Genomic DNA, 57,671 nt, shown 5'->3' on the forward strand with positions numbered 1-57,671 from the left:
TTATATGGTGCAATTACCTTGTGAACGTGATCAGAGGATTCAAGTTTGGAGATGAAATCAAGGTGAAAGAAATTGACCATGTCGTCGCTTGATTCAGGCGCTGAAATACAAGCTTTGACAGTAACTCGAGAGTTCTGTGATGAGGCCGCGATGAGTTCGACGTTGCAGTCCGAAGATCTGGTTCTGGTCCATGATTACCTCATCCAGATGGGTGGCGCGGAGCGTGTGGTGGCCACTATGGCCAATGCTTTTCCGGAGTCGCCAATTTATACCAGTGCCACTGAGCGCCCAGCGCTTCTCCCCGAGCTCATCGGGCGGGAGATTCACAATACGTGGGTCGATAGTCTGCCTGGGGTCTACCGCCACTTCAAGAAGCTCTTTCCCATCTACCCGGTCGCCTTCAAGTCGTTGCGGATTCCCTCCCGAAAGGCGGCGTGGATTAGCAGCAGCACCTTCGCGAAGTGCATCCGGGCACCGGAAGGGATGATCACCTTCTGTTACTTGCACAACCCGACCCGCTTCCTGTGGGATGCGGAAAACTTCCTTCGATATGAGGTTTCGTCCGGCCTGGTCCGCGCCGCAGTGAAGGCCAGCACACCGTATTTGAGACGTATCGACATCGCTGCGGCCCGACGCATGGACCACATCATCGCCAACTCCGAGAACGTGCGGAAGCAAATCGAGCAGTGCTACGACCGCGAATCGACCATCATCTATCCACCGGTGAATGTGGAGCGTTTCGAGGTGGCCACCGCGTCAAAAGGATACTATCTCGTCCTCTCCCGACTCGTCGGTTACAAGGGTCTCGATCGCGCCGTGCTGGCCTTTCGTGGACTCGATCGTATACTGCACGTCGTTGGCGAGGGGCCTGATCGCGCCAGGCTGGAGAGTCTTGCCGGAGACAACGTACGCTTTTTTGGACACGTCAGCGACGAGGAGATACGTGAGCAGCTTTCGAGTTGCGAAGCGCTAATCTTCCCCGGGTTCGAGGACTTTGGAATCGTACCCGTGGAAGCGCAGGCTTGCGGGAAGCCGGTCATCGCCTATGCTAAAGGCGGAGCGCTGGAGACAGTGGTAGAGGGCGAAACGGGTGTCTTCTTCCGCGAACCGACTGCGGAAAGCCTCCGCGACGCGTTACTGGAGATGGAAAAGCATTCGTGGGATACGGCGGCGATTCGACGCCACGCGGAACAATTCTCCGAGACAGTGTTCCTGGAGAAGATGACCAGGTTCATGGCGGAGCGCCTGTGACAATGGGGCAATGACTTCGAGGCCAGCGGTAGCTTTTTCACCAACCTCGATATCGCCAACGGCGAAATATGTCGATTAGTGAAAGTTCTGCACCGCCCTAAACTTTTGACGGATCGACGAACAATACTCGTTTTATAGAGCAAGAACCTCGTCGTAAACTTCCCTTGTTTTTAACGCCACAGCTTTCCAGTCATAGTTGTCCCGTGCGTACTTACGACATGTCTCCGCGTCCGGGATATCTATCTGTCCCGCGAGAATGCCTTCCAGTGAATTCTGGAGCGATTGCACGGAGGTGTCATCAGTAACCAAAGAGCCGGATAGTGGGCCTACAACCTCCGGCAAACCTCCAACCGGAGTTACGAGACATGGAGTACCGGAAGCGAGTGACTCTACTGTAATTAGTCCAAATCCTTCCAACTTTATCGTAGGCACAACTGACAGGTCCGCAGCAGCGTAAATAGCTGGCAGATCGTCTTCTGAAACGTAGCCAAGCATTTCAACATGTTGTTGCAGACCAAGTTGTACGATCCGTAGCTGAAATTCCTCTTCAAGCGGTCCTTTTCCGGCAATCTTAAGTCGGATATTGGGATTGGATTTAACCAGGTGTCGAACTGCATCAATTAGATTTTCAATACCCATACGACGTGCTATTCGGCGCACAGATACTATAATTGTATGATCTTCTTCCCAACCGAGTTGCCTGCGGGCTTCCACTTGCGACAACCCGCAATCGAAACGATCGAGATCTGCTCCGCCGGGTACAATTCTAATTTTTGATTCTGGAATACCAAAATCAGTGACTAACAACTGACGAAAAGCATTTGATAGAACGATGAACATGTCCGCCTTGGCATAGACACGGCGCTCGATATACTTCTTTAGTTTGTATGCGGTTTCACTGCTTCCCTCAACTACGCCTTCGTCGGCCCAGGGTCCGTGAAAGTGAACGACCATGGGGTACTTTTTTACTATCCCAAGTATCGGATAGGTGTACAAAGCAAAGTGTGAAGCAATCAAGTCGTAGCTATTTTCTTCGAGCGCGGATTTGACCAGCGCTCGCTGTTTCATCATGCGCGTCGTCAGCGGGGCCATATCGCTTGCGAAGGCTTGTATCTCGCCGGAAGAGTCTACCGCGACCTGATTCGTGCCAGCGACTGACCCATGAGCAATAACATTGGCATGCGCAAAATTCTCATAGAGAGCATAGTAGACTCTGTCTAAGCCGTTCCCGGGCTGCTCCGGGAACCAGCTCATACCCGTCTGGTAGATATTGAGTGACGTGTTACTCTTCACTAAAGTAGCGCCTTCCATTTTTCATCCAACATGATTTCGCCTGTCTTGTGACGCATAGGATTATCTGACATTGAGTATAGTGCTCCCCCCCAAAACGTATCAAATGTTCGAGACTCATATCCAAAAACCGAGCATATCTCATACATTCTGAAATGTATCGTGCGGATTGGCAGCGAGAGTCTCATATTCTGGTAATTGCCAATTGATGACTTCTACCCTGGCTTCTTCCATTGTTCGAAACCAGTGGCGGTTCAAGCACTCGTTTCTGAACTGGCCGTTAAGGCTCTCTACAAACGCATTCTGAGTGGGCTTTCCTGGCTGGATAAAGCCTAGCGTTACGCCGGTTTCCCCGCTCCAGAAGAACATTGCCTTACTAGCAAATTAAGTGCCGTTGTCCCAGATTCTCTTCCTCGGTTTGTTCGCTAGCAGTTTCTCAGCCAAGAGTTTCTTCGGCTTGCCGTTATCTGCCTCCAGCTCTCTAAATCGCGTTGCTTCGTTAACGTCTAGGCCCGCGTATTTGCTTCGCCAGTTATAGTACGTGCCGAACTAAATTCAGAGTGAGCGGCGAATGTCCTCCACTTTTGCTCCCGCCTCATGCTCTCGAATGGCGCCAATAATCTGCTATTCGGCGTAACGCTTCTTCATAGTGAAATCGCCATTTTTCGAGATTAGCTGGAAATCTCATCGTGGCCATGGTTCTAACATCAGGGGATAGGTCAGAAGCCACAAGTGCAATCAATGTCATTGACGTGATAACGAAGACTTTCGATCCCTCGCTAGCCGGCCGTGGTTATTGGTTGTCAATTGCGGCGCGAAATGAACGCTTACTCAGAGGGCACCTCTTAAAGCTGGGTTTATCTCAATAGTGACAATCATGGTAGCTCTGGCATCGGACAGCGCTACCTGTGTATAGATGTGGCGCGTCTCAAGAGATCGTAGAGTTCGGCGTGGAGATAGCCCGGATGGACGATCAAAGCCTTGCATACTTTAACGTGTGCGCCTATCGTTCAAAGGTGTCTTGCCAAATTATTGTGTCACTGTGCCCAAATCATGAAAAGCCAAACCAAATTGCTCCACCACTACTATAAGCCTGACATTAAGGAGCTGTTCATTATGCATGACGTTGTCGGCAGCTCTGTGCGCATAGCAACCACGTTCATCGCATTGGTGATCCTGGCCGCATTGTTGGCGTTGCCAGCTGCAGCGCAGAAAGCCGAAGAACCACTAACCGGGTTTCTATTTAACGCGACAACCGAACTGCACTATGAGGACAATGTATATCGTACCCGGTCAGATGAACAAAACGATGCTATTGCTGTGCTCAAGCCGGAGCTGTCCTGGAATGAGGTTTGGTCGGCATCCAGATTGGCTGTGAACTACCTGGGTGATTTCGGCCGTTATCACGCTGAGTCGGATCTGGACTATAACAACAACTCCATTAACGCTTACCTAATGCTTGAACACAGTACCAAGCTGCGATCCGCTTTTACCTTGGGTCACGAGCGTAAGGTAGATAAACCCGGCACTACGGATGCCTTGTCTGTGCAGGGCGAGAGACCCGATAAATGGAATAACAGCGAGGTCGGAGTTACGGTGGATTACGGCACCGCCGGCAGCCAGGGGCAGTTGGTGCTGGACACCTTATACAGTGAAAGACGCTATACAAACAACGATCAGGAGTTCCGTGACTACGATGGCGCGGGTGCTATGTTGACGTTCTATTACCGAGTTACGTCAGCCACGAGACTGCTTTTGGAAGCGGACTATATTGACTATGATTTCACGGAAGAAGACGCTTTAGGCGGAGATCAGAGTGGCGATGATGCTAAGCTTCTCGCTGGTCTGACTTGGGACGTTACGGCAAAAACGACTGGCGTTTTCAAGATAGGATACCGTAGTCGTAACTACGATGATGCCCGTTTCTCGGAGCAACAGGGTCTGGCCTTGTTTCTCGATGCTTCCTGGCGCCCCGATATTCACACAACGGTAATTTTTGGTGCTGGTAAGGACAATCAGAATTCAGGGCAGAGAGGTGCCGGTGGCAGTGTGAGGGCTTACGGATATGTTGCAGCTATTCGCGATATTACGGACCTTACACGGTTTAAAGTGGACTTCAAGTTTACTAACGACGAGTTCGAGAATTTTGCCAATCGTAAAGACAAACGATGGGATGCAGGCGTTGGGCTCGAATATAGCCTGCTGAACTGGCTCGATGTTGGGGTCGCCTACCGTGTCCAGAATCGTGAATCAAACGTGGATATTTTCGATTTCCGCAGTAATGCAATTATGCTGACTGCGACTACCCGCTTCCCTCAGTAAGTGCGCTCAGGCGGCGGATATGTTCATGCAGTGGACGGACGGGGTGGGTTGTTAACTTCGCTGACGAAAAGATCCAATATCTTGCCTTTTTCCAGATAGTCTTCTGCATACTTTAGCGCCACGGGGTTAGGAGTTGGCAATGCAAGTGTTGCCAATATTCCATCATACAGAGCAATCGTAGACTCTGGCTCTACTAACCTAGCGATACCATTATACTGATAGCACAGCAAGCAATGGACCCCAGTGATTGGACAGCGAATTGATAGGTATAAGTGTTTCCTCCGTCATGAGCACAGTGCTCAGAGGAGAAACAATGAGAAGACCAAGACGAAACCATTCACCTGAATTCAAGGCCAAGGTGGTATTGGCCGCTACTGCTAGAAGTGTCGAAAAAAGATGACACACTATAACCACGTGGTTTAGAGAAGATTTGCGCAATGAATCTCTCAAAGTTGGTGATCAGGGTCACCAGTTGGAATGCTGCCCGGCAGATAATTGGGCCGCTTCTCTCCAACGGCGGAGCTTTCGACTACGCGCTTATTATGATTCAGCCTCATGACATCGACGAAGCCCACCAGTGGCTTGGTAAACGCCGCCGCAACCACACCCAAACAATACCGACATCCGGAAAAGCAGCCTAGCCATTTCACGCAGCACAGGGCACAGAATAGTTCGCCCTCAGCTAGGCTAAAACGCACCTATCTTGGAATTCCTATAGTAACCAGTTTATCTTTTTAGATTCAGCAGACGAGTGCCCGCGCTCCATTCATCATCATACGAACTGGATTGTATTTCGCACAAATTTCGGACAAATTTAAGTGGTACAATATCGGCTGTGTTATTCCAAGTTCGATTTGGCGGTGTCTACGACATGCAATTCACATGGTCTGTCTACTTAGATCGCGGGCATGCTCTATTCGCCGGAGCATTATTGTATAGTGCGCTGCACCCTTCTAAACATAACAATGCAGAAGCAGCTTTTGTCGCTCTACCCTTCTTCATTCACCTTATCTACCTATTCACCTTGGTCAACACTCTATGGCTACTTTCCGGCCTGCCTTTTTTCCATCCGCAGAACAAACAAAATGAGAACTAAGAAGGTTTTGTTTATCACCCATGTCGGCGAACCTGGCGGCGCCGAAATGGTAATGATGAATTTTTGTAATTCGGCGCACCATAGCACCAGTGTATTAACATTGGAAAATGGGAGTATCAATGAGACGCTTGACACAAGAGGAATCGCTAACAAATCAATAAATTTTTTGGATGGAATTAAGGACTTCAAAAGAGAAGATGGTTTTAAGCAAATATTGAAACTGATTCCACGCGTTATTAAGCGTGTCACTTTGCTCAATACAGAGTTAAAAAAGCATGACATTATTGTATGCTTTTCGCAGAAATCATTTCTACTATGCTCTCTCGCAAAACCATTTAACCGCAAACCTATTATTTGGTTTATGAATGACATTCTATCCAGTGATTACTTTAGCCCTACGCTGCTTCATATACTGAAGCTACTCTCAAAGTTATCTTCTGACCACGTAGTCTTAAACTCAAAAGCCAGCCTAGAAAAATGGCAAGAAGCCGGCGCAAAAAAGAAGAACATTTCTATCATATACCCATCTATTGACATTTTTGATTTTGAAAAAAAACTTGAAGATACGGTCAAAATAGATGAATTCAAGTCCAAATACCGCGGAGAAAACACGGCCCTTATTGGGATCTTTGGTCGCCTTACACCTTGGAAAGGTCAAGACCTATTCATTAGGGCAATTAGTCGACTCAAAAACGTTAACGCCATTGTTGTCGGTGATGCTCTGTTTGGCGAAGCGAAGTACAAACAAGAACTTAATGAATTGGTCTCGGAGCTAAATCTTCAAGACCGTATCGCTTTTACAGGGCACATTAAGGAAATACCACAGCTCATGTCCATATGCGATGTTATCTGTCATTGCTCAACAACCCCCGAACCTTTTGGTTTAGTACTGGCGGAAGCAACAATTGCAAAAAGACCTGTTATTGCTAGCGATGGCGGCGGTGCAAAAGAAATTGTCATTCACGGTAAAACCGGTCAACTCACCCCTATTGGCAATATTGAAGCTCTTGTAGCTGCGATTGAAAAATACTTGGATGATACTGACTATACAAAAACCATTATCAAAGACGCATATACACATAGTCTTCAAAATTTTTCAAAAGAGACTATGGTGAAGAAATTGGACTCCATTATAGAAACATTATGAGAGGCTAACTTCCGCTACCGCTTTAAAGTCAAAACGTGATCACGCAGCCTTTCTAAGATTGGTACATTTTTCTACCTCGGTTTCGGCTATAATCGTCTCTCCTAATGGTTCCAACCTGGCAATAGACATTGATCAAAACCAAACATCTCTTCGCGTCTTTATTCGTCCTATTGATGGCAGCATTACTGTATGGCATTTTCCGTGCGGAGCCGCCGCAAGAACTGTTCTCCAATTCGGATAAAGTCGGCCACGTGCTGATCTTCTTCGCTGCAACGTTGAGTGGCAGGCTTTCCGGGATCAGACTGCCGGACTGGGCCTACTGGCCGCTCTGGGCAGTCCTGGCATTGATGATGGAATACCTGCAAGACGCGCTGTGGCCAACGCGAAATTTCAGTGCTGGAGATGCCTATGCAAACCTTGCCGGCGTGGTCGCCGCGTTAGTCGTATGGCTGGTGATAAGGCGAGTGCTACGGGGTCTAGCTACCCAAAATCGCGGATGAGTTTTACGAGCAACTGATGGGGCAGCGCGACACACCTGCCTTCAGAGGCTTCTCCGGGTTCAGCAAAATATTTCCAGCTATCCCGGATCACCGATTCGTATACTGGAAAGTGCCCAGATTTTTGATCAAACGCCGCTGAAAATTTCGGCGACGTCGAAGGCGCAGCCAGATGATTGATTGTATTATGACAAACAAAATGAGTGATACCACAACCCAATTTCTTAGGGTTGGCACTATGGTCCAAAATGCTATTTCGATGTTCCACATACTTGGTACAGATGCCAGGTAAAAGCTCAGCAGGAGAGTGTTCCTAAATCGGCCTAATATAATGATAAAAACAGCATACCAGGCTAATGGGAAGAGCAGTGCGCCGATAAAGCCGCCGACCATTGCTCCACTAGAAAACATTGAATCACCATAGTCTATATTACTACTTTTATGGCCTTCTCGGTAATCTGAACTTCTCCAATGATTTTTCTTAAAGAAAGGCTCCATTGACCAATCCAATTTCTCTTTGTCTATAAGGCCCCCAGGTATGGCCCATAACACTGATGTATACAGTCCCGTAAATACATTTTCTTTGTAATCAGCCGTCGAGGCCGCCGCCACAAAATCTGCAAAATCAGTCCGTTGTATTTCGTAAAACATGTTGACACCACCGTATCTGGTTTTGGTCATCTCCGTGAGTGGACCCAGAGTCATCATTAGTGCTAACGGCGCCATTAGCATGCTCAGAAGGACCATTGACTTTCGTTTCTTATCGGATTGAATTCTCGAAATTCGTGCAAAGACCAGAATCAGTATGGATAAGAGTAGAGCAAATCTTTGTCCCGAGTAATAGGTAATAGCCAAGCCTGCGCATACAAACAGCAATTCATTCCGGAGTGCTTTCTGTTGTGTTCCAAATAGAGCAAAGTAGTAAAGCGATATAAAGTATCCCGACAGAATTAGAGTGATCTGGGCTGCGCTTAGAAGACTATCGCCGAGGATACTCCCAGTAATCATGAAAAAAGTCGTTACCCCAAAAATGCAATACATAAGAGGCGTAAATAAACGCTCAACAGACTGATGAATATCTTTAGACTTAAGGTAAAACAAAATCCAGTTCTTCGCGTACAGTTTCAGGATAATGAAAATTGAAGCGCAAATCACAGATAAACCGAACAGCCTATAAAGTAGTCCTACATCAAATTCGGCATATCTGGCTTCTCCTAAATACTTCATAAACGGAACGCCCAAATAGATAATTTGAAGCAAACAGCTAATAGCGAGCGGTGTTTTCAGAAAAGAAGGGTTCTTGCAGTAACTTGAAAAGTTGTAAGCAATTAAATTATATAGAACGGCATGCATAATACATGCGAACGTAGTGCTTAATTTTCCGCCATCTAACTGACTAGGCCAAAAAACAATAAGTAGCGAATAGATAAATATAGATATCAGAACAATGGAGACATCTTGTGTACTTTGTCGAATCATCTTTGATTACTGGCTACCTAATTTGGGATAGACATTGGCACATTGCGGTGACTGTCGAGGGTTGCAATTTTTCACTCCGCCTGCTTTAACGGAGGTCGGGCCCTTTCAAGCGCTGAGAACATGTTTTTTGCAGATTCAAGGTCAGGTTCCTGCAACCGCGTATCGTCGCGGGACATCATACCAGGGACTGAACCCCGCAACATGCTGCCTACTGCACGCAGCGCATCTTCCCTTGACGCACCCGCCAACTTGCTCGGGTTTGACAACAACGCAGTGAGCTCTTGAAGGCTTTCAGGCTTGTAAATACCATCAAAACAATCAAAGAATACCGACCCGAGTACAATTGCCGGTATACCATAAAAGATCGCTTCCAATCCTACCGTACCAGTCAGTGTAATGACAACAGAGGCATGTGCGACTAATTTGTGAGAGTCCTCAGACGATTCAGCAAAAATCATACCCGGCATATGCAAAAGCCGACTGTATGTATCAATCTGCCTGCGTCCGAGCATTGGCGAATGCTCTTTTACAACCAGGGACATGTCCGAGGGTAAAGAGGCCAATATGTTTCGCAGAGTATTCACTTGCTCCTGGTACTCAAAGGCCATTTCTTCGACGGATAATTCTGGCTGATGATGAAGAAAGTACATTGCATATTTCCCTTTTCGAATTAGCTCAAAAGGGGTTTGGTGCTTCTTCAGAAAACGCTGGGCCTTTTGGCCATTCCTATACCTCAGATATTTTGCAAGCGGTGAATATACCTGGCCAGACATTACCCGTGGATTTATCGTCGCTGTGTTAGAACGCTGTCCCAGCCAATCCTTGTTACCCGCCAATAATCGCACAGGATTTAGTCTAGTCAAAATACCGGGTGCACCTTTGTAGACAGCCCATTTCGTAGATGCTGGTTTCGTTTTTTGCTGGGTAATAGTGTCTAGTTTCTGCTCAACCCTGATTAACTCTTCACCCGTCATCGGATTATCGGCCATATCCATATAGGCTGTTCGCGCCAAATGCCAGTCCAGGCCGAGACCGGTCTCCATGTAAACGCGCTCAGGCCAGACGCGTCCTTGAAAAAAGTGCCCTGCCGGTATGCCTTTCTCGCGCGCAAGACGCCAGATCATCCTATAGGGCGCTGAGTTCGTCTCCACGAACACTACGTCAGGTTTGAATTCTGCGAGTTCCTCTTCAAGCCGTCTATAAAGTGCGTACATGAACAGGATTGTCCGCGACCCGGTCCAGATCAGAGGGCCCCTGTTAAGATCGAATTCCAAGGAAGGCTGCCCCCGAAAACGCCGGTCCATCAGAATATCCCTATGAATAAAGAGTGACCCAATACGTTCTTCCAGGTTCTTCAATTCTTGTGTAGCAACGGTCAAATCCGCATCTGGGCCATCTAGCTCTGACTGGCCGGGCAGGATATCTTTAACCGAATCAAATGACCCAGTCTCCAGCCCGAATTCACTTTCTTCTCTGCCTATCGTAAGCAATCTTGCTTGCACTGGACCCGCTTTCTTTAGACCATTCATATAGGCCGAATAGTCCAGAATTTGTTCCTTATGCGTAAAAAGAAGTATTTTCATTGCTCAGTATTTCCGAGTATTGTCATGATCAGCTGCCACACACCAGTAAAAAAATAGACAAAGTGATGCTCGAGGTTCTGGCAAAAAATGTATTTCAAGTAATGTTAGGGCGGTGATCCAGCGTTTCAAATATACGTTCCATTAATAGGTGTTGAGAGATGGACTCCTCTAGGAGAGGCAAATTGCAACTTCCTTTGTCCATTATGTCTTCCACCAGATTGCCTATCAGCCCAGAAAAATACGGAAAATGGGCAATGATGCGCTCTTCTCGCTTAATATGTGCGTAGTCAAACAGGTAAACTTTCCCGTCTACTCTGATTTCCTGCGCACCGGTAAGAATATCATCGCCCCTATCAATCAGACTGAATGTCTTATCACTCTCTTCGTCCACAAATACCAGTTCCCCATAAATTTCTTCATACCCGGCTCTCTTGCTGGGAAATACCTTGGAAATATTGGTGTCACTTCCCACCTGAAGGTCTGTGATATTCATGTGTCTCTTAAATACATCAATCCAGTGCACTGCATTACAAGCCAGTCCCCAGCCTGACCCAGTGAGTTCTACCGTACTGACCGGCTCCGTAAAAAGACAATCAAAGGTTCTACTGCCATACATCCATTGATTGACGAAGGTAGGTACCCGCGGCAGCGAAAGACACTCCTCAAACTCTTGCCTGGACTTAAACAAGTACTTTTCGAGAATGATGTATCGAGGCTGCAGTTCCAAACAACGTTTGTAGATGTCTAACCGCGGCTGGCAGGAAGTGGATACCACACATAGGTCGAGCGGCTCAGTTATGTCCTCAAGAGAAGTCAGCAGATTCGCGCCACCCAGGTCCATTTTTTCGAGCTCATGAAGCCGGGAAGGTGCATCGACGAGAAACAGTTGAGCATCGGGAAAGCTATTCGAGATCCCCTGCACATAGCGCATGCCAATATTGCCAACACCAATAACACAGATATTCATTCCATATTGTCCCGCATCCACGCGTGAATTCGACGATGCTCTGCCAACGTAGGCAGCTTGTTGCTGGCTCCGGCGAGCAGGTCGTCGACAATTTCGCCTAACCCAGGTTTAAGCTGGGTAGGCACATAGGTAAGCGCATTGATGATCGGTCTATAAGACCGTAACGGACTCTCATCATCCGGCTCGTGTACTTCCATACCCTCGGCCGTGCTGAAAGCCTCCAGGGGCTTGGCCTCATAGACATAGCCATTATCGGCATAGAATCGCATAGAGAAATTTTCATTGGCGCCGTAGTTCATATTGATAACGATTGGCATGCCACTATCGGCGGACAGCATAAAGCTGGGTGATGATGTTCCTATTCTCGTGGCCGGTCGAAAAGGCCCCGCGAGATACCAGAGCATATCAATCACGTGGATACTCTGGGTAATCAGGGCATCAACACTTCGTTCTGGTATGACCACAATAATCTTAACGATCTTGCCGCTGTCAATAATGTCCTTCATCAAATCTACCCAGTAATAGTAGCGCCTGTTCATGAGTATCGTGATGTCTCGGGTGAGGTCATAGTCTGGCTGGTGGGAAAAGGGCTTCTCACAATAGATATTGCCCTGTAACCCGCTGCAAATTTCCTCATGGGATTCAATATTGGTACACACAAGCCAATTGCCCACGTCCGGGCCGATATCTGCGATAGGTCTTACCGCTAGCTGAGGAAACGTTGATTGAAAAGCAGCTACATTGGCAGAGGTCAGGTCTCTGCTAAAAACCTGAGGAGATATCCCTTTGGATAGTAGAGCCTTGCAGTACTCCCTGGCCATCGTTGCACAGCCTATGATGCCCCAGCTACTGTTCACTCGTTCCCGCCAGCGCGGCGTTCGGCGCAATTGCTGATAGTTCGTCTAGAAAAATCTCTATGATGTGAGGAATATCTTCATTTGCCAGTCCAAATGAAGACGGTAAGCTGATTGAGTTTGCCGAGAGATAGCTCGCAACCGGATACGCACCGTGTCCATATTCTCGGTAGGGTTCCATTTCATGCATAGGGTAGAAACCGGGCCGTGCGTCAATGCCACGATACCCAAGATTTGCTATCAAGGTGTCTCTAGAGCCTTCAGCATGACCCTTGAGGATAACCGTATACAGCCAGCAAGCATTTTCTGACCAATCATTGCTGGGCAGCAGGCTCAAGGAATCGACCCCCGACAGCAACTTGTCGTAAGTCTGAAATATCATTTTCTTCCGATCGAGTAGTTCGTCTATTCGATCCATTTGCGCCACACCTATAGCGGCCTGCATGTTAGTCATTCTGAAGTTAAAACCTGCGTATTCGTGCCAGTAGCGCTTCTTCGGGCTCATACCATGATCACGCAGCACGCGAGCCCGCTTTGCGACCTCAGCGTCCTTAAATACAACCATGCCGCCTTCGCCGGTGGTAATGCTCTTGTTGGCAAAAAAACTGAAGCAGCCGCAATCACCATCGAGTCCAACGCGACGATTCTTGTAAGTGGCTCCGAGCGCCTCCGCACAGTCCTCGATAATGAACAAACCGTTGCTATCGGCAAAGGCCTTGATCTCGTCAATATGTGCCGGCTGCCCATAAATATGAACGGGCATGATTGCTTTGGTGCGCGGAGTCAATAATCTTTGCATCTCTGCAAGATCGATAGTCCAGTTATCCTTATCAACATCGGCCAAAACCGGCGTCGCGCCTGAATGTATAATCGCGTTGATGCTCGCGCCAAAGGTGAAATCCGGAACAATCACTTCGTCACCGGCACCAATACCCAGAGCGGTTAGGCCCAGCTGCAGAGCGACAGTACCATTGGCAACCGCAATCGTATGCCCGCCGCCCAAATAGGTCGCGAACGCCTCTTCAAATTTGCCAATGAAACGGCCCTGGGAAGATATCCAGCCGCTGGTTACGCATTCGAGCACATTACTAATTTCCTGTTCACCAATGTCCGGCTCAAGCACCATAAACTGCCGAATCCGGTCACGCGTAGAGAAATCCGTAACGCGGCCATCGGAATCCAATAGAGGGATGCAGCGAACGCCCTGCTCAAGGAGTTTCCAAATATCAGAAATTTTGGCACCAAGAGGCAGATAGTGAGGTGACTTATTCACGTATTCGGTGTCTCGTGTAATCGTATCCCCGAGCGTCGCGCCTTCGAGCAGTGCTCGACGCGCATCCCCATCGGTGAATATGCCGATCAATCTCCGATCTGCATCGACAAAAAAGACGACACCGAGGTGGTTAGCATTAATTGCCTCCAGCACATCTTGAAATGTTGCGGGCAAGGCAACAAGCAATAATTCCAAGGGAATTTTGTCTCTGGCTTTCATAGTGATTGACTGATTTTTTGCAATTTTGAGTGAACAAGGTCTACTTGCTGCACCAGGACTTCGGGTGCGCAATCGTAAACCTCAACTGAGTAGTAGCCGACGTCCGGCTTCAGATAGCGCCAAAACCAGGCGTCGTCTGCAAATGGTTTGTTCGAATCTTCCAGGCCATTGTTGTCGCTAAGGTGATAGCCGGTAATTCTCTCGCTACACACATCAAACATGCTTTCTGGCTTGAAGCCCAATGAATTGGCGGACACCTTCAGATGCGCAACATCTATAAGTTGGGTGACGCTATCTGGTAGCCTCCTCATAATATTTTGACTTTCCTCAGGGTCGCACATGAGTAGAGGGTTGGAGGCAAATTCCTTCGCGTTGTTTGCGGAAAGAACGTTATTCTCTATCATCAGAGCAACACCCGCCCGCTCCGCTATCTCAGCCAGCTGGGAAACCCTGCTGATAAAAGCCTCAATGCTTTCATCGCGGTTGAACAGGCTTCTTGCCGGTATGCGCCTACCCAGCTCATCCACTTTCGGATCGAGAAGAAAACCGGCGTGAAAGCTATAGCGAGAGGTACCGAGTTCTACACACCACTGAATGGCCTGCTCGACGTGCGCAATACTCCTTTCACCTACTTGCTTATCCAGCGAACCAAGATTGAGCACAAAGGGATCCGCCGGTGGTGGAAAATAGTTGTGCAGCTGAAACTCAAGCTCTGGCACCAGTAACCGCAAATCTTCCAACAGTGTCTCGGAATACTCGCATCCGGATAGCTCTATGGATTTAACCCCTGCACTCAAAAGCTCAGCTGCTACAGCATCTGCAGGTCTGCCACGAAAACCACCGGTTGAAACATAGATCATGTTGTTCTCAATTTATTGAGGTTTCCTATTAGGGTCATTCTGCAAACCAAAAAAGCTGCACATCATTCACTCTAAAGCTCTATCAACTCATCTTCTGCAAAATCACGAGAAGCCGCACGACCAATAACCTGGTCCCACCGCATAGGCGAGATACCTGTACCCGGCCGCTTGGCTATAACATTGTCGTTACTGAATATTTCTCCCGCCTTAATCGCTTGACTCGCCAGGATCGATTTACGCATCACTGGCTCGTTACGCGCCTCGCTAGGCGTGAGTCGCTTGATACCGTCGCCCATGGCGACTTCAATATTACGTATTGCCGCGACCAGGGCTGCCAGTTCGTCCGGCTCAAGGCTTGCCTTGTGATCTGGCCCGGGCAAAGTGCGGTCCATTGTGAAGTGTTTTTCAATAACCGAGCCACCCATGGCCACCGCGGCGATCGACACTTCAATTCCAGGAGTATGGTCGGAATATCCAACCTCAAGACCAAAAGCATGCTGCATACTCTGCATAGCACGCAGATTCACTTCTGCCATAGGCGTCGGGTACTCTGTGGTGCAGTGTAATACCGCAATATTGGCACGGGGCGTACCGGCCTGCTCCAGAGCATCGATGGCTGCTTCGACCTCGCCCAGAGTCGCCATTCCAGTAGAGACAATAACCTTCTTGCCCAGCTGGCCTATGTGGCGCAGATAGGGCAGATTGGTCATTTCTCCGGACGGAATTTTGAAAAGATCTTGGCCCAGGCTGACCAGGAGATCGATACTCTCAATATCGAAGGCGGTAGAGAAAAAGCCGATATCTCTCGCGGCACAGTGTGCAATTAGCTCCCTGTGCATATCCGCGTCCAGCTCCAGGCGACGCAGCATTTCATGCTGTGATTCCAGTTTATCCGTGGTTTGGGTCTGGTAATCTGCCTTTGCCGCCGTTCTCGTTACTTGTCGGTCAGCACTAAATGTCTGGAATTTGACCAGGTCAGCACCTGCCGCCGCCGCACAATCGATGAGCTGCTTAGCCAAAACAAGATCACCGTTATGGTTTACTCCGGCTTCGGCAATAATGAGCGTATGCTTTTTCATGATTACTTATGTCCTACAAGTTAGTGTGGTACATCTGGCTCTGATGTCAACGCGCATACTGACAACCCGAAGCGCCCTCTGTATGGAAGAGGCAGTCCACCCCGACATTAGCCTCATGTTCGAGTAGCGCTCACGTCTTGTCTACCTCCAACTGCTGGTTCTGAGACTTCCATCAACCTCCTGACGACTTCTGACGACTTCTGACGACTTCTGACGACTTCTGACGATTTAAACCCAGAGGATGTCGCACCCATGGGTTTAACGTAAGGCCGTAAGTTTTGGGGCCACTTCAATAGGCGAGTGATACTGTATCTGGTAGTGCACACACTGATGAATATGACTGTACCAAGCTAAGGCTGATTTTTATCAGAGTGCCGTTAGACGAGTACAAATAATTTGCGTGTGCTTTTGTGGCAGATTACTCGGGCAGGCTACCGAAAACCCTGCATCTTTTGAAACAGAGTCGCAGGGTTGAAGTGCTCTGATTCTCTCCCACGGAAGTGTGCATTCAGAGCGCACTGGGAGTGCAGTTACATTACAAAACATTGCCGATACTACACGCCATGGGGTTCGCTTCGTCAAGTCACAATTAGCCTTATAAATAGTTAGTACTAACGATCTGCGGGACCGTCAGCGACGAAATACTATTACACCAGTTTCCTCAAATTCACTGTATAGTTAGGGGCATAAATCCAAGCCCCTTTCGGTCAGGGTCTGGCAGCATCAAGTCACCCTCTTTAACAACGCCATAATGCTCACGCAAGATTGGGGCGAAAGCTATTGGAAACCAGGGAAATTTCGGTGACTGCAGATAACGGCAAATAAGCATTGTGAATCAGTTGAATCTAAACACAACCGACCGCACTGAATTGCTCCGTTTCTGATATGAGTGGGATGAAGCAAAAAGCGTCGAAGGGAGTATTCTGGTCATTGGCTGAGAATATTGGAGTGCTGGGGATTAACTTTCTGGCATTTCTGGTTCTGGCGCGGCTGCTTGATAAGGAAGCATTTGGCCTGGTTGCCCTTGCGATGGCGTACGTTCTTTTTCTTGAGCTGTTTGTTCGTACTGCGGCTGTCGAAGTTATCATCCAAAGAAAAACACTTTCTGACCTGCACAAAAATACCGCCTTTTGGGCGACGGCAAGCCTGGGTGTTGTCGCACTTCTACTGTCACTCCTGATAGCCTCTAATGCTGGCACACTCAGCGGAGAAGATCAGCTCGAACATATTTTGTACTGGTTGTCTCTGGGCATTATCCCACTATCACTATCCACTGTTCAGAATGGAATAATGGTGCGAGAAATACGCTTCAAAGGGCTTGCCGCCAGACGAATTATAGCCTCTACGAGTAGCGTAATCGTTGCCTTAGTGTTCGCCTTGAATGGCATGGGTGTCTGGAGCCTGGTCGCACAACTGCTCACCTACCGGTTCGCCGACTTTCTGGCTTTGTATTGGGTAACAAAGTGGTTTCCAAAATTGCATTTTTCATGGTCTGCATTCAAGGATATGTCAGACTATGGGTGGAAGGTCTTGGCCAGCAACATCGCCTACTTTGCAGGCTCTCAGCTCGACAGAGTTATCATTGGTCATTTTCTGGGTGTTAAAACCCTCGGTATTTACGTCGTCGGGCAAAAACTGATCGAAGTCATCTATATGACGTTGAATGGTGTAGTCGGACGTGTTGCCCTCACCACCTTTTCAAGACTGCAGACGGACCAGGAAAGGCTAAAACAGGCCTGCCTGTCTGTAGGCCAGCTCACCACGATTACTGCCGTACCGGTACTGATGTTTCTTGCTGTTTCAGCTGTCGATATTATTGCGGCAGTGTTTGGTGACAAGTGGAGTGACAGTGCCGCTGTGACTCAGATACTGGCGATAGCGGCCATCGCCAGAATTTCGTTTGTGTTCCTAATGCCCGCACTTAAAGCAAAGGCTATGGCCGGGCGGGTCATGACAGCCATCATCTTGCAGGCAGCATTAAGTGTTTGCTTTGCAATACTGTTGGCACCGCTAGGATTGGTAGCAATGACGATAGGCTGGTCAGTCGGATACATTGCATCGACCGCGATGCTAATCTACTTCGTTGGCGATAGACTTTCCATCAATCTTACCGAACTCATTCGGATTTTTGCTGCTCCGCTGGTGTCCGCATTCGTAGGCGTGCTCGTGGTGTTTTTCCTGAGCCAGCAAATACTCGAATGGAATCTATCTATGTATGTGGCTATGGGCATTAAGCTGTGCGCGTTCATTCTTGCCTATCTCGGATCACTGGCAGCGATCGCTCCAAAGACTGTTAAAAATGCCTATACAGACATATCAAGCCTGCTAATAAACAAATAGTCTGCAGAACTTAGTAGAGCGCGTCAGCGCAGCCAGCCCGAGACATCGCGACCGGTCAGCTCGCCCAGCAGGAGGATATCCTCCTCGAAGCAGTCAATCAGCTCTTTCCTGAATTGCTCATCAGGTTCGGTGCGCGCCATCGGAACCTCGTTCCAGGCATGCAGTTTTAAGAAAGCGCCGGTTTTCACTCCCTGCAGGCCCAGCAGCCTCTTGTATTGCAAGGCATACGCTAGCATCTTCCCCAGCACGGGTAGCTTAACGCGCTTGCGAACGTTAGCCGAGGGAAAGTCACTGCGACCGTCATCAGGCACTCCCAGAAAGTCAAGAATATCCAGGTAAACACGGCGTGAATCTGCCTTCATATCGTCCATAAACACAACCATCACACGATCGCGCGATACCTGCCCAAGCAGGCGCTCTAGCTGCTCGCCCAGCCGACACACGTCCGCATACATCAAGCTTGCCGGATCGTTTCTGCTGTTACTAGGCAGACGCTTGCCCTGCACACGGTCCTCCTGCGCCTGCCAGGCCTCCTCAAAATCAGCTATCGTCTCGTGCTGCGTATACATTAGCTGCGCATGAACTGAAGGCGCCATTTCGACCGGATTACGTACCGCGACCAGGAAGCGTGCTGAGGGAGAGTACTCGAGGATATTCTGCACTGCCTCTAGCGAACGCAAGTAAGATGTCGAAGCCTCGCCCACAACAAGGTGATCGTCGTCTGCTTTGCGGAATAGACTCTCATACTGCTTCAGTGACATCCGGTCTGGATTGAAGATGTCATTGTCGAAAAACATTGGTTCTTTCCGGCGCTGCGTCATGAAGATACGCGGGTGCTCTTGAAGCCAGTTAGCCATTGCAGTAGTTCCGCACTTCGGTGCGCCAATAAAAAAGAAATTCGGCTTTTTCATAATTTCGATCTCGGGGAGGAAATTCCAATGTTCAAAAAATCGGTAATTACCTGCTTAGTCCTTGCTGCGCAGACCCGGCAAAAAGAACCAGTCGGAGCTGCCAAATAATAATGGAGCGCTTCCTGTAGGTTTCAACCTAATCACAGGAGCACTTCGCAAGTGTGTAAGGAACTCGTGCTTGATCAAGAAAGCTACGCGTTAAAGAGATATCCAGTGTTTTACTAGTAGAGCGTGGAAACATTATCCCTTTTTGGGTCAGTTTAAAAACCCCTATTTTTCCGCGATTGCGATTATGGTGTCAGTCATATCGACCTTCTCCAACATATTGGAGTAAGCGGTATCCAATTGATCCGTTGCCAACATACTCCAATTGATGTGCCCGCCTGGTTTTTTCTCTTTCAACCAATGCAGGTGATTCGCCAGATTATAACGTTGAAAGCCGCTAATGACCGTATTCTGAAACCTGGCTTCTCCCAAAAGTGCATTCAGGGAATAGCGATTATGTAACACCAGATGTTCACTCCAAAATGTGAATTTTTTGAACTCTTCAAGATCCAGAAACGAAAACAGAAAGTCGTTGGCATGCGGAACTTCAACAACAAGCTTGCCACCTACTGCCAGTTTGTCGTAAGCGACCTTCAACAGTTCCAACGGTTCGGTGAGATGTTCAAACACGTGAAACAAAGTGATCACGTCAAAATCATCGTAAGGCACATCCGCAATATCACTGTATGCCTCGTAGCTCTCTTCCTTTAACGCATCCAGCGCCCTCTGCTGTGGCTCTACCGCTACCGCCCTCTCTGCCACAGGCTCCAGCAAGTCCAGAATGCCGCCGGCTCCAGTACCGACATCCATCCACTTTTTGTTGCTGATCAAAGACAGGAACTGAGTTTGTCTGCGCGAGTCGTCCTCGAAGGAATCGATCAAGGCCCTTTTTCGATCGACCTCCTTCCAGTAATGCGGAAATTCCACCTTTTCTGAGTAGTGCGAAATATCCATGTGTTCGGTTGTTGAGGTAAATATGACGCCCGACTTGTTACACTTCAAAACGGCAATATCATCCCTGTCACGCACCTGCGGATAATACTCTTCAATAGAGTTTTCATCGCAAACGCCCAACTCACACAAGGTTTTAGCCACTTTATTTTTCATAGTATTGATTCCGAGATGTTAGACAGCCGGAGCACCGCTAAATGCTCCAACCCCCATCGACCACAATGTTCTGGCCAGTAATGTACCTTGATGAATCGCCCAATAAAAATACCAGAGCACCTGTCAGGTCATCTGTCTCTGCCATTCTGTTGCCGACTATCGTCTTGCTGGCATATTGCTTCACAAACGATTCAGGTTGATTATTGTGAACGCCGCCAGGTGATATGGCATTAACCCTGATGTCATGCTGACCCAAATAGGATGCCAGATATTTTGTCAGGCTCAATAACGCGCCCTTAATCGCTGAGTACTCGACCGGGCTGGTAAAACTGGCACCCTCATAAAGTTCAAATCGCGGCGCCATAAAGCCATAGATTGAGGCTATGTTAACAATGGTCCCCTGCTTCTGCTTAACCATGACTCTGGATACTTCCTGAGACATTAAAAAGTATCCGCCCAGATGAAGATTAACGTTTTCGCAAAAATCTTCGTAGGTTACGTCCTCAAACTTGCGCCCATAATTCTCGTTACGCGGGTAGGCATTATTGACCAAAGCGTCGATCACTTTATGTCTACTGATGATCGAATCAATCATGCCACGCACAGATTTTTTCGACGTAATGTCTACCTTAATAAACTCTATATTTACAGAGCCCAAATCCGCTGCTAGTTCGTCCCGCACCTTGCTACCTGCAGTCTCATCAACATCAGCAATAATGGCTATGCCGCCATTCTCAGCCACCGCCCGAACAAAGCCTTTGCCAATCAGGCCTGCCCCGCCGGTGACAACCACTACCTTACCGTCTAGCTCAGATTGCAATTTCATCTATCTCTACTTCTCTGCCTTCGGTTCTGGAAATATTTGCTGCGATCAGGACTTTCATTGAATTAAGGACAAGCTCAGGATCAATCGCTGGCCTGCCTGTCCTCATCATTAATACAAAGTCAGCCAACAGGCGCCTGAACATGGTGAAATTATCGTTGGTCTCAGCGTGAAATCTGTCAGTATCGCTCCAGAAATCGAACTGCAATGTTTTTGCCGCGCTTCCCAGAGCATCAATAAATATGAGTGAGTCGTCTTTGTTTCTGATCATCATGGACGTATGTTTTGCATCGAAGCAAGACACGCTTTTAGCCTGAAAACCGGTGACTGAAAATATCCCGTCGAGCATATGGATACCGTATTTTTCGAGACTATTGACGACCGTACCCCGGACCAACTTGAGCTCGCCAAAGCTATCAATATTACCCCTGATCTCGTCAAGCTCTCTCGCGTATCTGGCACCAGCGCAGGACATTAGCTTGCCATTTTCCAGGTACTTTTTGAAAAATTTGAGCTCCGACGTATCCAGGCTAAGCGGCTTGTCAATAAATACAAACTTGCCTTTCTCCAGAAAGGCCTTGGCCAAAGGATAGTGAGTCTCGTAATCATCTCTGGCAATAATGACGCCATCGACTTCGTCCAACATATCATGCACATCAGCAACAATATTTGGAATTCGGGAGGCGCGCGCCAGCTTCTTGGTCTGCTCGGGGTCTTGGGTCCAGGCGTGGGTAACTTGAACTTTATGAAAGCCAAACTCAGATGCATCTCGGATTTTCAGATAGTTATAAATAACATCCCACCCAGACTCCTTCATGCCCTGGGGATCAAACCCGTTGATTATGGCCGCGAAAGAGAACGGATGCCCGTTACCCTCGTTGATGCCAATAATCCCTAGATTTATGCGATCTACCATGCTGCCCAGCCCCCATCAACACAGATGTTCTGTCCGGTCATATAGCGTGATGCATCTGAACATAGCAGGGCAATGATTCCCTTAAGATCTTCCGGGGTGCCTATACGTCCCAGCATAGTTTTCTGTTCCAATTTCCCGATGAACTCTTCGTTATGCAGTATGTCACCGAAGGGAAACGGCCCAGGACTAATCGCATTCACCCTGATACCGTCAGGAGAAAGGAAACTGGCGAGATACTTGGTGAGCTGGATTACACCAGCTTTTGCTGCACCATAACTGGGCGGATTGACATGCTCTGTGCCCACATACATTTTGTAGTCCGGCGCTACGTGCCCATACATTGAAGCAACATTGACGATCACTCCTTTGGTCTTTTTTAAATACGGAGCTGCCTGCTTGGTAGTATAAAATACGCCGTTGAGACAGACGTCAATATCATACTTCCAGTCTTCAACGCTGATAGAATCGAATGAATTCTTGTTACCGGACCATGCGTTGTTGATAAGCACGTCCAGTCGCCCATGCTTGCTATCGATAGCCGCTAGCGCGTCATCGATGCTTTCCGGGTTGGTTATATCCAATTGCACCCCGGATACCTCAACGCCAAACTTCTCGGCCAGAGCTTTGGCAAAGTCAGCGCATTTTTCTTTGTCTCTGGATCCGATAACCACGTTGGCTCCAAGCTCAGCAAGGGCTTCGCACATAGCGGTTCCCAGATAGCCTGCGCCACCGGTGATAAACACCGTTTTGCCCTTCAGATCAAACAGCCCTTCCAGTGATTTCATACTACTCGTTTCTCCATTTTTTACTGCTGCCCGTCCGCATGTTGATAATGCTCCATGATCTTCTCAGCAATCATGAAATCGAGTTCGGTATCTATGTCTAGTGCTGTTTCCCTGGGTGTTATTACCGCAGACGTTCTGCCCAGTAGCAGGGCAATAGCATCCTCTTTCTCAAACAATATATTTTTGCTCAGCGCGTATATCTGGCCGGTTAGCTCAAAAGCCTTAGGCTGTTTTTGTCTGGGCAGCCATGGCACGGCGCCGTCTATGTAAGGCTCAACGACCTCGTCAGAGACTCTCCACAGTCGGTTGGGGGACACATCGGATGGCGTGAAAGTAGCTACACTATCGGCCTCGTCCTCAATCAATATCTGCAGGCATTTATCAAGATCTTCTGGCCTTCTAAACGGCGAAGTAGGCTCCAGCAAAGTCACAATATCGACAACTTCCCCCGCCTCCTCAACTTTGCGAACCGTGTATTTTATAGCGTCTATTACCAGCGATGTATCGGCAGCCAACTCGCTGGGCCTCATTATCACTTGAGCACCGTGAGCAATGGCTACGGCAGCAATCTCGTCATCATCAGTGGAAACAACCGTGCGCGTTACATAGCCACAGTTCAGCGCAGTTTCAATAGAGTGGACAATCAGGGGCTTGCCGGCGAACTGCTTAATATTCTTACCAGGAATACCCTTAGAGCCTCCGCGAGCGGGAATTATCGCCAGCACTGTTTTTTTACCCATAGGGATTGCCGCTCCGGCCGATGTTAGTGAAATGCTTGTCACATTCCCCACATAATGAAATAAGGCAAAAAACGCATTGCCGTGTCGGTTTAAAAAGTTCCGTGATGCTAAAACACGCTACTAAGCAACACTACACACAGTCTGTTCTAGATACCAATTTTTGGTGAGACACGGCCCACAGTTAATCGATTTGATACGAATAAATACAAGCTCATGCCGTGTCTTAGCGCCCGAGCTACGTTGCCGACCCGGCCTTGCGCCGACGAATTTTGCATTGCACTAATAATCTATATACGACCATGCGGACCAGCCGCGAGACGAACCCGCAGACTAGAAGCAGAAAGAAAAACGCCGATTTGTAAACCTGCAGAATGCCGAAACATTCAGGAGGCAGAGAAAAAAAGGGGGGCGAAAGGCCATTGAGTCACTGGCAGTTTTATTTTGTAGAGCCAAACAAACCACTGCCAGGGTTTAGTCAAAATCTGTATACAGACTGCTGAGCTGATCGGCGGAAAATCCGCGATACTGAAGAAACCGTAACTGTTTGCTTTTGGCCGGCCAATCTTCCGGCAGCGCTGGACCAAATTTTTTTAGCCGCACCTGCTGCGCTAACTCGCGCCAGTCGACCTCACAGAGTTGCAGAGCGCTATCGATTAAGTTTTCATCGGCGCCCTTTTGGCTTAATTCGGCCTCAATTCGCTCTGGCCCATAACCACGGGCGGAACGCTGCGTCACATAGGCTTCGCAATAGCGCTCGTCGCTTTGCAGGTTCTCCGCGGTCAGTCTCGCCACTTCACCCGCAATCACCTCTCTGGCGTCAGGCAGATCGCCAAAGCGCTTAAACAGCTTGGTTTCCAGCTCTCTTTGCAGATGCTCACGTCGTGCCAGCAAGTCCATCGCCGCGTAACGGACATCGGCGGGGTTTAACGCTTCCTCAGCAACGACTCTTTCAGTCACTACTCTCTCAGTAGCTGCATCGTCAGTAGATACATCGTCAACCACTTTATTCTCAGTCTGCTCAGAACATTCAGTTATCATGGCCCCTCACCTTTTAGTGCTATCCAGACAAAAAAGCGCGCCATGAGGGGAATCATGACACGCCAAGTCGCTTTCATCAGGGATGCTAATCGACAGCCACCGGGGCATTATCGATACAGCATTTTATTGGACCTGCGTGATACTCAGGAAACAACCCCGGACTCGTCTGCAGCCGCCTCGTCTTCTACTTCAGCGGGCTGGTCCTTATCGCGGGTTTGAACCTTGAGCAGCTGCGCGCGTATCTGGGCTTCTATCTCTTCCGCAATAGCAGGGTTCTCCTCCAGGAAGCGCGCAGAATTGGCCTTCCCTTGCCCTATCTTGTCGCCCTTATAGGCGTACCAGGCTCCCGATTTATCAACCAGGCCCTGCTTAACGCCAAGGTCAATAACCTCACCCATATGATAAATACCCTTGCCATACATGATTTGGAATTCGGCCTGACGGAAAGGTGGTGATACCTTGTTCTTAACCACCTTGACGCGAGTCTCGTTACCAATGACTTCATCACCGTCTTTAACCGCGCCGATCCGGCGGATATCAAGCCGTACCGAAGAATAGAATTTGAGCGCATTACCACCGGTGGTGGTTTCCGGGCTGCCAAACATGACGCCGATTTTCATCCGAATCTGGTTGATGAAAATCACCATGCAATTAGTTTGCTTGATAACGCCGGTAAGCTTACGCATCGCCTGGCTTAACAGGCGCGCCTGCAGACCTACGTGGGAATCACCCATGTCTCCCTCAATTTCGGCCTTGGGAGTCAGAGCCGCCACCGAGTCAATCACCAGTACATCCACTGCACCCGAGCGCACCAGCATTTCGGTCACCTCCAGCGCCTGCTCGCCCGTATCCGGCTGCGAGACAATCAGGTCATCGATTTGCACACCCAACTTCTCCGCATACAGCGGATCAAGCGCGTGCTCGGCATCGATAAAGGCCGCTGTACCGCCCAGCTTTTGGGCCTCGGCGATCACCTGTAACGTCAACGTCGTCTTACCCGAGGATTCCGGACCGTAAATCTCTACGATACGGCCACGGGGCAACCCTCCTATGCCCAGCGCGATATCCAGACCCAGCGAACCAGTGGAAATAGAGGGAATAGCGACATGTTCGGTGTCTCCCATGCGCATGACAGTACCTTTACCAAACTGGCGATCGATCTGGCTGAGTGCTGCGTCTAGTGCTTTTTCTTTGTTGGCGTCCATAATAACCTCTGTGCTCTTTTGGCCTTCTCACCCTCCGGCAGTCAGTGCCGTGGGAATCGAAGAACGTTGTCTACATACGGTGGTTGGCCGCGATGGCCACAGGAATTTCACCTGTATGAAGTACTGTATATTCAACCAGTATTTAAAATTGTGTGCAACCCTTTGGTACAACTATTTTCCATCCAATGCGACTGCCTTGATGTTGTCGCGGTTAATCTCGCTTTACAATGTTGCATCCGAGTAACGCAACACTGGAGCACACCATGGCCGACCTGATGTTTCGCTTTGATATGCGGCAACCGTCGCTGTCCACTACCCCGCGTGCAGATATGTATGCCGCCGCCATTGATATGTGCGTCTGGGGTGAGGCCCTGGGGTTTAACAGTGCACACCTGTCAGAGCATCATGGCTCGGAAGACGGCTATTGCCCTTCTCCGCTCATATTTGCCAGCGCTATCGCCAGCCGCACAGAACGCATGCGGCTGTTTATTTCGGCATTGATTGCACCGTTACACGACCCGGTGAGGCTAGTTGAGGATCTCACTGTTCTGGATATTATCAGCCGTGGGCGGGTCATACCCATTATTAGCGGCGGCTACCGCGAGGAAGAGTTTAATGCCGTCGGTAAACCCCTCAGCAGTCGCAAACATTACATGGACACCATAATTCCCTTCCTCAAACAGGCCTGGAGTGGCGAGAGTTTCACCTTTGAGGGCCGCACCGTGACCATCACGCCGCCGCCCTTCTCTCAGCCGCGCCCCATGCTCCTGATGGGGGGTAGCAGTCGACCCGCGGCGCGGCGGGCCGCCGAGCATGCGGACTTTTTTATTCCATCCGGTCCGGAAATTTTTGAGTACTACCGGGAAGAATTGAAGAAACGGAACAAGCCCGACCCCGGTCCCATGCCAGCGGCACCCTCGACGGTCACCTTTGTGGCCGAGGACCCGGATGCTTATTGGGAGCAGATAGCGCCGCACGTTCAGCATGAAACCAATATCTATGCAGAGTGGGCAGAAAAGGCTCAGGTGTTTAGCCCCTATAAGCACTACGATCATACCGACGACCTGCGCGCCTCGGGCGCTTACAAGGTCTATCGGCCGCAGGAGCTGGTTGAGGCGGCGCGGGATATGGTGAAACTCCAGCCGATTCAGTTTCATCCGCTATGTGGCGGAATCGCACCGGAGCTGGCCTGGCAAAGTCTGCAGCTGTTTGCCGAGACTGTGATGCCGACGCTGCGTGAGGAGAATATCGTTTGATCGGGTGGCAACGGCCCTGGGATATGCTCACTGTGAGGTATGTTTTACGGTGTGCCACTGGAGGCGACAGCGCGGTGGCAGTTCAAGTAAACTAGGGTTTTGGCAGGAACCCCCTCCGGCAGTGGCAGCTAACCCATCAAAATCGTCTGAACCGCAGCACACACCAATGATGCAGCAGTTCTTCCAGATTAAGCGCGAGCACCCGCGACAGCTGGTGTTTTACCGCATGGGAGATTTTTACGAGCTGTTCTTCGACGACGCCAAACGCGCTGCAGAACTGCTGGGCATTACCCTGACCACACGTGGTAAAAGTGGTGGCGAACCGATACCAATGTGTGGCGTTCCCTATCACGCCGCCGAGGGGTATCTGGCGCGACTGGTGAAAGCGGGCGTTTCCGTAGCTATTGCCGAGCAAATCGGTGATCCCGCTACGAGTAAGGGTCCGGTTGAGCGCAAGGTCGTGCGCATTGTCACCCCTGGTACCGTCAGCGACGAAGCCTTGTTGGAGGAATCTCGCGACAACTTATTAATGGCCGTTGCCACGCACGGTGACCGCTTCGGGCTTGCCTATCTGGACCTCAGTGCAGGCAGATTCCGGGTACTGGAGGTCAGCGGTGAGGAAGCCCTGCAGGGTGAACTTGAGCGCCTGCAACCAGCCGAAGTTCTCTACCCAGAGTCACTGCAAATGCCCAGTATTACCAACTGGCGCGGCGCCCGCAGCCAACCGGCCTGGGAATTTGATGCTGAGAACGCCCAGCGCCAGCTTAACGAGCAGTTTCAAACGCTGGACTTACAGGGCTTTGGTATCAGCCAACTGCCGCTGGCCATCGCTGCCGCCGGCTGCCTCCTGCAGTATGTCAAAGATACCCAGCGCAACCAGCTACCGCATATTACCGGGCTGCAGCAGGAACGCCCCGAAGATAGTGTCATTCTTGACGCCGCCACCCGTCGCAACCTGGAACTGGATATCAACCTCTCCGGCGGCGATACCCATACGCTATTCTCGGTATTGGAAAGCAATGTTACCGCCATGGGCCGGCGCATGCTGCGGCGCTGGCTGCATCGCCCGCTGACCACAGTGAGCGTTCTGGAAGCCCGCCAGCAGGCTATCGCCACACTGCGCCACAACTATCAGTTTGAACCGCTGCGCGACGCGCTCAAACCGATTGGCGATATGGAACGCATACTGGCCAGGGTCGCCCTGCGCTCCGCTCGTCCGCGCGACTTATCCCGGCTCGGTCAGTCGCTGGCAGCACTGCCCATGCTGCGCAGCACACTCAATAATGGCTCCAGTGAACTGCTTACGGAGCTGCAGCACGGCTGCTCAGAATTTCCAGACACCGTAGATCTGCTGCAACGTGCGGTCATAGAAAATCCGCCGGTGGTACTGCGTGACGGCGGCGTGATTGCCGACGGCTATGACGAACAATTGGATGAACTGCGCAAGATCAGCAGTAACGCCGGTGATTACCTGCTAGAAATTGAGCGGCGTGAGCGCGAACTGACGGGTCTTAGCAGCCTTAAAGTCGGCTATAACCGCGTGCACGGCTACTATATTGAGATATCCAAGGGTCAGGCCGAGAGGGCACCCGCCGCCTACGTGCGCCGCCAGACACTAAAGAATGCCGAGCGCTACATAACCCCTGAACTCAAAGAATTTGAGGATAAGGCGCTAAGCAGCAAAAGCCGCGCGCTGGCGCGGGAAAAACTTCTGTACGAGCAACTGCTGGACCAACTCAACGCGTTATTAACGCAACTGCAGGCCAGCGCTGCTGCCATCGCACAGCTCGATGTATTGGCCGGGCTGGCTGAACGCGCCGCCAGTTTGGACCTGTGCCAACCAGAATTTGTCAGCGAACCGACGCTGGATATCGAAGCCGGTCGTCACCTGGTAGTGGAATCAGTGCTGGAAGACCCCTTCATTGCCAACGACTGCCTGCTCAACGACCAGCGCCGCATGCTGTTGATTACCGGCCCTAACATGGGTGGTAAATCGACTTACATGCGACAGACTGCGGTGATCGCTCTACTCGCCCATATCGGCAGCTTTGTACCAGCCCGGGCCTGTCGACTGGCACCACTAGACCGCATCTTTACGCGCATCGGCTCGGCCGATGACCTCGCTGGTGGGCGCTCCACCTTCATGGTCGAAATGACCGAAACCGCTAATATCCTGCACAACGCCACGCCCAACAGTCTGGTGCTGATGGATGAGGTAGGGCGCGGCACCAGCACCTTCGACGGTCTCTCGCTAGCCTGGGCGGCAGCCCTGCAACTGGCCCAGCAAGTACGTGCCTTCACGCTGTTCTCAACGCACTATTTTGAGCTCACCGAGTTACCCGGCCAATGTCCAACTATGGCCAATGTGCATCTGGATGCCACCGAACACCAGGATCATGTGGTGTTTCTGCACAATATTCAGGAAGGCCCGGCTAATCGCAGCTTTGGTTTACAGGTGGCGCGCCTGGCCGGTATTCCCAGCCCGGTTCTGGACGCTGCGAATCACAAACTACGAGAACTGGAACAAGGTCAACCGGCAGCCCCCGCTGGTCCCGCGCCGGCCCAGACCGAACTGTTCACGGCTCCGGTTACTCACCCGCTGGTGGAAAAACTACAGACGCTACAAGTCGATGATTTAACCCCGCGCGAAGCGCTGCAGCTGTTGTATCAATTGAAGTCTGAGGCAAACTGAATACGGGTTCTAATCTCGTAAACTAACAGGTAGACTATCGCCCGATAGTTTAAGTATAAATTTGCTACCCGCCTTTGGAGGCCTGGAAGAAAATGACATTTGTAGTAGCTGAACAGTGTATCAAGTGTAAACATACCGACTGTGTTGAAGTGTGTCCGGTAGACTGTTTTTATGAAGGGCCAAACATGTTGGTCATTCATCCTGACGAGTGCATAGACTGTGCTCTGTGTGAGCCAGAATGCCCGGTGGACGCTATCTTTTCTGAAGATGAACTGCCTGAAGCAGAAACCGTCTTTCTGGAGCTGAACGCAGAGCTGGCAGAAATCTGGCCCAACATCACTGAAATGAAGGATTCGCCAGCGGATGCTACCGAGTGGGAAAACGTACCCGACAAGCTGCAGCACCTGGAGCGCTAATCGATTGCCTGGACCAGGGTCACAACGCTGATTTTCAAAGCCATTAGCAAAAAGTGATCGACAGGCGCAAACCTAAAAAGGGCAGCTGATCAGGCTGCCCTTTTTTGTGGGCGTTAGTTAACTATCCAAACAGGGTATCGCTAGACAGTCCCTGGGTTTCCAGAATCACGCGTAAACGTTTCAGCGCCTCTACCTGTATTTGGCGCACTCGCTCTCGGGTCAGGCCAATTTCACTGCCCACCTGTTCCAGGGTGGCCGGTTCGTAACCGCGCAGACCAAAACGCCTCGACACCACCTCACACTGCTTATCGCTGAGCTCACCCAACCACTGGCCGATGCTGTCAGAAATGTTGCGCTCCTGCAGCAGTTGCGCAGGATCTGACACCCGAGTATCAGGTATCGTATCGAGCAGCGAATGATCAGAGTCCGGCCCCAGCGGGGAGTCCATAGAAGCCACCCGCTCATTCAACCCCAACATCTTTTTAACATCAGCGACAGGCTTATCCAGCATGCCGGCAATTTCATCGGCCGAAGGCTCGTGGTCCAGTTGCTGGGTCAGCACTCGTGCCGCTCGCAGATAGACGTTCAACTCTTTAACCACATGAATCGGCAGTCGAATAGTACGCGTCTGATTCATAATCCCGCGTTCGATGGTCTGCCGAATCCACCAGGTGGCGTAGGTAGAAAACCGAAAGCCCCGCTCCGGATCAAACTTCTCTACCGCCCGGATCAGTCCCAGATTACCCTCTTCAATCAAGTCCAAAAGGGTCAGGCCACGGTTAATATAGCGCCGCGCGATTTTAACCACCAGACGCAGATTACTCTCGATCATGCGCTTGCGGCCTGCCTCGTCGCCACTGCGCGCCAGCCGGGCGAAATAGACTTCTTCTTCCGGGGTCAGCAGCGGTGAATAACCAATTTCATTAAGGTAGAGCTGCGTGGCATCCAGCGACCGAGCATATTTCTTATCACTCGCTGCAGCGCTCGCACGCGATGCTACTGCTTTGGTCTTGGTTTTGGATGCAGCTTTAAGCGGAGGCTTAAGTGAAGATTTAGCTGACGTCTTGCTGGCAGCAGGATCGGCCTGCGAGCAATCATTGTTGTGCTTGGCCGCACATCGCTTGGCGGGTGCCGCAGTCTTTCTGGTTCCAGTTTTTGGCCTGGAACTAGCCTCGCGCGGGCCAGTGTGCGCTTCCATAGCAATACCTCGTTATTGTTTTTGTATCGAGTGTATATCCCAGCCGGCCGAATAGAGTAACTCTAACTTTTAGCAACTACAAGTGGCTCGATAGGGCCCCGTTTGGGTCAGCCATGGGTCTGAGGGAGAGAAACTTAGGATTCAGCTCTGCTTGGGGAGAAATTTCAGCGGGTCGATCGGTTTGCCGTCACGGCGTATCTCAAAGTGCAGTTTGACAGAATTGGTAGCGCTACTGCCCATATCGGCGATACGCTCACCCGCCTTTACTGAGGCACCCTCGGCCACCCGCAACCGTCGGTTATGCCCGTAGGCACTGAGGTAGGTTTCGTTGTGCTTGATGATTAGAAGATTGCCGTAGCCAACAATGCCATTCCCGGCATAGACCACTTTACCGGCGGCAACCGCCTGCACCGCATCACCCGCTTTACCCGCAATATCTATCCCCTTATGGACTTCACCTGAAAATCCACGCACGACTTTACCCTGACTCGGCCAGCGCCAACGACCTACCTTGGCAGCCGGAGCGGCAGCTGGCTTTGAGTTAGAAGGTGTCGTAGATGTTGATGTTGATGGCGCAGAGGCTGTCTTGCGCGGCGCCGAATTGGACTTGCTGGTCGTTTTGCTGGTGGACGCAGCCGACACCTTACCTTTGAGCCGGAGGCTCTGCCCGGGAAAAATCGTGTAGGGATAGGCAATCGCGTTGTTGCTAGCCAACTGTTTGTGATCCAGGCCGTAACGCCAGGCGATACCGTAGAGGGTGTCCCCATGTCTGACCGAATACTTGGTCGGCACACTACTGTTCGCCGCACGTTCGCCGCCGGTGCGATCCTCTACCGGCGCTCGCGGCGGCGTGCCACAACCGCTCAGCAGGGCCAGTAGAATTGAAAGAGCCAGCAGCGCCGAGACACGCATGCGTCTCAGGTGCTCTCTATCTGCAGGCGTCCCCACCGCCGGTCGATCAACCATATCAGGAGAAAACCTACGAACGCCAACACAACGCAGACCGCAACCATCGGGTCCTCGCCGGTGCGTGCCAGAAACTCATCGGGTAACACCGGCCACTGTCGCGCTGGCTTGAGTTCGCCATCGCTGCCTGCGATCCATTCCAGTACCCGTTTCCAAGGCCAAACGATGCTCAGTGAGCCGAATAGAAACCCGGTCAACAGCGCTACAGTAACGCCGAAATAGTGGTCCATCAGCCACTGTAGTATTCGCGAAAATGTCATCAAACCCGCCGCCGCACCAAACGTAAAGACCACCAGGACTGGTATATCAAAGCCCTTCAGAGCTGCCAAAATGGTGCTGTACATGCCCAACAAAACCAAAATAAAGCTGCCAGAAATGCCCGGGAGTATCATTGCGCAGATGGCAATAAAACCGGCCAGAAAAACCCCAGTATAGCCCTCTATAAAACCAGCTCGGGGCAACAGCCCCACCGCCACCGCCACTACAACTCCGAGCAAGAGCGCCGATATCTGACGCCACTGCCAATGCGGCACCTGCCGCAATAACAACAACGCAGAGGCCCCGATCAGACCGAAGAAGAAGCCCCATAGCGGTTGCGGGTAGTTGTGCAATAACCAGCTAATAGCCCGCGCCAAAGTTAGCAGGCTGGTAGCAATACCGGCCAGCAGCGCCACAATAAAGCGTCCGTTAACATGATTCCATACGCCGGCTATATCGCCGCGGAGCAGCAGCTTCAAAGCCTGTATGTCAAAGCTCGCAATGCTGCGTAGCAGCGTCGGATAAATGCCGGTGATAAAAGCAACCGTACCACCCGACACCCCCGGCACAATATCCGCCGCTCCCATGGCCATACCTTTCGCGTAAATACCCAGTAAACGCATACTACTTCACCACCCCACCCAACAAAGGCACAAACCGCACCTGATCGACAATCTCAGTATCAAAGCCGCTATCAGTCCGCACCACCAACTGCAGGTGCTGAATATCGCCCCCCACCGGTATAACCAGACGGCCGCCTGGCGCCAATTGCATCAGCAGCTCTTCAGGAATAGTCTCCGGTGCGGCGGTAGAAATAATACCGTCGTAGGGTCCGTGGGTATCCCAGCCCATACCGCCATCACTGTGGCGGAACTGAATATTGCGGTGGCGCAGGCTGCGTAATAGCTGGCGTGCGCGCAGCTGCAGCGGCTTGATACGTTCCACCGAATAAACGCGCTCTACTAACTGCGCCAACACCGCGGTCTGGTAGCCGGAACCGGTACCGATTTCCAATACGCTGTGCAGTGGTCCGGCGGCAAGCAGTAACTCGCTCATGCGCGCCACGATATAGGGCTGGCTAAGGGTCTGCGAGTAGCCGATGGGCAAGGAGCTGTCTTCGTAGGCCCGTTGTGCCAGCGCCTCGTCGACAAACATGTGTCGCGGCGTGGCACGCATTACCTCAAGCACCCTCTGGTCGCCAATGTGCTGTTCACGCAGGCGAGTAATCATACGTTCGCGAGTGCGCTGGGACGTCATCCCGATACCTCTGACATCGACATTACTCACTGGCGCTAGTGCTCCGGCCTGGTGTTGGTTTCATAGGTATCAAGTAATTCTCTCAAGACAGCGGTTGCATAGCCTCCCGCCTCTAGTTCGAAGCGCAATAGCAGGCTGCCATCATCACAAAACTGCCAGCAAAAGTCATCCGCAATCAACCGCGCCGCGCGCCAATCCAGACGCAGCTCCTGAGCCAGCAAACCCTGGCAGAGAGAGGCATGGCGATCCAGTACCGCCTGCTGGGTAACGCTCAAAGATTCACCGGACGCGCCGTAAAGCGGCAACCCCAGGTGTATATCGAGGGCCGCTGCTCTGGACTCCAGCCCCGTATCTTCAATACCGGCGACAAAGCGGCTGTGGGATCCAGCCAGCAGGCAGGTATCCCCCATCTCGGGTGTCTGCCAGGTTTGCGCGCCTACACGCTCTGCCAACAATTCATTAAACAAAAAGCTGCGCACCGCCGAAAGATACAGAGAGCGCTGGTTGCGACGCGGCGCCCGGCCCGAGCCGCTAAACCAGTTCTGAGCATGACGCAGATTGTTACCCTGATTGCCAAAACGCTGCGGCCCAAAGTAGTTCGGCACGCCCTGCCTACTGATGCGTTGTAACCGCGGGAGTAGCTGTTCAATGTCAGCCTCCACCTCGCGCAGACGCAGTTCAAACAGATTGGCGCGATGCACGCCGCGTCGCAGTTTCTTGCGATGGCGGTGACGTTCCAGTATTTCAATCCCGGGCACCGTAAACTGGTCCCAGGCTGGTTCCGGCCTACCCGCCAGGCCCAGACTAAACCATTGGCTGGTGACAGCGTGTTTATCCTTGAGCCCACAAACACCGATATCGCGCTCCGCAATACCGGCGAAGCCCGCCAGTTGACGCACGACGTCTGCCGTATTCAGGCCGGTTTTACGCAGGTATAGCAGGCTGTGCTCACCCTCACCGTCGGGCGCGAAGGGCAATACTTCCTGCACGACAAAATCTGCCTCCGTGGCGCGCAATTGTGCGCGCCCCGGGCAATCACCCTGATGCCGCGGCCAATTGGGTAACGCGGTCACGTAGCTGGTGTTAGCAGCACCACAGCGTGCACGGCTATCCCCTCTTCGCGCCCGGTAAAGCCAAGTTTCTCAGTGGTAGTCGCCTTGACATTCAGTTGCCCTGGCGTCGCCTGCAGGTCGCTCGCCAGCGCTATAATCATGGCTGGAATATGCTCTGCCATACGCGGGGCCTGCGCAATAATGGTGATGTCTGCATTACCTAGCTGCAGCTGCTGTGCCTGCACCAACGCATACACGCGACGCAACAGGCTGCGACTGTCTATATCAGCATTAGCCGGGTCAGTGTCTGGAAAATGCCGGCCGATATCGCCGGCGGCGATAGCTCCCAGCAGCGCGTCACACAACGCATGCACGGCCACATCGCCGTCGGAATGTGCAACCAGTCCACGATCATGGGGAATGCGGACCCCGCCGAGGATGATGGCATCGCCCTCGCCAAAACTGTGAACATCGTAACCGTGACCTATACGCATCTCACTTGTCCTCGCTTCCCAGCGCTATTGCCGCCAGGGTTAAGTCTTCCGGCCGAGTAATTTTAAGGTTGCCCCGGTGACCGGCGACGAGCAGCGGTCGGTGACCAGCGCGCTCCAGTGCGGCCGCTTCATCAGTAACCGGATCATCACCAGCTATCGCCGCGGCCAAGCTTTCGCGCAGTGCCGCATAGCGAAACATCTGCGGTGTTTGTGCCAACCAGAGGCTAGTCCTATCCAGCGTCTCGCTAACGCGACCACTGGCGTCACTCCGTTTGACGGTCTCCGCCACTGGCAATGCCAATAGCCCGCCTATCGCATCGTCCGCCACTGCTTCACACAATGTCCGGACCTCCTGCCCCCGAACACAGGGCCGCGCTGCATCGTGCACCAACACCCAATCCATGGGTGCGGCTCTGTCTTCCAGGGCAATCAGGGCAGCCAACACCGAATCGCAGCGTTGTTCACCGCCGGTTACCGACTCTATTGAGGGGTTGGTCGCTAGCTCCAGTGAATGCCACCAGCGGTCCTGCGGATGCAGCGCTACGGTAATACCGCTGAGCATACCCCAGCCAAGCATATTGTGAAGCGTCTGCTCCAGCACCGTACTGCCCGCCAGCGGCAGGTACTGCTTCGGCACCTCGGCGCCCATGCGGCTGCCTATGCCAGCCGCAGGTACCACGCCCCAATATTTGATGTTTCCCCCAATCAGATGCGACTCAGTTTCCATCATCAGACTCAGCGGCTTTTTCAGGCGTTTTTTTGTCGACAAGCTGGTAGAAAGTTTCACCCTCGCGAATCATGCCCAAGTCCTTCCGGGCACGCTCCTCCAGGCTATCGAGACCCCGCTGCAGGTCTAGCACCTCCAATTCGAGTTTTCGATTACGCGTACGCAGAGTCGCGTTAACTGCCTGCTGAGTCTCAATTTTTGACTGCAGCCGTGACAGTTCGGCACGGCTACCCTCGGCAAACCAAAGCCGATACTGCAGCAACAGCAGCAGCGCCAACAAGCCCGCTGCAAGCCACTTCATTGGCGCCGCGCAGCGGGTGACATCCGCTTATCAGGCGCGGGAAAATTCAGCGCGACCACGGTAAGGGGCAGCCCCGGCCAGTTCGGCTTCAATCCGCAGCAGCCGGTTGTACTTTGCCACCCGATCCGAACGACAAAGTGAGCCGGTCTTGATCTGACCCGCAGCGGTCGCCACAGCTAAATCGGCAATGGTGGTGTCTTCGGTTTCCCCAGAGCGGTGGGAAATAACCGCGGTGAAACCTGCCTCCTTGGCCATAGCAATCGCATCCAGAGTCTCGCTGAGGCTACCAATCTGGTTAAACTTGATCAGGATTGAGTTGGCAACCCCCAGCTCAATACCCCGCGACAATATGTTGGTATTGGTGACGAACAAGTCGTCCCCTACCAACTGCACCTTGTCACCACACTTATCAGTCAGCATCTTCCAGCCGTCCCAGTCGCTCTCGTCCATACCATCTTCGATGGAAATAATCGGGTGACGAGCAGCGAGGTCAGCCAGATAAGTGGCGAACTCGGCGCTGGAAAACTTTTTACCCTCACCAGCCAGGTCGTATACGCCGTCGCGGTAAAATTCTGAGGCTGCACAATCCAGCGCCAAAGTCACATCCTCGCCCAGCTTATAGCCGGCAGCAGAGACCGCTTCGGCAATCACTTCCAGCGCTGCTTCGTTGGAGGGCAGGTTGGGGGCAAAACCACCCTCGTCACCCACTGCGGTGCTAAGTCCGCGTGCGCTAAGCACTTTCTTCAGGTGGTGAAAAATCTCCGCGCCTGTGCGCAGGGCTTCAGAAAAACTGGGCGCTGCAACCGGCTGCACCATAAATTCCTGAATATCGACGTTATTGTCAGCGTGCTCGCCACCGTTGATGATATTCATCATCGGCACCGGCATAGACAGCTCGGTGGTGCCATTGATATCAGCTATATGCCGATACAGGGGCACCTTGCGGCTATCAGCAGCAGCGCGCGCAGCGGCCAGCGACACAGCCAATATCGCATTGGCGCCCAACACTTCCTTGTTTTCAGTGCCATCGGCTTCAATCATCAACTGATCAAGATTACGCTGATCGAGCGCATCGACACCCACCAGCAGCTGACGAATAGTGGTGTTCACGTTGGCGACCGCTTTCAATACGCCCTTACCCAGATAACGACTGCTGTCGCCGTCGCGCAACTCAAGTGCCTCACGGCTGCCGGTTGAGGCGCCTGAGGGCGCGCAGGCGCTGGCGACAGTGCCATCAGCCAATATCACATCGGCCTGAATCGTAGGGTTTCCGCGCGAGTCCAACACCTCGTAGGCCTGCACGTCAGCAATTGTGCTCATCAAGTCTCTCCGTTATCTAAACAGGGGGGGGGTTAAGGTTTCTATTCGGTATCCAGTTCCGGCAGTGATTTTACCAGATCATCCACAGCTTTCATCTGTTGCAGGAACGGCTCCAACAAGTCCAGACGCAGCGCGCTGGGCCCATCGCACAAGGCCTTATCCGGATTCGGGTGAGCCTCAAGGAACAGGCCTGCTATACCAATGGCGAGACCTGCTCGACCCAGTTCCGTGACCTGCGCGCGACGTCCTCCGGAAGCGGCACCCAGCGGATCGCGACACTGCAAAGCATGGGTGACGTCAAATATCAAAGGAGCGCCTCCGCCGGCGTTAATCATGGTCCGAAAACCCAGCATATCCACCACCAGGTTGTCGTAGCCCAGCTGCGTGCCGCGCTCACACAGGATCACCTGATCATTACCACACTCGTTGATTTTCTCAACGATATTACCCATCTGACCCGGGCTCAAAAACTGCGGTTTCTTGACATTGATAATTGCGCCGGTGGCCGCCATAGCGTGCACCAGATCGGTTTGCCGGGCCAAAAATGCCGGCAGTTGAATAACATCGCAGACTTCAGCCACTGGAGCCGCCTGGGCGGGCTCGTGCAAGTCGGTGATCAATGGTACCCCAAACTCAGCCTTGACGGCGGCCAGTATTTCCAGCCCTTCATCGAGGCCGGGGCCACGGTAAGAATGAATGGAAGATCGATTGGCCTTGTCCCAGGATGCCTTGAACACGTAGGGAATACCCAGACGTGCGCAGACCTCCACATAATGTCCCGCGACCTGCAGCGCAAAGTCTTTGGACTCCAGCACATTGACGCCGCCAAATAATACGAAGGGCTGGTCATTGGCGACACTAAAGTCACCTAACTTAATATTTTGTCGAGTACTGATCATGACTCAGCCTCGGCCCGCTTAGCCAGGGCTGCCTGGATAAAGCCGGTAAACAACGGGTGGCCACCGCGCGGCCGCGAAGTGAATTCAGGGTGAAACTGGCAGGCCACAAACCATGGGTGAGCCGGAATCTCGATCATTTCAACCAGACTGTGGTCGGCGGAAAACCCGACAAAGTTGAGTCCTGCGGCCTTGAGCGGCTCCACATAGTGATTATTAACCTCATAGCGATGACGATGACGTTCAACGATAGTTTCCTGTTGATACATCTGCCGGGCGATGGAGCCCTCTACCAAATGACAGTCCTGACCGCCCAACCGCATAGTCCCGCCCAAATCAGATTTCTCACTGCGGGTTTCAGTGCTGCCGTCGCTGTTTTGCCACTCGGTAATAAGCCCGACAATCGGATGCGGCGTAGCCGGGTCCATTTCAGTGCTATTGGCGCCTTCCAGGCCGGCGACATTACGCGCGAACTCTACCAAAGCCAGCTGCATTCCCAGGCAGATGCCCAGATAGGGAATGTTATTTTCGCGGGCGTGACGAATAGCGGCAATTTTGCCCTCGGTACCGCGGGAACCAAACCCGCCGGGAACCAACACGGCGTCGACTCCGTCTAACAAGCCCAATCCTTCTGCCTCGAGTTGCTCCGAGTCAACATAGCGCAGCTGCACGATAGATGCCGTTTGGATACCCGCGTGCTTCAGCGCCTCATTCAGAGATTTATAAGCGTCCTGCAGGTCCATATACTTGCCGACCATGGCCACTGTCACGGCTCGAGTGGGCTCAAATTCACCGCGTAGAACCTGTTCCCAATCACTCAGGTCGGCTTCAGGGCAGTCAATGCCAAAGCGTTCAACCACGATCCGGTCCAGGCCTTTGCCATGCAACATGGCCGGAATTTCGTAAATAGAGCGGGCATCAAGCACCGGGATGACGGCCTGCTCCTCAACGTTAGTGAACAAGGCAATCTTCTTACGCGCGCTCTCTTCTATCTCTACTTCACAGCGACACAGCAGGACATCAGGCTGCATACCAATGGAGCGCAGCTCCTTAACCGAGTGCTGGGTGGGCTTGGTTTTGATCTCGCCGGCTGCGGCGATGTAGGGCACCAGCGTAAGGTGTATCAGCAGCGCGCGAGTGCTACCCAGTTCAACCTTCAGCTGCCGGGCAGCCTCCAGAAACGGCAGACCCTCAATATCGCCGACGGTGCCGCCAATCTCTATCACCGCAATATCCGCGCCCTCAGCGCCTTTGATTACGCGGCGCTTTATCTCATCGGTAATATGGGGGATCACCTGCACCGTGCCGCCCAAATAATCGCCGCGACGCTCCTTACGCAGCACCTCGTCGTAGACGCGTCCGGTGGTGAAATTATTGCGCTTCATCATGGTAGCGTGGGTGAAACGCTCGTAATGGCCCAGGTCCAGATCAGTCTCTGCGCCGTCTTCGGTCACAAACACTTCGCCGTGCTGAGACGGACTCATAGTGCCGGGATCAACGTTAATATACGGATCCAGCTTAAGGAGAGTCACTTTAAGGCCGCGGGCCTCAAGGATAGCGGCCAAGGATGCTGCTGCGATGCCTTTCCCCAAAGAGGAAACCACACCACCGGTAACGAAAACATAGCGCGTCATGTCAAGCCTTCTCAATAAATGAAGATGCCAGCAGGACGATTAAGTCGTTCGCCACCCTGCAAAAGATGGGCAATCAGCTTACCAGAAAGCCCTCTTAGCCTCAATCAGATTAGGCTGGAGAATTTCGACCCCAGCGCACCTCATAACCGGTTTCATCAGGCCCAGCCTGATACCCCTCGCAGACCCACAGGTCCCCTACTGCGACCAATGCATCACCTACCACCAACAACGGCACGCGATCTCGCCACCAGGGCGGCACAGCGTATTCCTGCAATAGTTTCTTCAATGTCTGGCTATGGTCACGACCACAAGGCTGGCAGCGCTCTCCCCCGTCGCGAAAGCCGACTTGCAGCTCATCGGCCCAGCGGCTGGCTATACCCCCGCTAATCGCAGGTATCAGCTGCACACTGCCAACGCCAGGCAGAGCCAACCCTGAACCCACCCGCAGTGGTTGCCCCACCGGAAGCACCACCTGAGCATCCAGCGCACAGGCATACAATTGCTCACGGTAGCGACGCAGCACATAACTGGCGGTACGACATTCAGGCGTTTGCCCACTGTCGGCATGCCGCAGCTGGCTGATGTACTCCAACAACTGATCCCGACCCGGTAGCGGCAAACCCAGCTCCTGTAACCACAGCCGCAGTATACGCGCGCTAACTTCGATGCCATTTCCGCTCAGGCACGCCTCAGCCAGGGTTGGCGTGGCGTAGTGACTACCGCGCGCTGCCCGCATCCGCTCAGCATAAAACCCCTGCAACAGATCTTCTGCCTCGCCAACAGCAGTTATCCCGCGCCGGACGCTGCCTCGATAACCGGGCCATCGCTGCTCCAACAAGGGCAGCACAGCGTGACGCAGATAATTACGGTCATGACGAGTGTCAGCATTGCTGGCGTCCTCCACCCACTTGAGACGATGCTGGTCGGCATAATCCTGCAATTGCTGACGCCGGAAACCCAGCAGCGGACGGTATAGGGTTCCAAGCCCCAGGCCTCGACTCTGCGGCATACCAGACAGGCCCCGGGTACCAGCTCCTCGCAGCAGGCGCAGAAAGAAAGTCTCTACTTGGTCGTCCAGATGATGCGCCAGCAACACTACTTCACCGCGCTGCAGCAGGCTTTCAAACACTCGATACCGGGCATCGCGAGCCGCCGCCTCAAGCCCCTTGCCGACCTGCTCCACCGCCACCGTCTGTACGTCGATATCAATCTTGAGTTTGCCGCACAATGTGCGGGCGAAATCGCTCCACTCCAGGGCATCGGGGTTCAGCTGATGGTTAACGTGTACCGCCAGTAATGCCGGGAATTTATACTGAGTGCGAAGCTGTGCCAACAGGTGCAGGAGAACAACCGAGTCCAACCCTCCGCTGAGGCCTATCAGCCAGCGGCTGGCGCCTAGATAGGGTTGCAGCCCGGCAACCAATTCAGGTGCGTCAATTGTCACCGCAGGCAACCCGGGGCGCCGCAGCCCGGGTTAGTTACCGTAGGACATTAGACGCTGATAGCGCTGCTCAAGCATGTCTTCTTCAGGCATGGCCTTGAGGATCAGCAGCTGAGTCAGCAAATGGTCACGGATACGCTCGGACATTAACTCGAGGTCGCGGTGGGCTCCGCCCGCGGGTTCCGGAATAGTTGCATCGACAATGCCCAGATCCTGCAGAATACTGGATGTTACCCCCATTGCCTCAGCCGCATCGGGTGCCTTCTCAGAAGTCTTCCAGATAATATTCGCGCAGCCTTCAGGCGATATCACGAAGTAGGTTGAGTATTGCAGCATCACCAGGTGGTCGCCCACACCGATGCCGAGTGCTCCGCCGGAACTACCCTCGCCGATAACCACACAAATAATCGGTGTGCGCAAGCGCGACATGACCGCCAAATTCTGCGCTATTGCCTCTGAAATGCCGCGCTCTTCCGAGTCGATACCCGGATAAGCTCCCGGTGTATCGATGAGTGTAATAACCGGCAACTTGAAGCGCTCGGCCAGCTTCATCAGGCGCAGGGCTTTGCGGTAACCCTCAGGTTTGGGCATGCCAAAATTGCGCGCCACTTTATCCTGCACGCTGCGGCCTTTCTCCTGCCCAATCACCATCACTGGATGCTCACCCAGCATCGCGATACCGCCGACAATGGCGTGATCATCGGCAAAGTGGCGGTCGCCATGAAGCTCATCAAAATCGGTGAAAATGCGCGGAATATAGTCCAGCGTATAGGGCCGTCGAGGATGCCGGGCAACCTTGACGATATCCCAGGCGGTCAGATTTGAATATATTTTCTCGGTTAGCTTGGCGCTCTTGTCCCGCAGCGTCGTGATCTCGGCACCAATATTGATGTCGTTATCGCTACCCACCAGCTGCAGCTCCTCGATTTTCACCTCAAGGTCGGCAATCGGTTGTTCAAAGTCGAGAAAGTTAGGGTTCATGTCGAGTCCATGATTCGGTGAAAGGCGCTGGCAGAATTCAAGCCACCCCGTTTTATGATCGCTATATTACACGCTGCATCAGAACGGGGCCAGCCAACCCGGTCAGTAGTTCAGAGTAACATTCTGCGAGCCACAGCAATCGCGCAACTGCTGCAGAAGTTCGTCACTGGGCACCACGGTCCAGTCCTCTCCCAGACGAATACGCGCACGGTTTTCGGCCTGCGAGTACCACAGAGATACCGGGCAAGTGCCATTAGCATGCTGCAGCAGTTGCTGTAATTGCAACGCAAAAGCGTCATTGACCATGTCCTCACGTAACTCAATCGCTAATTCCGACGCACTGTTCTGACGCGCCTGCAGCAAGCTGCGCACTGAGCTGGTCTTCAACGACAGACCGCCTGAGTATTCGTCATTACCGACCGTCGCTTCCAACACCACAATATGGTCCTTCAACAGCAGCTCGCGGTTTTCCTCAAATACGTCGGGAAATACCGTGGCATCAATGCGCGCTGTTCGATCATCCAACTGCAATATGGCCATGGTCCCACCGCGGCGCGTCTTCATGGTGCGCATGGACACAATAAGCCCAGCCACCATCTGCGCACTTTTACCATCGGCGCGTAAATCTGCGATTCGACAAGGCGCAAAGCGTCGAATCTCTGCCTCATATTCATCTATAGGATGCCCGGTCACATACAGGCCCAGGGTTTCCTTCTCACCATTCAACCGCTGTTTAACGGGCCAGGGTTTAACGGCACGAAAATTCCCGTAGACATCCTCTTGACCGGTGGCCGCAACCAATTCACCAAACATATCGGCAATGCCTGCATCACGGTTACTGGCATTCTGCCCGGCGGCCTGCAGAGCCTCGTCCAGGCTCGCCATCAACACAGCACGGTCTTCGCCCAGGTCGTCAAACGCTCCGGCGCGAACCAGTGCCTCTATTGCCCGGCGATTCACTTTACGCGGATCGGTGCGAGCGCAAAAATCAAACAAATCGGTAAAGGCGCCATCCTGATTACGGGTAGCCAGAATATTCTCGATAGGACCTTCGCCCAGACCTTTGATAGCCCCCAGCCCGTAAATAATTTCAGCGTCCTGATTGACGGTGAACATATAGTCGCCGACATTAACATCGGGCAGCTTCAGTGGCAGCTCCATGGCCCGGCACTCTTCCACGAAAACGACGATTTTGTCGGTATTCTGCAATTCCGAACTCATCACCGCCGCCATAAACTGCGCCGGATAGTGCGTCTTCAGCCAGGCTGTCTGGTAAGACACCAGCGCATAGGCAGCCGAATGCGATTTGTTGAAACCATACCCGGCAAACTTCTCCACCAAGTCAAATATCTTCATGGCCAGGTCCGGCTCGATGCCCTGCCCCGCCGCACCTTCCTGGAAAAACTCGCGCTGCTTGGCCATCTCCTCGAGCTTTTTCTTGCCCATGGCGCGGCGCAACAGATCGGCTCCGCCCAGGGTATAACCCGCCAACACCTGCGCGATCTGCATCACCTGTTCCTGATACAGAATAATCCCATAGGTAGGCTCAAGAATGGGCCGCAGCCATTCATGCTGATACTGGGCATCCGGATAGGAAATTGCCTCACGTCCATGCTTGCGGTTGATAAAGTTGTCGACCATCCCCGACTGCAGCGGACCCGGCCTAAACAGCGCCACAAGTGCCACGATATCTTCAAAGCAATCCGGTCGCAGGCGCTTGATCAAATCCTTCATACCGCGTGATTCTAGCTGGAATACCGCGGTGGTCTCGGCGGCCTGTAGCATTTTAAAGCTGGCCTCATCCTGCAGTGGAATTTGCGACAGATCCAGCGGCTCTTCGGCATTGCTCAAGCGCGTGGCGTTGATCATCTTCACCGCCCAGTCGATGATCGTCAGGGTGCGCAGGCCCAGGAAGTCAAACTTGACCAGGCCGACGTCCTCTACATCATTTTTGTCATACTGGGTAACCAGGCCGCCGCCGGATTCATCACAAAACAGTGGTGAAAAGTCAGTCAGCTTGGTGGGGGCGATGACTACACCACCAGCGTGCTTGCCAACGCCGCGCACCACACCTTCAAGTTGCACCGCCATTTCCCAGATTTCTGCCGCCTGGGTATCGTCACGCAGGAAATCGCGCAGCGGCTCCTCGTCCTCGATGGCCTTTTCCAGCGTCATGCCAACTTCAAAGGGGATCATTTTTGACAGCTTATCGCCAAGTCCGTACGACTTCCCCTGCACGCGCGCCACGTCGCGTACCACCGCCTTAGCGGCCAAGGTGCCAAAGGTAGTGATCTGGGAAACCGACTCCCGACCATAGGTGTCGGCTACATAATTGATGACCAGATCTCGATTTTCCATACAAAAATCAATATCGAAATCAGGCATAGAGACCCGTTCCGGATTCAGGAAACGCTCAAACAGCAAGTCATACTCAAGCGGATCAAGGTCGGTAATCTCCAGCGAATAGGCCACCAATGAACCAGCGCCAGATCCACGCCCGGGACCGACCGGTATGCCCTGGCTTTTCGACCAGCGGATAAAATCCATGACAATGAGGAAATACCCTGGAAACCCCATCTGATTGATAACATTGAGTTCAAAATCCAGCCGGTCACGATATTCGGTCTGGCGTTGAGGGAAATCTTCAGCTCCGGTGTCAAATAAAGCCGTCAGACGCTGATCCAGCCCCTCATGCGATAGCTGACTGAAGTAATCCTCCATGGTCATCCCGTCTGACACTGGATAATCGGGCAGAAAGGCCTTGCCAAGCTCAAGCTCCACGCTGCAGCGGCGCGCAATCTCTACCGTATTCTCCAGTGCCTCGGGAATATCACTGAACAACTCCGCCATCTCTTGCGGCGAGCGCAGGTACTGTTCCTCGGAATACAAACGCAGGCGGCGCGGATCGTCGAGAGTTCGACCATCGTGAATGCAGACCCTGGCCTCGTGAGCCTCAAACTCGGAACTATCGAGAAAACGTACATCGTTGGTGGCCACTACCGGACACTCATACTTATCCGCCAGCGCCACCGCCTCATGCAGGTAGTTCTCTTCATGGTCACGCCCGGTTCGCTGCAACTCCAGATAAAAGCGGTCGGGAAAAAGTTCCATCCAGAATGCCAGACGCTGTTCGGCCAACTCAGCTTTTTCACTCAGCAGAGCCTGCCCAATGTCGCCACGCAGCCCGCCACTGAGCGCAATCAAACCCTCACTGTAGCTAGCTAACCACTCGCGCTCTACCATCGGCACGCCCAGATGCTGGCCTTCGCTGTAGCAGCGGGTAATTAGCTCGGTCAGGTTGCGGTAGCCTTGCTGGCTGGCCGCGAACAGACAAATCAAACTCGGGGCTTCACGGTCGTCGCCTTCCTTAACCGCCAAATCCACACCAAATATGGGCTTGATACCGGCCGCGGTGGCCGCCTTGTAGAGCTTGACCAGACCATAAAAGTTGCAGTGATCAGTTAGCGCGACGGCCGGCATACCCAGCTCCCGAACCCTATTAACCAGCGGTTTGATCCGGACCAAACCGTCAATCAGGGAATACTCGGAATGCAAACGCAGATGTACAAACTCAGTCATAGCTGCAGTCTAACTCCCGCTTACCACGGACAACAACCTGCGCACTGGCGCAAATGATCGTCGGTGTATAGGCGTGACTCCCAACTGCTGTAGGGCATCCAGATGAACGCGGGTGGGATAGCCCTTATGTTGCGCCAAACCATAACCCGGGTAGGTCAGGTCCAAATCTTCCATTTCACCGTCCCGCTGCACTTTGGCCAATATAGACGCCGCGGCGATCGCTGGCACCCGGTCATCGCCTTTGACCACCGCCTGAGCAGCATAAGACCAACGCGGCAGGCGATTGCCGTCCACCAGCGCGTACTCAGGCTGGGGCTGCAGCGCAACGACTGCGCGTTGCATGGCCAGCATGCTCGCGTGGAGGATATTAAGCTCATCAATTTCAGCAACCGAAGCGCGACCCAGCGCCCAGCCCAGCGCATATTCGCGTATCTCTGCTGCCAGCTCTGTGCGGCGCCGTGCGGTTAGTTTCTTGGAGTCACGCAGGCCAACAATGGGCCGCGCCGGGTCCAGAATGACCGCCGCCGCCACCACATCGCCTGCTAGCGGGCCGCGGCCCACTTCGTCTACGCCAGCGAGAAGATCACCCGTATAGGGCACATCAAAGCGTTCATATTCATCGCCCATACCTACCGGTCGGCGCACAGGATAGTAGCAGAGGCGCACTCAGTGTCATCTACCCTGGCGCTGACGGCAAACTTCCAGATACCGCGCTTTTCAGAAACAATAGATGAGTGCAGCATGACCCGATCCCCGGGAACACAAGGACGCTTAAAGCGCAATTTATCGGAGCCCACAAAATAGTAAATTGAGCCATCGGCGGGCTTTTTGTCCATGGTCTTGAAACCAAGAATACCGGACGCCTGAGCCATCGCCTCCACTAAAAGCACACCGGGGAATACGGGCTGCTCCGGAAAATGGCCATCGAAGAATGGCTCATTGATGGTCAGATTCTTATAGGCCACAATCGACTCGCCGAGATTCAGTTCTACGACCCTGTCGACCAGCAAGAACGGATACCTGTGCGGCAGGTATTCCCTGATTTCATTGATATCCATCATCACATCACCCCGGCAATACAGCTTTACGGTGGCTACAACAAAAGCACTGCTATAGCCCTGTGGACCGCCACGCTAGTCGGCGGCAGTCCAGCGAGCAGGCTACAGATTACTCTGCGGCTGCAGCCTGATTTAACTTGTCGGTAACCTTGGAGGTAATGCTATAGCCAGCATCCGCGTGTATAACCGCATTACGCTGTAACAACAGTCCAATTCCCTCGCTCTGAATCAGATCCCGCAGCACTGCCTGTACTTTAGGGGTCATCTCTTCCAGCAGCGCCTGCCCGAGATCTTGCTCTGACTTTTGCAGCTTGCGCAGCACGTGTTCAAGATCAGCGTTTTTATTCGCCATACGCTTGCGCGCGGCCTGCTGCTCTTCGGCACTCATTACCGCCAGATCCTTCTGCAGCTCTTTGATCAAATTCTCACGCTCGGTCTGCAGGCGCTCCAGTTCCGCCTTGTCAGCCTTATAATCGGGCTGTGCCCGCAGACCATTGAGCTTTTGTTGTGAGGCATCGGTTTGCAAGATGGCCTCTTCCAGATTAACCACGGCAATACGCCCCTGCGCCGCGGCAAACGCTGGCAGCGTCAGAATCGAAAGTGATAGCAATAGAGTAGTAAGATATTTAGACACAGTATTCTCCGTACTTGTAAAAAAAACTAGAAACCTCGTCCGAGGGTAAATTGAAACGGCTCTTCTTCGTCGAAAGGACCAGTATTCAGCGGTTTAGAAAGACTGAAAGTCATCGGCCCGAAGCCGGTGATCCAGGTCACGCCAACACCCACTGAAACCCTGATTTCGCCACCTTCAATGTCGAAACAATTAATCTGTGACGGCCGGCAACCGGTATTGAAGACATTACCCGCATCCACAAAAAACGCCGAGCGTATAGAGCGCTGATCCTTGATAAAGGGTAGCGGAAAAATGAGTTCAACACCCCCCTCAATCAATACATTGCCACCAAACGGGTCAGGCACGTCATTGACGTCTTCAACAACCAGTTTGCCATCGACCTCACGATAACTGAGGAAATTTGCCAATTCTGTTGGGTTACCGTCCGCATCGATGGCGGTCACCGGCTGCTCAGAGCGATAGAGTTTCGCCGGAGTACTGCGCGGCCCGAGTGTATTGCTCTCAAAGCCACGTACCGAGCCAAAGCCACCGGCAAAGAAATGCTCATAAAACGGCAATTCTGTCGTCTCGCCGTAGCCATCGCCGTAACCCAATTCGGTACGGAAGCGCAGCGTAAAGCTGCGATACAGCGGCATGTAGTATTCACCGCGATAGGTCAATTTATAGAATTCCAGGTCACTGCCTGGCATGGACACTTCCAGCGCTACCGACTGCGAGGCACCGCGAGTAGCGTTCAGACCGCGATTAAGAGTGGACTGAGTCCAACTGCTGGTCAGGGTCCAGTTGAGGTATTCATCACCATTTTTGTCCAAGAAACCTAACTGGCTGGGCAGTGTCAATTGGCTCAGCTCCAGTTCACTTAGCGGCTCAATCACTTCCGGTTCGGTGTAAAACAGAGTGCCGTCATCGCGCACATCCAGCGTGCTGGTATGCCAATAATCGACCCCCTGCAGTAGGCGCGGGCTGGCCTTGATTTCCTGCACAGCAAAACGCCCTGCGGTAATTTTAGTGTTGGATACGCCTACACTGAAACCCAGGCGCTCGGTTTCCTTGATCGGGTAACCAAAGTTTACTGCGCCACCGAGCGTGTCGGTGGTGTAACTGGCAACATTGACCTCTTCAAGGTCAGTCGAGCGATAGAAGATATTAAACCCGCGGCTAACACCATCCTCTGTGTAATAGGGGTTGGTATAACTGAAGTTATAAAAGTCCTGATAACTACTGGAGTTGAGGCCAATACCCACGCGTTTTCCCGAGCCAAGGAAGTTATCCTGTTGCAGATTCACCCCCAAAATGAGCCCGGTACCCTGAGCGTAGCCGAAGCTGGCGCCAATACTGCCCGAGGACTGCTCCTCAACAACAAATTCCACATCGATCAGATCATCGTGACCCGGTACTTCCGGCGTATCGACTATCGCCTGTTTGAAGAAGCCCAGACGCTCCAGACGGATGCGCGAAGTTTCGATAGACTGTGAGGATGCTGGTGCTCCCTCCATTTGCCGCATTTCCCGCCGCAAGACTTCATCTATAGTCTTGGTATTGCCGCGGAAACTGATACGGCGCACATAGGTACGCTTGCCTGGGTCAACAAAGAACTTCATATTGACCGTATTGGTCTCTTCGTCTATTTCAGGAATTCCGCTTACCTTGGCGAAGTTATAGCCTTCATTACCCAGACGTTGGGTCAAGTACTCCTCGGTACTGGTGACCATTTGTTGCGAGAAGGTCTGCCCTTCGCGAACCAGCAAAAAGCGTTTCAGGTCTTCCTCTGGCAAGACCAGATCGCCTGAAAGTTTGACCGAGTCGACAGTGAACTTCTCTCCCTCGCTGATATTCGCAGTAATAAATACCGCGTCCTTTTCGGGAGCGACTGAAACCTGGGTAGAATCGATACTAAATTGCAGGTAGCCGCGGTCCATGTAGTAAGAGGTCAGCTTCTCAAGGTCACCACTGAGTTTTTCCCGCGCATACTTGTCGTCGTTGGTAAAGAATGACAGCAGTCCCGTGGTCTTCAACGTGAAGAGATCACCGATCTCTTCGTCATCAAATATTTCATTGCCGACCACATTAATATGCTTGATAACGGCAACGGTGCCTTCATCGACATCGATATTGACCGATACCCGGTTACGCGGTTCCGGTATTACGTCCGTTTCGATAGCGGCGTCGTAGCGGCCCTGCATAACATACTGGCGCTGCAGCTCCATCTGCATACCTTCCAGAGTGGAGCGTTTGAACACTTGGCCCTCGGCCAGACCGGCACCCTTAAGGCCGTCCAACAGCGCTTCTGTTTCAATTGCCTTGTTACCGTCAATAATGATTTCTGAGATGCTAGGACGCTCCGCCACCATTACCACCAGCACGTTACCGTCGCGACCAATTTGAATGTCGTCGAAGTTACCGGTGCCAAACAGCGCGCGCGCCGAACTGCGAATCAAGCCGGCATCGACCAGATCACCTACCGCCAGCGGCATCGCGGCAAAGACAGAACCCGCAGAAATACGCTGCAGCCCCTCGACCCGGATATCCGAGACAATAAAGGAGCTGTTCTGCGCCTGTGGTGACTGGGCCAAGGGCAATAACAGCAGAACTGCAGCTATAAACCTGGTAAAACGCGTGATCAACTTATTTAGATACCTGTTTCAGGCCCTTGCGGAAGGGCAACGTGTGGGTGGCGTAGAGCCATCACTTACAACCGGGTAATATCGTTATATAAAGCCAACACCATGACCCCCATGATGATGGACAAGCCCACCTGGTAACCCACTACCTGCAATTTTTCAGGTACCGGTCGCCCGAATAAGGCTTCCAGGCTATAAAACAGCAAATGGCCACCATCCAGTACCGGTACCGGTAACAGATTGATTACACCAAGGCTTACACTCAACAGCGCCAAAAACGCGATGAAAGACTCCAGCCCACTCTCGGCGGAAGCGGTCGCAACTTTAGCAATGGTAATCGGCCCACTCAAGTTTTTCGTAGAAATAAGACCGGTGAGCATCTTTTTTATTGAATTGAGGGTAAATATCACCAAATCTCCGGTGCGCGTCGTCGCCGCAACCAGAGCAGACCAAGGTCCATAATGAAATTCGCGGACCATTTCCGGTGGCCATTCGGGCACTTTTACGGTCACTCCGACCTGACCATAGGTCGTACCATCGTCCGACTGCTTGCGTGCGGGTATCAGCAACGCCTGCGCTGCGACGCCATCGCGCTCGTATTCGAGCAGCATTTCTGTGCCGGGACGCGCACGCACATACTCCACCCACTGCTGCCATTCGGGCATCAGTTGGCCATCCGCCGCAAAAACCCGGTCGCCAGAGCGTAACCCGGCAGCAGCAGCCGGGCTATCAGCGACAATTTCATCCAGAATCACCGGAATAGGCGGACGCATAACCTGTATGCCAAGGCCGGCCACCAGATTAGGTTGTTCGCTGTCAGCCAACCAATTTTGTAGGGTAGCGGTAGACTGATAAACCAGATCCGAATCCGGATAGCGCACTGAAAAGTGCAGTGGTCCGCTATCACCAATACGGTCTAAAAGACGAAAATTCACCGCCTGCCAGGTGGGCGTTGCGCGACCGTCAATAGCCACAATCTCCTGACCCGTTTCCAATCCCGCCACCGCAGCGACTGAATCCGCCTCTACCTTACCGATAATAGGCGCAATACCGGTTTCACCAGCAATAAACACAAACCAGTAGGCGACCACTGCCAGAATCAGATTGGCCGCGGGACCCGCCGCCACAATCGCAATCCGTGCCCAGACTGACTTGCGGTTAAACGCGCCATCTTCAGCGCCGGGAGTGACTTCCTCAACCCGCTCATCCAGCATCTTCACATAGCCACCCAACGGCAACATTGCAATGACATACTCAGTACCATGACGATCGTGCCAGGTTAACAAGGGACGCCCAAAGCCTACTGAGAAACGCAATACTGTCACTCCACAGCGGCGCGCCACCCAAAAATGGCCAAACTCATGCACTGTCACCAGCAGTGCCAGCGAAAACAGGGTAATTAATATGGTGTAAATCAATTCCATTAACTCATCCCGCTAATCACGTCTCGCGCCATCAAACGCGCGGTACTGTCAGCTTGTTGGACCACATTCAACGTCACAGGTTCAGCGTTGACTGTCTGCTGTAACACCTGTTCGATCACTTCGGCTATGGCGGTGAATGAGATCCTTTCTTCAAGAAAAGCCTCCACCGCCACTTCATTGGCGGCATTTAACGCCGCCATACATATGCCGCCCCGCTCCACCGCCTCTCGCGCCAGGCGCAGGCAAGGAAAGCGCTGCTCATCCGGAGCCTCAAAATCGAGCTGCCCAGCCGCCACTATATCCAGATCAGCGACACCCGAATCAATCCGCTCGGGCCAGCCTAGCCCATAGGCAATAGGCGTGCGCATATCGGGGTTACCCAGCTGCGCCAGCACCGAGCCGTCATTATACTGCACCATCGAATGCACAATACTCTGTGGATGAACCACAATCTCAATATCAGCAGCGCTGACATCGAACAGCCAGCAGGCCTCAATCAATTCCAGCCCCTTATTCATCAAAGTAGCCGAATCTACCGAGATCTTGCGCCCCATATCCCAATTGGGGTGGGCGCAGGCCTGGTCCGGCGTTACCTCGCGCATGGCTTCTGCTGACCAGTCGCGAAACGGACCGCCAGACGCCGTCAGCAGTATTTTGCGGAATCCGCGTTTATCAATCTGCGCCTGCGCGTTGGACGGCAGGCATTGAAAAATAGCATTGTGCTCACTATCGATAGGCAACAGCACCGCATTTGCGTCGCGCACCGCACTCATGAACAGGCCACCGGCCATTACCAGCGCTTCTTTGTTCGCCAGCAACACCTGCTTACCCTGCTGCGCAGCCGCCAATGTCGGCGCCAGCCCGGCCGCGCCGACGATAGCCGCCATCACAATATCCACCTTTGCATCTGCCGCCACTTCAACCAGGTTGGACGCACCGCTGAGGACCTGTGTTGGCAGCCCTTGCGCCAGCAGCTGTTGCCGCAATTGCGCGGCGGCTTCCGGCTCCAGCATAACCGCATAGCGCGGCCGAAATTGCTGACACTGTTCTAACATTACCGCCACTGACTGACGTGCCGTCAGGGCATAAACTTCGAACTGCTCGGGATGGCGTGCAATCACATCCAGCGTGCTGACGCCGATAGAACCAGTGCTGCCAAGAACGGTAACTAAACGCAGGGCTTGCATAACGCGGTTACCAACCTGCCAGTATCAAACCCAGCGCGAACACTGGTGCGGCCGCGGTATGGCCATCAATTCTATCGAGCAGACCGCCATGGCCGGGTAAAATAGTACCGCTGTCTTTCACTCCACGATGACGTTTGACCATGCTCTCGAGCAGATCTCCCAGCACCGAGGCCATCGCCGTTGCCAAAATGACAGCAAGAATACCCGCCAGACCAAGCTGCGGTGGCCGCAACACCAGGAACACCACGCAACCGAGCATCGCACAGGCGAGCAAACCACCCCAGACACCCTCCCAGGATTTGCCCGGGCTGACTTGCAGTGCCAATTTACGCTTACCCCAGGCACGCCCTGCGAAGTAGGCACCGACATCCGCGCAAGCGATAACCACCACCATAAACAATAACAACAGAGGACCGTGGCTATAACTGAGTAAAAACACCACTGCCAGCCACGCCGGCGTAATCACCAGCAAACCCATCAGGCCCAGCATAAAGGGGTTGCCCCACAGCCCGGCACTGGCGGGATAGCCCTTAACCCAGAGCAAAGCCAGCGCCCACCAGACACCGGCTACCCCTAACAGCTGTTGCACCGCAGCGGTGTCCGGGACATCGCCAAGGCGGCAACTGACATACATCCAAAGCATCACCAGCGCCTGCAACGAACAAAAAGCCATCCGTAACGGCAGCGACTTGTAATGCGCGAGGTTAGACCACTCCCAGCCGCCCACCAATGCAACCGTCGCCAGAAACAGCGCCAGTCCAGGCAGTGGCAGAAAAGCTACTGCAGACACCAGTAAAGCAACTAGCGCCAGCGCAGTTATAATTCTCTGTTTAAGCATTGCGGTCACCGCCTTTGCCCTTACCGGCAGCCTTGCCTTCGCCCTCGCGCAGGCCGAAGCGGCGCTCACGACCGGCAAAGTCAGCTATCGCGCGTTCCAACTCGGGCTCGCCAAAGTCTGGCCACAGAATATCGCTGAAATACAGCTCAGTGTACGCAAACTGCCACAGCATAAAATTACTGATGCGATGATCACCGCCGGTTCGAATACACAAATCCGGGTCCGGCAAGGAAGCCAGTGAGGTACCGGCATCCAACCGCTCTACGGTAACGTCCTGCCAGGCGATTTGCCCCTCGGCAACCTGACGCGCCAGTTCACGGGCGGATTGCGTAATATCCCCTTGGCCGCCGTAGTCAGCCGCAATCACCAGCGTAGTATCGGTATTGTTAGCGGTGAGTGTCTCAGCGTCATGCATCAGACGTCGCAACCGCGCACTGAATTTGTCACGTTCACCGATAAACCGAATGCGTATACCATCGGCATGCAGCTCACGTGTTTCATTGCGCAAATATCGCGAGAACAGCGCCAGCAGGCTGCGCACTTCGTTGCGCGGCCGGCCCCAGTTCTCACTGCTAAAAGCAAACAGAGTCAGCACTTTTACCTGATTTTTGTTGCAGGCGCGCAGCACATTGCGGATAGCTTCTACGCCGGCCCTATGACCGGCAACTCCGGGCAGGTTGCGACGTTTTGCCCAACGATTATTGCCATCCATGATTATGGCAATATGATGGGGTATCAGGGACACTATATTTCCAGCAGATCAGCTTCTTTGACGGTCAGGGATTTTTCAATTTCAGCGACGAAACGATCTGTCAGCTTTTGTACCTCTCCCTCCGCCTTGCGCTCTTCGTCTTCTGAAATTTCCTTGTCTTTTAGCAGTTCCTTCAGCATCGCCATGGCATCACGACGCGCATTGCGCACCGAGACTCGGGCAGATTCCGCTTCTGCGCGCGCCTGACGAATAAAGGTCTTGCGCGTTTCCTCGGTCAGCGGCGGCATGGGCAGGCGAATCACCTCCCCGGCAGTAGAAGGGTTTAAGCCGAGATCAGATTTCATGATTGCGCGCTCGATATCCGCCACCATAGACTTATCCCAGGGCACCACATTCAGCGTACGTCCATCTTCTACCGATACGTTGGCCATCTGATTAAGCGGTGTGTCGGATCCATAGTAGTCAAGGCGAATACCATCGAGCAAACTGGGGTGCGCGCGCCCGGTCCTGATTTTATTAAAGTTGTGGCTCAACGCTTCCAGGCTTTTGCCCATGCGTTCTTCCGCTTCCTGTTCTAGGTCGTCTATCATTATCGTTCCCCTGGGGCGCAGTAGGTGCCCCGCATACGAGTATTAACAGTGTATGAGTGTGCCCTCGGTACCGCCGACTACAATCCCCAGCAAAGCGCCCGGTTTTTCCATTTCAAATACCCGTACCGGTAAGTCGTGGTCGCGACAGAGGATAATGGCGGTCAGATCCATAACCCCTAACTCTTGGTTCAGCACTTCGTCAAAAGTAAGTCGATCGTACTTGACGGCGTCCTTAACCTTGACCGGATCAGCTGAGTACACCCCATCGACTTTGGTGGCCTTGAGCATCAACTCTGCCTGAACTTCGATCGCACGCAGGCAAGCCGATGAATCGGTGGTAAAAAACGGGTTGCCGGTACCGGCAGCAAAGATAACCACGTCGCCATTTGTCAATGCACGCATGGCCTTGCGTCTGTCGTAGTGGTCTACCACACCGCTCATGGGTATGGCCGACATTACCTGAGTGGAAATATTACAGCGCTCCAGAGCATCACGCATGGCCAAAGCGTTCATTACCGTCGCCAGCATACCCATATGATCGCCAGTGACCCGATCCAGGCCCGCGGCCTGCAAAGCTGCACCACGGAACAGATTACCCCCGCCCACGACCAAACCCACTTGCACGCCTATACCAACCAGCTGCCCTATTTCCAGCGCCATACGATCAAGAATGGCGGGGTCTATCCCGAACGCATCCTTCCCCGTGAGTGCCTCACCACTAAGCTTGAGCAGGATTCTCTTATACTTTTTGTCGCCAGCTGAACCAGTCATAAACCACCACTACCTATATGTGCACGTATGTTACCTGCGGCGCACCTCAGCGTCCATCAAGTGATGGCAAGAAGCCCACCTATCAGGCACAAAAAAGGGCGGTGGCTGCTACGGTTTTGAACCCCGTATAGCCAACCGCCCGGCTTAGCCCTCAGGCTCGCGATCAGCTCTTCAGCTGAGCCGCCACTTCGTCAGCAAAGTCGACCTGTTCCACTTCAATGCCCTCACCCACTTCATAGCGCATAAACGCTACTACTTCGGCACCGGCCGCACTCACGAGCTTACCAACAGTGAGGTCCGGATCTTTAACAAAGGACTGATCCAGCAGGCTGTTCTCAGCAAGAAACTTCTTGATTCTACCGCCGATCATCTTCTCGATAATCTCTGGCGGCTTACCACTTTCCGCAGCTTGCGCCGTGAAAATTTCTCGCTCTTTATTAACCAATTCCTCGGGCATATCGTCAGCGGCAACCACCTGCGGGTTCACCGCGGCGACATGCATTGCCACGTCACGTGCCAACTCGACGTCACCGCCGCGCAATTGCACCAGCACAGCGATACGCTTATTGCCATGTACATAGCTGCCAACAACGCCGTCTTCGGCACTCAACTCGGATACCCGGCGGACACTGATATTTTCACCAATTTTCTGCACCAGAGCTTCACGATTGGTTTCCAGCTCACCTTCCATCAACGCAGCAACATCGGTTTGGCGTTTGGCAAAGGCAACCGAGGCCACGCTATTTACAAAACCCAAAAAGTTTTCATCGCGAGCAACAAAATCGGTTTCGCTGTTCACTTCCAACAATACTGCATAACTTGCATCGTCTGCGCCCTGCACAGTTACCACGCCATCAGCAGCCGTACGGCCTGCCTTCTTGGCGGCCTTCATACCGCTGGACTTGCGTAATTCTTCGATCGCTTTTTCAACGTCGTTGTCGGCAGCCTTGAGTGCATTTTTGCACTCCATCATGCCTAATCCAGTGCGTTCACGCAGCTCTTTTACCAGTGCGATAGACATTAGAATACCTCCCTTGAACTCCCTCTTGGGAGCAGATAAATTGTTCTATGAAATAGGGGGCCAAAGGCCCCCTGGTCAGCGGCTATATGCGCTTTACTCAGCAGCCTTGGGTGCTTCTTCGGCCGCCGGCTCAGCAACAGGCTCTGCCGGAGCAGCTTCTGCAGCAACTGGTGCCGCTGCTTCAACTTCCGGCGCCGCTACTTCAACTTCCGGCGCCGCAGCTTCAACCGCAACTTCGGGTTCTGCTTCAACAAACTCATCAACTGAAACTGCTGTGAGGTCACCGCCGTCAGCTTTGCCCGCCAGGCAGGCGTCAGCAACACTTTTAACGTATAACTTGATCGCGCGAATCGCATCATCGTTACCGGGGATAACGTAATCAACGCCATCCGGGTCACTATTGGTGTCGACTATGCCGATGACCGGAATACCGAGCTTGTTGGCTTCGGTGATCGCGATACGCTCATGATCAACATCAACCACAAACAGCGCGTCGGGCAGGCCGCCCATTTCCTTAATA

At 52.6% G+C, this 57,671-nt stretch carries 50 protein-coding genes and 2 pseudogenes (1 of these 52 only partly in view); 9 read left to right on the plus strand and 43 right to left on the minus strand.

Translation table 11 applies throughout. The annotated features are described in order from the left end of the window. Positions 1–78 precede the first annotated feature (78 nt). Positions 79–1,251, plus strand: coding sequence for a glycosyltransferase (locus tag EYC98_RS14710; RefSeq protein ID WP_279246133.1), 1,173 nt, complete (start codon positions 79–81; stop codon positions 1,249–1,251). 132 nt (positions 1,252–1,383) lie between these two features. On the opposite strand, the gene EYC98_RS14715 is transcribed toward EYC98_RS14710, so the two are convergent. Further along, a complete protein-coding gene (locus tag EYC98_RS14715) occupies positions 1,384–2,562 on the minus strand; it encodes a glycosyltransferase family 4 protein (RefSeq protein ID WP_279246134.1) in 1,179 nt (392 codons plus the stop codon). A gap of 177 nt (positions 2,563–2,739) precedes the next feature. Next, positions 2,740–3,162 (minus strand): annotated as a pseudogene (locus EYC98_RS14720) (integrase core domain-containing protein); the annotation flags it as partial. 495 nt (positions 3,163–3,657) lie between these two features. Between EYC98_RS14720 and EYC98_RS14725 the strand changes: the two are divergent. The 4 genes from EYC98_RS14725 to EYC98_RS14740 all read left to right on the plus strand — a co-directional run bounded on the left by EYC98_RS14725 (position 3,658) and on the right by EYC98_RS14740 (position 7,606). Continuing rightward, positions 3,658–4,863, plus strand: coding sequence for an outer membrane beta-barrel protein (locus EYC98_RS14725; protein WP_279246135.1), 1,206 nt, complete (start codon positions 3,658–3,660; stop codon positions 4,861–4,863). Positions 4,864–5,300: 437 nt separating this feature from the next. Then, entirely contained in the window at positions 5,301–5,504 is a 204-nt protein-coding gene (locus EYC98_RS14730; RefSeq protein ID WP_279246136.1) for a hypothetical protein, read from the plus strand. Between the two features lie 444 nt (positions 5,505–5,948). Further along, the gene (locus EYC98_RS14735; RefSeq protein WP_279246137.1) at positions 5,949–7,106 is read left to right on the plus strand and encodes a glycosyltransferase family 4 protein; all 1,158 of its coding nucleotides are present in this window, start codon (positions 5,949–5,951) and stop codon (positions 7,104–7,106) included. A 128-nt stretch (positions 7,107–7,234) separates the two neighbouring features. Next, entirely contained in the window at positions 7,235–7,606 is a 372-nt protein-coding gene (locus tag EYC98_RS14740; RefSeq protein WP_279246138.1) for a hypothetical protein, read from the plus strand. Between the two features lie 87 nt (positions 7,607–7,693). On the opposite strand, the gene EYC98_RS14745 is transcribed toward EYC98_RS14740, so the two are convergent. The 7 genes from EYC98_RS14745 to neuB all read right to left on the minus strand — a co-directional run bounded on the left by EYC98_RS14745 (position 7,694) and on the right by neuB (position 15,917). Then, entirely contained in the window at positions 7,694–8,830 is a 1,137-nt protein-coding gene (locus EYC98_RS14745) for a hypothetical protein (protein WP_279246139.1), read from the minus strand. Positions 8,831–9,153: 323 nt separating this feature from the next. After that, positions 9,154–10,665: a capsular polysaccharide export protein, LipB/KpsS family gene (locus EYC98_RS14750; RefSeq protein ID WP_279246140.1), complete on the minus strand. Its 1,512-nt coding sequence runs from the start codon at positions 10,663–10,665 to the stop codon at positions 9,154–9,156. 94 nt (positions 10,666–10,759) lie between these two features. After that, the gene (locus EYC98_RS14755; RefSeq protein ID WP_279246141.1) at positions 10,760–11,632 is read right to left on the minus strand and encodes a hypothetical protein; all 873 of its coding nucleotides are present in this window, start codon (positions 11,630–11,632) and stop codon (positions 10,760–10,762) included. Further along, a complete protein-coding gene (locus EYC98_RS14760; RefSeq protein ID WP_279246142.1) occupies positions 11,629–12,306 on the minus strand; it encodes a Gfo/Idh/MocA family oxidoreductase in 678 nt (225 codons plus the stop codon). The genes EYC98_RS14755 and EYC98_RS14760 overlap by 4 nt, the downstream gene beginning before the upstream one ends. A 172-nt stretch (positions 12,307–12,478) precedes the next feature. Further along, positions 12,479–13,978 carry an aminotransferase class I/II-fold pyridoxal phosphate-dependent enzyme gene (locus EYC98_RS14765; RefSeq protein WP_279246143.1) on the minus strand — a complete coding sequence of 500 codons (1,500 nt, stop codon included), beginning with the start codon at positions 13,976–13,978 and terminating at the stop codon, positions 12,479–12,481. Beyond that, complete coding sequence (locus EYC98_RS14770; protein ID WP_279246144.1) at positions 13,975–14,838, minus strand: sugar phosphate isomerase/epimerase family protein; 864 nt, start codon at positions 14,836–14,838, stop codon at positions 13,975–13,977. Before EYC98_RS14770 ends, EYC98_RS14765 begins: the two co-directional genes overlap by 4 nt. A gap of 71 nt (positions 14,839–14,909) precedes the next feature. Then, a complete protein-coding gene (gene neuB, locus EYC98_RS14775) occupies positions 14,910–15,917 on the minus strand; it encodes an N-acetylneuraminate synthase (protein WP_279246145.1) in 1,008 nt (335 codons plus the stop codon). An 894-nt stretch (positions 15,918–16,811) separates the two neighbouring features. On the opposite strand from neuB, the gene EYC98_RS14780 reads away from it, so the two are divergent. After that, complete coding sequence (locus EYC98_RS14780) at positions 16,812–18,257, plus strand: lipopolysaccharide biosynthesis protein (protein ID WP_279246146.1); 1,446 nt, start codon at positions 16,812–16,814, stop codon at positions 18,255–18,257. Between the two features lie 23 nt (positions 18,258–18,280). Here EYC98_RS14780 and EYC98_RS14785 read toward each other — a convergent pair whose 3' ends face one another. From EYC98_RS14785 to recA, 8 genes are all read right to left on the minus strand, one after another. Then, entirely contained in the window at positions 18,281–19,168 is an 888-nt protein-coding gene (locus tag EYC98_RS14785) for a sulfotransferase family protein (protein ID WP_279246147.1), read from the minus strand. Between the two features lie 270 nt (positions 19,169–19,438). Further along, the gene (locus tag EYC98_RS14790; RefSeq protein WP_279246148.1) at positions 19,439–20,320 is read right to left on the minus strand and encodes a class I SAM-dependent methyltransferase; all 882 of its coding nucleotides are present in this window, start codon (positions 20,318–20,320) and stop codon (positions 19,439–19,441) included. A 37-nt stretch (positions 20,321–20,357) separates the two neighbouring features. Beyond that, positions 20,358–21,146, minus strand: a complete 789-nt coding sequence (locus EYC98_RS14795; protein WP_279246149.1) for an oxidoreductase — start codon at positions 21,144–21,146, stop codon at positions 20,358–20,360. Beyond that, on the minus strand, positions 21,130–22,059 hold the full coding sequence (locus EYC98_RS14800) for a Gfo/Idh/MocA family protein (protein ID WP_279246150.1): 930 nt from the start codon (positions 22,057–22,059) through the stop codon (positions 21,130–21,132). The genes EYC98_RS14795 and EYC98_RS14800 overlap by 17 nt, the downstream gene beginning before the upstream one ends. Continuing rightward, positions 22,053–22,844: an SDR family oxidoreductase gene (locus EYC98_RS14805; protein WP_279246151.1), complete on the minus strand. Its 792-nt coding sequence runs from the start codon at positions 22,842–22,844 to the stop codon at positions 22,053–22,055. Before EYC98_RS14805 ends, EYC98_RS14800 begins: the two co-directional genes overlap by 7 nt. Before the next feature lie 20 nt (positions 22,845–22,864). Beyond that, entirely contained in the window at positions 22,865–23,584 is a 720-nt protein-coding gene (locus EYC98_RS14810) for an acylneuraminate cytidylyltransferase family protein (RefSeq protein WP_279246152.1), read from the minus strand. A gap of 471 nt (positions 23,585–24,055) precedes the next feature. Continuing rightward, positions 24,056–24,622 (minus strand): regulatory protein RecX, encoded by a 567-nt coding sequence (locus tag EYC98_RS14815; RefSeq protein ID WP_279246153.1) that lies wholly within the window; start codon positions 24,620–24,622, stop codon positions 24,056–24,058. A gap of 143 nt (positions 24,623–24,765) precedes the next feature. Beyond that, positions 24,766–25,827 (minus strand): recombinase RecA, encoded by a 1,062-nt coding sequence (gene recA / locus EYC98_RS14820; protein WP_279246154.1) that lies wholly within the window; start codon positions 25,825–25,827, stop codon positions 24,766–24,768. A 263-nt stretch (positions 25,828–26,090) separates the two neighbouring features. Here recA and EYC98_RS14825 point away from each other — a divergent pair, with 263 nt between their 5' ends. The 3 genes from EYC98_RS14825 to fdxA all read left to right on the plus strand — a co-directional run bounded on the left by EYC98_RS14825 (position 26,091) and on the right by fdxA (position 30,191). Next, positions 26,091–27,083 (plus strand): LLM class flavin-dependent oxidoreductase, encoded by a 993-nt coding sequence (locus EYC98_RS14825; protein ID WP_279246155.1) that lies wholly within the window; start codon positions 26,091–26,093, stop codon positions 27,081–27,083. Between the two features lie 166 nt (positions 27,084–27,249). Continuing rightward, positions 27,250–29,775: a DNA mismatch repair protein MutS gene (gene mutS, locus EYC98_RS14830; protein ID WP_279246156.1), complete on the plus strand. Its 2,526-nt coding sequence runs from the start codon at positions 27,250–27,252 to the stop codon at positions 29,773–29,775. A gap of 92 nt (positions 29,776–29,867) precedes the next feature. Further along, positions 29,868–30,191 (plus strand): ferredoxin FdxA, encoded by a 324-nt coding sequence (fdxA, locus tag EYC98_RS14835; protein ID WP_279246157.1) that lies wholly within the window; start codon positions 29,868–29,870, stop codon positions 30,189–30,191. Positions 30,192–30,312: 121 nt separating this feature from the next. Here fdxA and rpoS read toward each other — a convergent pair whose 3' ends face one another. From rpoS to rpsB, 26 genes and pseudogenes are all read right to left on the minus strand, one after another. Next, entirely contained in the window at positions 30,313–31,389 is a 1,077-nt protein-coding gene (rpoS, locus tag EYC98_RS14840; RefSeq protein WP_279246158.1) for an RNA polymerase sigma factor RpoS, read from the minus strand. A gap of 141 nt (positions 31,390–31,530) precedes the next feature. Beyond that, positions 31,531–32,355, minus strand: coding sequence for a peptidoglycan DD-metalloendopeptidase family protein (locus EYC98_RS14845; RefSeq protein ID WP_279246159.1), 825 nt, complete (start codon positions 32,353–32,355; stop codon positions 31,531–31,533). Further along, positions 32,307–33,236 carry a DUF368 domain-containing protein gene (locus EYC98_RS14850; protein ID WP_279246160.1) on the minus strand — a complete coding sequence of 310 codons (930 nt, stop codon included), beginning with the start codon at positions 33,234–33,236 and terminating at the stop codon, positions 32,307–32,309. The genes EYC98_RS14845 and EYC98_RS14850 overlap by 49 nt, the downstream gene beginning before the upstream one ends. A 1-nt stretch (position 33,237) precedes the next feature. Next, entirely contained in the window at positions 33,238–33,900 is a 663-nt protein-coding gene (locus tag EYC98_RS14855; RefSeq protein ID WP_478219251.1) for a protein-L-isoaspartate(D-aspartate) O-methyltransferase, read from the minus strand. 5 nt (positions 33,901–33,905) lie between these two features. Further along, positions 33,906–34,943 carry a tRNA pseudouridine(13) synthase TruD gene (gene truD / locus EYC98_RS14860; RefSeq protein WP_279246161.1) on the minus strand — a complete coding sequence of 346 codons (1,038 nt, stop codon included), beginning with the start codon at positions 34,941–34,943 and terminating at the stop codon, positions 33,906–33,908. After that, on the minus strand, positions 34,940–35,416 hold the full coding sequence (gene ispF, locus EYC98_RS14865) for a 2-C-methyl-D-erythritol 2,4-cyclodiphosphate synthase (RefSeq protein WP_279246162.1): 477 nt from the start codon (positions 35,414–35,416) through the stop codon (positions 34,940–34,942). The genes truD and ispF overlap by 4 nt, the downstream gene beginning before the upstream one ends. Position 35,417: 1 nt before the next feature. After that, a complete protein-coding gene (gene ispD, locus EYC98_RS14870) occupies positions 35,418–36,146 on the minus strand; it encodes a 2-C-methyl-D-erythritol 4-phosphate cytidylyltransferase (RefSeq protein WP_279246163.1) in 729 nt (242 codons plus the stop codon). Next, a complete protein-coding gene (gene ftsB, locus EYC98_RS14875) occupies positions 36,133–36,444 on the minus strand; it encodes a cell division protein FtsB (protein WP_279246164.1) in 312 nt (103 codons plus the stop codon). Before ftsB ends, ispD begins: the two co-directional genes overlap by 14 nt. 30 nt (positions 36,445–36,474) lie before the next feature. Next, positions 36,475–37,764 carry a phosphopyruvate hydratase gene (gene eno / locus EYC98_RS14880; protein WP_279246165.1) on the minus strand — a complete coding sequence of 430 codons (1,290 nt, stop codon included), beginning with the start codon at positions 37,762–37,764 and terminating at the stop codon, positions 36,475–36,477. Between the two features lie 41 nt (positions 37,765–37,805). Next, the gene (gene kdsA / locus EYC98_RS14885; protein ID WP_279246166.1) at positions 37,806–38,663 is read right to left on the minus strand and encodes a 3-deoxy-8-phosphooctulonate synthase; all 858 of its coding nucleotides are present in this window, start codon (positions 38,661–38,663) and stop codon (positions 37,806–37,808) included. Further along, on the minus strand, positions 38,660–40,294 hold the full coding sequence (locus EYC98_RS14890; RefSeq protein ID WP_279246167.1) for a CTP synthase: 1,635 nt from the start codon (positions 40,292–40,294) through the stop codon (positions 38,660–38,662). Before EYC98_RS14890 ends, kdsA begins: the two co-directional genes overlap by 4 nt. A 109-nt stretch (positions 40,295–40,403) precedes the next feature. Next, a complete protein-coding gene (gene tilS / locus EYC98_RS14895; protein WP_279246168.1) occupies positions 40,404–41,738 on the minus strand; it encodes a tRNA lysidine(34) synthetase TilS in 1,335 nt (444 codons plus the stop codon). Positions 41,739–41,768: 30 nt separating this feature from the next. Then, a complete protein-coding gene (locus EYC98_RS14900) occupies positions 41,769–42,716 on the minus strand; it encodes an acetyl-CoA carboxylase carboxyltransferase subunit alpha (RefSeq protein WP_279246169.1) in 948 nt (315 codons plus the stop codon). A 102-nt stretch (positions 42,717–42,818) separates the two neighbouring features. Then, positions 42,819–46,295: a DNA polymerase III subunit alpha gene (dnaE, locus tag EYC98_RS14905; RefSeq protein WP_279246170.1), complete on the minus strand. Its 3,477-nt coding sequence runs from the start codon at positions 46,293–46,295 to the stop codon at positions 42,819–42,821. Positions 46,296–46,304: 9 nt separating this feature from the next. After that, the gene (gene rnhB, locus EYC98_RS14910) at positions 46,305–46,922 is read right to left on the minus strand and encodes a ribonuclease HII (RefSeq protein ID WP_279246615.1); all 618 of its coding nucleotides are present in this window, start codon (positions 46,920–46,922) and stop codon (positions 46,305–46,307) included. Positions 46,923–46,924: 2 nt separating this feature from the next. Then, complete coding sequence (fabZ, locus tag EYC98_RS14915; protein ID WP_279246171.1) at positions 46,925–47,356, minus strand: 3-hydroxyacyl-ACP dehydratase FabZ; 432 nt, start codon at positions 47,354–47,356, stop codon at positions 46,925–46,927. A 106-nt stretch (positions 47,357–47,462) separates the two neighbouring features. Then, complete coding sequence (locus EYC98_RS14920; protein WP_279246172.1) at positions 47,463–47,987, minus strand: OmpH/Skp family outer membrane protein; 525 nt, start codon at positions 47,985–47,987, stop codon at positions 47,463–47,465. A 26-nt stretch (positions 47,988–48,013) separates the two neighbouring features. Continuing rightward, the gene (gene bamA / locus EYC98_RS14925) at positions 48,014–50,611 is read right to left on the minus strand and encodes an outer membrane protein assembly factor BamA (RefSeq protein WP_279246173.1); all 2,598 of its coding nucleotides are present in this window, start codon (positions 50,609–50,611) and stop codon (positions 48,014–48,016) included. A 65-nt stretch (positions 50,612–50,676) separates the two neighbouring features. Beyond that, positions 50,677–52,032: a sigma E protease regulator RseP gene (rseP, locus tag EYC98_RS14930; protein WP_279246174.1), complete on the minus strand. Its 1,356-nt coding sequence runs from the start codon at positions 52,030–52,032 to the stop codon at positions 50,677–50,679. Beyond that, positions 52,032–53,219 carry a 1-deoxy-D-xylulose-5-phosphate reductoisomerase gene (gene ispC, locus EYC98_RS14935; protein WP_279246175.1) on the minus strand — a complete coding sequence of 396 codons (1,188 nt, stop codon included), beginning with the start codon at positions 53,217–53,219 and terminating at the stop codon, positions 52,032–52,034. Before ispC ends, rseP begins: the two co-directional genes overlap by 1 nt. Before the next feature lie 7 nt (positions 53,220–53,226). Then, positions 53,227–54,057 (minus strand): phosphatidate cytidylyltransferase, encoded by an 831-nt coding sequence (locus EYC98_RS14940; RefSeq protein WP_279246176.1) that lies wholly within the window; start codon positions 54,055–54,057, stop codon positions 53,227–53,229. Further along, on the minus strand, positions 54,050–54,802 hold the full coding sequence (gene uppS, locus EYC98_RS14945; protein ID WP_279246177.1) for a polyprenyl diphosphate synthase: 753 nt from the start codon (positions 54,800–54,802) through the stop codon (positions 54,050–54,052). The genes EYC98_RS14940 and uppS overlap by 8 nt, the downstream gene beginning before the upstream one ends. Next, positions 54,802–55,359: a ribosome recycling factor gene (frr, locus tag EYC98_RS14950; protein WP_279246178.1), complete on the minus strand. Its 558-nt coding sequence runs from the start codon at positions 55,357–55,359 to the stop codon at positions 54,802–54,804. The genes uppS and frr overlap by 1 nt, the downstream gene beginning before the upstream one ends. Positions 55,360–55,401: 42 nt before the next feature. Beyond that, entirely contained in the window at positions 55,402–56,130 is a 729-nt protein-coding gene (pyrH, locus tag EYC98_RS14955) for a UMP kinase (RefSeq protein WP_279246179.1), read from the minus strand. A gap of 163 nt (positions 56,131–56,293) precedes the next feature. Continuing rightward, positions 56,294–57,151, minus strand: coding sequence for a translation elongation factor Ts (tsf, locus tag EYC98_RS14960; protein WP_279246180.1), 858 nt, complete (start codon positions 57,149–57,151; stop codon positions 56,294–56,296). A gap of 225 nt (positions 57,152–57,376) precedes the next feature. Then, positions 57,377–57,671 (minus strand): annotated as a pseudogene (gene rpsB, locus EYC98_RS14965) (30S ribosomal protein S2) (its annotated part continues 449 nt past the right edge of the window); the annotation flags it as partial.

The sequence above is a fragment of the Candidatus Litorirhabdus singularis genome (assembly GCF_026262625.1).
Lineage (GTDB): Bacteria > Pseudomonadota > Gammaproteobacteria > Pseudomonadales > Halieaceae > Litorirhabdus > Litorirhabdus singularis.

Coding starts and splice junctions, on each gene's coding strand:
- EYC98_RS14710 (WP_279246133.1), top strand. CDS start 79: ATGTCGTCGCTTGATTCAGGCGCTGAAATACAAGCTTTGACAGTAACT.
- EYC98_RS14715 (WP_279246134.1), bottom strand. CDS start 2,562: ATGGAAGGCGCTACTTTAGTGAAGAGTAACACGTCACTCAATATCTAC.
- EYC98_RS14725 (WP_279246135.1), top strand. CDS start 3,658: ATGCATGACGTTGTCGGCAGCTCTGTGCGCATAGCAACCACGTTCATC.
- EYC98_RS14730 (WP_279246136.1), top strand. CDS start 5,301: ATGAATCTCTCAAAGTTGGTGATCAGGGTCACCAGTTGGAATGCTGCC.
- EYC98_RS14735 (WP_279246137.1), top strand. CDS start 5,949: ATGAGAACTAAGAAGGTTTTGTTTATCACCCATGTCGGCGAACCTGGC.
- EYC98_RS14745 (WP_279246139.1), bottom strand. CDS start 8,830: ATGAAGTATTTAGGAGAAGCCAGATATGCCGAATTTGATGTAGGACTA.
- EYC98_RS14750 (WP_279246140.1), bottom strand. CDS start 10,665: ATGAAAATACTTCTTTTTACGCATAAGGAACAAATTCTGGACTATTCG.
- EYC98_RS14755 (WP_279246141.1), bottom strand. CDS start 11,632: ATGAATATCTGTGTTATTGGTGTTGGCAATATTGGCATGCGCTATGTG.
- EYC98_RS14765 (WP_279246143.1), bottom strand. CDS start 13,978: ATGAAAGCCAGAGACAAAATTCCCTTGGAATTATTGCTTGTTGCCTTG.
- EYC98_RS14770 (WP_279246144.1), bottom strand. CDS start 14,838: ATGATCTATGTTTCAACCGGTGGTTTTCGTGGCAGACCTGCAGATGCT.
- neuB (WP_279246145.1), bottom strand. CDS start 15,917: ATGAAAAAGCATACGCTCATTATTGCCGAAGCCGGAGTAAACCATAAC.
- EYC98_RS14780 (WP_279246146.1), top strand. CDS start 16,812: ATGAAGCAAAAAGCGTCGAAGGGAGTATTCTGGTCATTGGCTGAGAAT.
- EYC98_RS14785 (WP_279246147.1), bottom strand. CDS start 19,168: ATGAAAAAGCCGAATTTCTTTTTTATTGGCGCACCGAAGTGCGGAACT.
- EYC98_RS14790 (WP_279246148.1), bottom strand. CDS start 20,320: ATGAAAAATAAAGTGGCTAAAACCTTGTGTGAGTTGGGCGTTTGCGAT.
- EYC98_RS14795 (WP_279246149.1), bottom strand. CDS start 21,146: ATGAAATTGCAATCTGAGCTAGACGGTAAGGTAGTGGTTGTCACCGGC.
- EYC98_RS14800 (WP_279246150.1), bottom strand. CDS start 22,059: ATGGTAGATCGCATAAATCTAGGGATTATTGGCATCAACGAGGGTAAC.
- EYC98_RS14805 (WP_279246151.1), bottom strand. CDS start 22,844: ATGAAATCACTGGAAGGGCTGTTTGATCTGAAGGGCAAAACGGTGTTT.
- EYC98_RS14810 (WP_279246152.1), bottom strand. CDS start 23,584: ATGGGTAAAAAAACAGTGCTGGCGATAATTCCCGCTCGCGGAGGCTCT.
- EYC98_RS14815 (WP_279246153.1), bottom strand. CDS start 24,622: ATGATAACTGAATGTTCTGAGCAGACTGAGAATAAAGTGGTTGACGAT.
- recA (WP_279246154.1), bottom strand. CDS start 25,827: ATGGACGCCAACAAAGAAAAAGCACTAGACGCAGCACTCAGCCAGATC.
- EYC98_RS14825 (WP_279246155.1), top strand. CDS start 26,091: ATGGCCGACCTGATGTTTCGCTTTGATATGCGGCAACCGTCGCTGTCC.
- mutS (WP_279246156.1), top strand. CDS start 27,250: ATGATGCAGCAGTTCTTCCAGATTAAGCGCGAGCACCCGCGACAGCTG.
- fdxA (WP_279246157.1), top strand. CDS start 29,868: ATGACATTTGTAGTAGCTGAACAGTGTATCAAGTGTAAACATACCGAC.
- rpoS (WP_279246158.1), bottom strand. CDS start 31,389: ATGGAAGCGCACACTGGCCCGCGCGAGGCTAGTTCCAGGCCAAAAACT.
- EYC98_RS14845 (WP_279246159.1), bottom strand. CDS start 32,355: ATGGTTGATCGACCGGCGGTGGGGACGCCTGCAGATAGAGAGCACCTG.
- EYC98_RS14850 (WP_279246160.1), bottom strand. CDS start 33,236: ATGCGTTTACTGGGTATTTACGCGAAAGGTATGGCCATGGGAGCGGCG.
- ispF (WP_279246162.1), bottom strand. CDS start 35,416: ATGCGTATAGGTCACGGTTACGATGTTCACAGTTTTGGCGAGGGCGAT.
- ispD (WP_279246163.1), bottom strand. CDS start 36,146: ATGATGGAAACTGAGTCGCATCTGATTGGGGGAAACATCAAATATTGG.
- ftsB (WP_279246164.1), bottom strand. CDS start 36,444: ATGAAGTGGCTTGCAGCGGGCTTGTTGGCGCTGCTGCTGTTGCTGCAG.
- eno (WP_279246165.1), bottom strand. CDS start 37,764: ATGAGCACAATTGCTGACGTGCAGGCCTACGAGGTGTTGGACTCGCGC.
- kdsA (WP_279246166.1), bottom strand. CDS start 38,663: ATGATCAGTACTCGACAAAATATTAAGTTAGGTGACTTTAGTGTCGCC.
- EYC98_RS14890 (WP_279246167.1), bottom strand. CDS start 40,294: ATGACGCGCTATGTTTTCGTTACCGGTGGTGTGGTTTCCTCTTTGGGG.
- EYC98_RS14900 (WP_279246169.1), bottom strand. CDS start 42,716: ATGAACCCTAACTTTCTCGACTTTGAACAACCGATTGCCGACCTTGAG.
- dnaE (WP_279246170.1), bottom strand. CDS start 46,295: ATGACTGAGTTTGTACATCTGCGTTTGCATTCCGAGTATTCCCTGATT.
- rnhB (WP_279246615.1), bottom strand. CDS start 46,922: ATGGGCGATGAATATGAACGCTTTGATGTGCCCTATACGGGTGATCTT.
- fabZ (WP_279246171.1), bottom strand. CDS start 47,356: ATGATGGATATCAATGAAATCAGGGAATACCTGCCGCACAGGTATCCG.
- rseP (WP_279246174.1), bottom strand. CDS start 52,032: ATGGAATTGATTTACACCATATTAATTACCCTGTTTTCGCTGGCACTG.
- ispC (WP_279246175.1), bottom strand. CDS start 53,219: ATGCAAGCCCTGCGTTTAGTTACCGTTCTTGGCAGCACTGGTTCTATC.
- EYC98_RS14940 (WP_279246176.1), bottom strand. CDS start 54,057: ATGCTTAAACAGAGAATTATAACTGCGCTGGCGCTAGTTGCTTTACTG.
- frr (WP_279246178.1), bottom strand. CDS start 55,359: ATGATAGACGACCTAGAACAGGAAGCGGAAGAACGCATGGGCAAAAGC.
- pyrH (WP_279246179.1), bottom strand. CDS start 56,130: ATGACTGGTTCAGCTGGCGACAAAAAGTATAAGAGAATCCTGCTCAAG.
- tsf (WP_279246180.1), bottom strand. CDS start 57,151: ATGTCTATCGCACTGGTAAAAGAGCTGCGTGAACGCACTGGATTAGGC.